This window comes from Streptosporangium sp. NPDC051022 (assembly GCF_040683035.1).
In the GTDB taxonomy this organism is placed as follows: Bacteria; Actinomycetota; Actinomycetes; order Streptosporangiales; family Streptosporangiaceae; genus Streptosporangium.
In genome coordinates this window covers 57,269-113,473 of record NZ_JBFBCF010000007.1, presented here as the reverse complement: position 1 = coordinate 113,473, position 56,205 = coordinate 57,269, and the positions used below count along the sequence as shown (strand labels likewise).

The 56,205-nt window shown below is 70.0% G+C and carries 51 protein-coding genes (1 of these 51 running past the window's edge); 24 read left to right on the top strand and 27 right to left on the bottom strand.

Translation table 11 applies throughout. The annotated features are described in order from the left end of the window. Positions 1–109 precede the first annotated feature (109 nt). The gene (gene leuA, locus AB0N02_RS15065) at positions 110–1,822 is read left to right on the top strand and encodes a 2-isopropylmalate synthase (protein ID WP_363946087.1); all 1,713 of its coding nucleotides are present in this window, start codon (positions 110–112) and stop codon (positions 1,820–1,822) included. Between the two features lie 302 nt (positions 1,823–2,124). On the opposite strand, the gene AB0N02_RS15060 is transcribed toward leuA, so the two are convergent. Continuing rightward, entirely contained in the window at positions 2,125–2,703 is a 579-nt protein-coding gene (locus AB0N02_RS15060; RefSeq protein ID WP_363946085.1) for a PadR family transcriptional regulator, read from the bottom strand. Between the two features lie 97 nt (positions 2,704–2,800). Here AB0N02_RS15060 and AB0N02_RS15055 point away from each other — a divergent pair, with 97 nt between their 5' ends. The 3 genes from AB0N02_RS15055 (at position 2,801) to AB0N02_RS15045 (ending at position 6,219) form a co-directional block, all read left to right on the top strand. Further along, positions 2,801–3,379, top strand: coding sequence for a hypothetical protein (locus AB0N02_RS15055; protein WP_363946083.1), 579 nt, complete (start codon positions 2,801–2,803; stop codon positions 3,377–3,379). A 91-nt stretch (positions 3,380–3,470) separates the two neighbouring features. Next, a complete protein-coding gene (locus AB0N02_RS15050; RefSeq protein WP_363946081.1) occupies positions 3,471–4,805 on the top strand; it encodes a carotenoid oxygenase family protein in 1,335 nt (444 codons plus the stop codon). A 460-nt stretch (positions 4,806–5,265) separates the two neighbouring features. Beyond that, positions 5,266–6,219 carry a nitroreductase/quinone reductase family protein gene (locus AB0N02_RS15045; protein ID WP_363946079.1) on the top strand — a complete coding sequence of 318 codons (954 nt, stop codon included), beginning with the start codon at positions 5,266–5,268 and terminating at the stop codon, positions 6,217–6,219. A 222-nt stretch (positions 6,220–6,441) separates the two neighbouring features. Here AB0N02_RS15045 and AB0N02_RS15040 read toward each other — a convergent pair whose 3' ends face one another. After that, positions 6,442–9,594, bottom strand: a complete 3,153-nt coding sequence (locus AB0N02_RS15040; protein ID WP_363946077.1) for an amidohydrolase family protein — start codon at positions 9,592–9,594, stop codon at positions 6,442–6,444. 368 nt (positions 9,595–9,962) lie between these two features. Here AB0N02_RS15040 and AB0N02_RS15035 point away from each other — a divergent pair, with 368 nt between their 5' ends. After that, positions 9,963–10,580: a type IV toxin-antitoxin system AbiEi family antitoxin domain-containing protein gene (locus AB0N02_RS15035; protein ID WP_363946075.1), complete on the top strand. Its 618-nt coding sequence runs from the start codon at positions 9,963–9,965 to the stop codon at positions 10,578–10,580. Continuing rightward, positions 10,577–11,494: a nucleotidyl transferase AbiEii/AbiGii toxin family protein gene (locus tag AB0N02_RS15030; protein ID WP_363946073.1), complete on the top strand. Its 918-nt coding sequence runs from the start codon at positions 10,577–10,579 to the stop codon at positions 11,492–11,494. The genes AB0N02_RS15035 and AB0N02_RS15030 overlap by 4 nt, the downstream gene beginning before the upstream one ends. On the opposite strand, the gene AB0N02_RS15025 is transcribed toward AB0N02_RS15030, so the two are convergent. The 3 genes from AB0N02_RS15025 to AB0N02_RS15015 are packed head-to-tail and all read right to left on the bottom strand — an operon-like array spanning position 11,491 to position 12,752. Continuing rightward, positions 11,491–11,703 (bottom strand): DUF397 domain-containing protein, encoded by a 213-nt coding sequence (locus AB0N02_RS15025; RefSeq protein WP_363946071.1) that lies wholly within the window; start codon positions 11,701–11,703, stop codon positions 11,491–11,493. The two genes, AB0N02_RS15030 and AB0N02_RS15025, sit on opposite strands and share 4 nt — an antisense overlap. A gap of 18 nt (positions 11,704–11,721) precedes the next feature. Further along, a complete protein-coding gene (locus AB0N02_RS15020; protein WP_363946069.1) occupies positions 11,722–11,937 on the bottom strand; it encodes a DUF397 domain-containing protein in 216 nt (71 codons plus the stop codon). Then, entirely contained in the window at positions 11,925–12,752 is an 828-nt protein-coding gene (locus AB0N02_RS15015; protein ID WP_363946068.1) for a helix-turn-helix transcriptional regulator, read from the bottom strand. Before AB0N02_RS15015 ends, AB0N02_RS15020 begins: the two co-directional genes overlap by 13 nt. 152 nt (positions 12,753–12,904) lie before the next feature. On the opposite strand from AB0N02_RS15015, the gene AB0N02_RS15010 reads away from it, so the two are divergent. The 3 genes from AB0N02_RS15010 to AB0N02_RS15000 all read left to right on the top strand — a co-directional run bounded on the left by AB0N02_RS15010 (position 12,905) and on the right by AB0N02_RS15000 (position 15,474). Beyond that, entirely contained in the window at positions 12,905–13,354 is a 450-nt protein-coding gene (locus AB0N02_RS15010) for an ATP-binding protein (RefSeq protein ID WP_363946066.1), read from the top strand. Between the two features lie 339 nt (positions 13,355–13,693). Next, entirely contained in the window at positions 13,694–14,611 is a 918-nt protein-coding gene (locus AB0N02_RS15005; protein WP_363946064.1) for an alpha/beta hydrolase, read from the top strand. 23 nt (positions 14,612–14,634) lie between these two features. Beyond that, positions 14,635–15,474, top strand: coding sequence for an alpha/beta hydrolase (locus AB0N02_RS15000; RefSeq protein ID WP_363946062.1), 840 nt, complete (start codon positions 14,635–14,637; stop codon positions 15,472–15,474). Positions 15,475–15,788: 314 nt separating this feature from the next. Here AB0N02_RS15000 and AB0N02_RS14995 read toward each other — a convergent pair whose 3' ends face one another. Beyond that, positions 15,789–17,096, bottom strand: coding sequence for a helix-turn-helix domain-containing protein (locus AB0N02_RS14995; protein WP_363946061.1), 1,308 nt, complete (start codon positions 17,094–17,096; stop codon positions 15,789–15,791). A gap of 101 nt (positions 17,097–17,197) precedes the next feature. Between AB0N02_RS14995 and AB0N02_RS14990 the strand changes: the two genes are divergently transcribed. Then, the gene (locus AB0N02_RS14990) at positions 17,198–19,891 is read left to right on the top strand and encodes an AAA family ATPase (RefSeq protein WP_363946060.1); all 2,694 of its coding nucleotides are present in this window, start codon (positions 17,198–17,200) and stop codon (positions 19,889–19,891) included. 382 nt (positions 19,892–20,273) lie between these two features. Next, positions 20,274–20,600 (top strand): hypothetical protein, encoded by a 327-nt coding sequence (locus AB0N02_RS14985; protein ID WP_363946058.1) that lies wholly within the window; start codon positions 20,274–20,276, stop codon positions 20,598–20,600. Positions 20,601–21,036: 436 nt separating this feature from the next. Here the strand turns inward: AB0N02_RS14985 and AB0N02_RS14980 are convergent, their stop codons facing one another. After that, positions 21,037–21,924, bottom strand: a complete 888-nt coding sequence (locus tag AB0N02_RS14980) for a glycoside hydrolase family 19 protein (RefSeq protein WP_363946056.1) — start codon at positions 21,922–21,924, stop codon at positions 21,037–21,039. A 457-nt stretch (positions 21,925–22,381) separates the two neighbouring features. Here AB0N02_RS14980 and AB0N02_RS14975 point away from each other — a divergent pair, with 457 nt between their 5' ends. After that, complete coding sequence (locus AB0N02_RS14975; RefSeq protein WP_363946055.1) at positions 22,382–23,158, top strand: DUF2267 domain-containing protein; 777 nt, start codon at positions 22,382–22,384, stop codon at positions 23,156–23,158. A 111-nt stretch (positions 23,159–23,269) separates the two neighbouring features. Here AB0N02_RS14975 and AB0N02_RS14970 read toward each other — a convergent pair whose 3' ends face one another. Further along, positions 23,270–23,968 (bottom strand): TetR/AcrR family transcriptional regulator, encoded by a 699-nt coding sequence (locus AB0N02_RS14970; RefSeq protein ID WP_363946054.1) that lies wholly within the window; start codon positions 23,966–23,968, stop codon positions 23,270–23,272. Positions 23,969–24,084: 116 nt separating this feature from the next. Here AB0N02_RS14970 and AB0N02_RS14965 point away from each other — a divergent pair, with 116 nt between their 5' ends. The 4 genes from AB0N02_RS14965 (at position 24,085) to AB0N02_RS14950 (ending at position 27,157) form a co-directional block, all read left to right on the top strand. Continuing rightward, complete coding sequence (locus AB0N02_RS14965) at positions 24,085–24,429, top strand: YrdB family protein (protein ID WP_363946052.1); 345 nt, start codon at positions 24,085–24,087, stop codon at positions 24,427–24,429. Between the two features lie 33 nt (positions 24,430–24,462). Continuing rightward, positions 24,463–25,407 carry an NAD-dependent epimerase/dehydratase family protein gene (locus tag AB0N02_RS14960; protein WP_363946051.1) on the top strand — a complete coding sequence of 315 codons (945 nt, stop codon included), beginning with the start codon at positions 24,463–24,465 and terminating at the stop codon, positions 25,405–25,407. Between the two features lie 52 nt (positions 25,408–25,459). After that, entirely contained in the window at positions 25,460–26,350 is an 891-nt protein-coding gene (locus AB0N02_RS14955) for a Gfo/Idh/MocA family oxidoreductase (RefSeq protein ID WP_363946050.1), read from the top strand. Positions 26,351–26,539: 189 nt separating this feature from the next. Then, positions 26,540–27,157 carry a hypothetical protein gene (locus AB0N02_RS14950; RefSeq protein WP_363946049.1) on the top strand — a complete coding sequence of 206 codons (618 nt, stop codon included), beginning with the start codon at positions 26,540–26,542 and terminating at the stop codon, positions 27,155–27,157. Positions 27,158–27,274: 117 nt separating this feature from the next. On the opposite strand, the gene AB0N02_RS14945 is transcribed toward AB0N02_RS14950, so the two are convergent. The 3 genes from AB0N02_RS14945 to AB0N02_RS14935 all read right to left on the bottom strand — a co-directional run bounded on the left by AB0N02_RS14945 (position 27,275) and on the right by AB0N02_RS14935 (position 31,011). After that, on the bottom strand, positions 27,275–28,285 hold the full coding sequence (locus AB0N02_RS14945; protein WP_363946048.1) for an acetamidase/formamidase family protein: 1,011 nt from the start codon (positions 28,283–28,285) through the stop codon (positions 27,275–27,277). Positions 28,286–28,443: 158 nt separating this feature from the next. Further along, complete coding sequence (locus tag AB0N02_RS14940; RefSeq protein WP_363946047.1) at positions 28,444–29,841, bottom strand: APC family permease; 1,398 nt, start codon at positions 29,839–29,841, stop codon at positions 28,444–28,446. An 81-nt stretch (positions 29,842–29,922) separates the two neighbouring features. Next, positions 29,923–31,011, bottom strand: coding sequence for a substrate-binding domain-containing protein (locus tag AB0N02_RS14935; RefSeq protein ID WP_363946046.1), 1,089 nt, complete (start codon positions 31,009–31,011; stop codon positions 29,923–29,925). Between the two features lie 74 nt (positions 31,012–31,085). Between AB0N02_RS14935 and AB0N02_RS14930 the strand changes: the two genes are divergently transcribed. Next, positions 31,086–31,586 carry a MarR family transcriptional regulator gene (locus AB0N02_RS14930; RefSeq protein ID WP_363946045.1) on the top strand — a complete coding sequence of 167 codons (501 nt, stop codon included), beginning with the start codon at positions 31,086–31,088 and terminating at the stop codon, positions 31,584–31,586. A gap of 93 nt (positions 31,587–31,679) precedes the next feature. Here AB0N02_RS14930 and AB0N02_RS14925 read toward each other — a convergent pair whose 3' ends face one another. Continuing rightward, a complete protein-coding gene (locus tag AB0N02_RS14925; RefSeq protein ID WP_363946044.1) occupies positions 31,680–33,020 on the bottom strand; it encodes a Glu/Leu/Phe/Val dehydrogenase in 1,341 nt (446 codons plus the stop codon). A 255-nt stretch (positions 33,021–33,275) separates the two neighbouring features. On the opposite strand from AB0N02_RS14925, the gene AB0N02_RS14920 reads away from it, so the two are divergent. Then, entirely contained in the window at positions 33,276–34,880 is a 1,605-nt protein-coding gene (locus tag AB0N02_RS14920) for an alkaline phosphatase D family protein (protein ID WP_363946043.1), read from the top strand. 86 nt (positions 34,881–34,966) lie between these two features. Here AB0N02_RS14920 and rocD read toward each other — a convergent pair whose 3' ends face one another. The 5 genes from rocD to AB0N02_RS14895 all read right to left on the bottom strand — a co-directional run bounded on the left by rocD (position 34,967) and on the right by AB0N02_RS14895 (position 40,089). Further along, positions 34,967–36,178: an ornithine--oxo-acid transaminase gene (rocD, locus tag AB0N02_RS14915; protein ID WP_363946042.1), complete on the bottom strand. Its 1,212-nt coding sequence runs from the start codon at positions 36,176–36,178 to the stop codon at positions 34,967–34,969. A gap of 42 nt (positions 36,179–36,220) precedes the next feature. After that, positions 36,221–37,015 carry a dimethylargininase gene (gene ddaH, locus AB0N02_RS14910; protein ID WP_363946041.1) on the bottom strand — a complete coding sequence of 265 codons (795 nt, stop codon included), beginning with the start codon at positions 37,013–37,015 and terminating at the stop codon, positions 36,221–36,223. Positions 37,016–37,122: 107 nt separating this feature from the next. Further along, positions 37,123–37,596 (bottom strand): Lrp/AsnC family transcriptional regulator, encoded by a 474-nt coding sequence (locus AB0N02_RS14905; RefSeq protein ID WP_363946377.1) that lies wholly within the window; start codon positions 37,594–37,596, stop codon positions 37,123–37,125. A gap of 211 nt (positions 37,597–37,807) precedes the next feature. Continuing rightward, positions 37,808–38,515: a DUF5941 domain-containing protein gene (locus tag AB0N02_RS14900; RefSeq protein WP_363946040.1), complete on the bottom strand. Its 708-nt coding sequence runs from the start codon at positions 38,513–38,515 to the stop codon at positions 37,808–37,810. Beyond that, on the bottom strand, positions 38,512–40,089 hold the full coding sequence (locus AB0N02_RS14895) for a CDP-alcohol phosphatidyltransferase family protein (RefSeq protein ID WP_363946038.1): 1,578 nt from the start codon (positions 40,087–40,089) through the stop codon (positions 38,512–38,514). The genes AB0N02_RS14900 and AB0N02_RS14895 overlap by 4 nt, the downstream gene beginning before the upstream one ends. A 161-nt stretch (positions 40,090–40,250) precedes the next feature. On the opposite strand from AB0N02_RS14895, the gene recO reads away from it, so the two are divergent. Together recO and AB0N02_RS14885 are read left to right on the top strand one after the other, a co-directional pair. Continuing rightward, positions 40,251–41,003 carry a DNA repair protein RecO gene (gene recO, locus AB0N02_RS14890; protein ID WP_363946036.1) on the top strand — a complete coding sequence of 251 codons (753 nt, stop codon included), beginning with the start codon at positions 40,251–40,253 and terminating at the stop codon, positions 41,001–41,003. Continuing rightward, positions 41,000–41,791, top strand: coding sequence for an isoprenyl transferase (locus tag AB0N02_RS14885; RefSeq protein ID WP_363946034.1), 792 nt, complete (start codon positions 41,000–41,002; stop codon positions 41,789–41,791). The genes recO and AB0N02_RS14885 overlap by 4 nt, the downstream gene beginning before the upstream one ends. A gap of 111 nt (positions 41,792–41,902) precedes the next feature. Here AB0N02_RS14885 and AB0N02_RS14880 read toward each other — a convergent pair whose 3' ends face one another. From AB0N02_RS14880 to AB0N02_RS14850, 7 genes are all read right to left on the bottom strand, one after another. Continuing rightward, positions 41,903–42,397: a carbonic anhydrase gene (locus AB0N02_RS14880; protein ID WP_363946032.1), complete on the bottom strand. Its 495-nt coding sequence runs from the start codon at positions 42,395–42,397 to the stop codon at positions 41,903–41,905. Between the two features lie 86 nt (positions 42,398–42,483). Further along, positions 42,484–43,032 (bottom strand): CGNR zinc finger domain-containing protein, encoded by a 549-nt coding sequence (locus AB0N02_RS14875; protein WP_363946030.1) that lies wholly within the window; start codon positions 43,030–43,032, stop codon positions 42,484–42,486. Positions 43,033–43,211: 179 nt separating this feature from the next. Further along, on the bottom strand, positions 43,212–43,625 hold the full coding sequence (locus AB0N02_RS14870; RefSeq protein ID WP_363946028.1) for a transcriptional repressor: 414 nt from the start codon (positions 43,623–43,625) through the stop codon (positions 43,212–43,214). Then, a complete protein-coding gene (locus AB0N02_RS14865; protein ID WP_363946375.1) occupies positions 43,622–44,455 on the bottom strand; it encodes a metal ABC transporter permease in 834 nt (277 codons plus the stop codon). Before AB0N02_RS14865 ends, AB0N02_RS14870 begins: the two co-directional genes overlap by 4 nt. Continuing rightward, positions 44,452–45,204, bottom strand: a complete 753-nt coding sequence (locus AB0N02_RS14860; RefSeq protein ID WP_363946027.1) for a metal ABC transporter ATP-binding protein — start codon at positions 45,202–45,204, stop codon at positions 44,452–44,454. Before AB0N02_RS14860 ends, AB0N02_RS14865 begins: the two co-directional genes overlap by 4 nt. 65 nt (positions 45,205–45,269) lie before the next feature. Then, positions 45,270–46,193, bottom strand: a complete 924-nt coding sequence (locus AB0N02_RS14855; RefSeq protein ID WP_363946026.1) for a metal ABC transporter substrate-binding protein — start codon at positions 46,191–46,193, stop codon at positions 45,270–45,272. A gap of 73 nt (positions 46,194–46,266) precedes the next feature. Further along, positions 46,267–46,677: a DUF6703 family protein gene (locus tag AB0N02_RS14850; RefSeq protein WP_363946024.1), complete on the bottom strand. Its 411-nt coding sequence runs from the start codon at positions 46,675–46,677 to the stop codon at positions 46,267–46,269. A 135-nt stretch (positions 46,678–46,812) separates the two neighbouring features. On the opposite strand from AB0N02_RS14850, the gene AB0N02_RS14845 reads away from it, so the two are divergent. Continuing rightward, positions 46,813–47,091, top strand: a complete 279-nt coding sequence (locus AB0N02_RS14845) for an antibiotic biosynthesis monooxygenase family protein (protein WP_363946023.1) — start codon at positions 46,813–46,815, stop codon at positions 47,089–47,091. A 120-nt stretch (positions 47,092–47,211) separates the two neighbouring features. Next, positions 47,212–48,597: a glycine--tRNA ligase gene (locus tag AB0N02_RS14840; protein ID WP_363946021.1), complete on the top strand. Its 1,386-nt coding sequence runs from the start codon at positions 47,212–47,214 to the stop codon at positions 48,595–48,597. 76 nt (positions 48,598–48,673) lie between these two features. Here AB0N02_RS14840 and AB0N02_RS14835 read toward each other — a convergent pair whose 3' ends face one another. Next, a complete protein-coding gene (locus AB0N02_RS14835; RefSeq protein WP_363946019.1) occupies positions 48,674–49,264 on the bottom strand; it encodes a hypothetical protein in 591 nt (196 codons plus the stop codon). A 546-nt stretch (positions 49,265–49,810) separates the two neighbouring features. Between AB0N02_RS14835 and ppdK the strand changes: the two genes are divergently transcribed. Continuing rightward, positions 49,811–52,453: a pyruvate, phosphate dikinase gene (gene ppdK, locus AB0N02_RS14830; RefSeq protein ID WP_363946017.1), complete on the top strand. Its 2,643-nt coding sequence runs from the start codon at positions 49,811–49,813 to the stop codon at positions 52,451–52,453. Positions 52,454–52,609: 156 nt separating this feature from the next. Then, on the top strand, positions 52,610–53,842 hold the full coding sequence (locus tag AB0N02_RS14825) for a deoxyguanosinetriphosphate triphosphohydrolase (RefSeq protein ID WP_363946016.1): 1,233 nt from the start codon (positions 52,610–52,612) through the stop codon (positions 53,840–53,842). Positions 53,843–54,011: 169 nt separating this feature from the next. Here the strand turns inward: AB0N02_RS14825 and AB0N02_RS14820 are convergent, their stop codons facing one another. Both AB0N02_RS14820 and AB0N02_RS14815 read right to left on the bottom strand, forming a co-directional pair. Next, entirely contained in the window at positions 54,012–55,511 is a 1,500-nt protein-coding gene (locus AB0N02_RS14820) for an amino acid permease (protein ID WP_363946014.1), read from the bottom strand. A 37-nt stretch (positions 55,512–55,548) separates the two neighbouring features. Beyond that, positions 55,549–56,205, bottom strand: partial view of a glutaminase gene (locus AB0N02_RS14815; RefSeq protein ID WP_363946012.1) — the 3' portion only. It continues 264 nt past the right edge of the window; only the last 657 of its 921 coding nucleotides appear in the window; its start codon lies off the right edge, out of view — the gene reads right to left on this strand; its stop codon occupies positions 55,549–55,551.

The window sequence follows — 56,205 nt, the reverse complement described above, 5'->3', positions numbered from 1 at the left end:
GTGCTGCTTCTTAGCTGCCGCGACGAGGGCCTGTAAGAGGTCGGCCCCCTCGTCGCGGAGCTAGCCATGCGTGTCGGCCGCGATTGTTTTCCCGATCGAGGAGCCTTTCATGTATCCGCAGCAGCAGCCCAGCCCCATGCCCTTCAAGCGCTACGAATCCTTCGCCCCGGTGCGTCTGGACGATCGCACCTGGCCCGGCCAGGTCATCGACCGGGCTCCCCGGTGGTGCGCGGTCGACCTGCGCGACGGCAACCAGGCGCTGATCGACCCGATGGACTCCCACCGCAAGCTCAAGATGTTCGAGCTGCTGGTGCGGTTGGGCTACAAGGAGATCGAGGTAGGGTTCCCGGCCGCGTCGCAGACCGACTTCGACTTCGTCCGGCAGATCATCGAGGAGGACCGGATCCCCGATGACGTGGTGATCCAGGTCCTGACCCAGGCCAGGGCCGAGCTGATCGAGCGGACCTTCGAGTCGCTGCGCGGCGCCAAGCAGGCCATCGTCCACCTGTACAACTCCACCTCGACGCTGCAGCGCCGGGTCGTCTTCGGCCAGGACCGGGAGGGCATCACCGCGATCGCGGTCGAGGGCGCCAAACTGTGCAAGAAGCTGGCCGCCGAGATGGAGGGCACGGAGATCTACTTCCAGTACTCCCCGGAGTCCTTCACCGGGACCGAGCTGGAGTACGCCGTGGAGGTCTGCGACGCCGTCAACGACGTCTGGCAGCCGACCCCCGACCGCAAGGTCATCGTCAACCTGCCCGCCACGGTCGAGATGGCCACGCCCAACGTCTACGCCGACCAGATCGAGTGGATGCACCGCAACCTGGCCTACCGCGACTCGATCATCCTGTCCCTGCACCCGCACAACGACCGGGGCACCGCCGTGGCCGCCGCTGAACTGGGCTACATGGCCGGGGCCGACCGCATCGAGGGCTGCCTGTTCGGCAACGGGGAGCGCACCGGCAACGTGTGCCTGGTCACGCTGGGCATGAACCTGTTCTCCCAGGGCATCGACCCGGAGGTCGACTTCTCCGACATCGACGAGATCCGCCGGGTCACCGAGTACTGCAACCAGCTGCCCGTCCACCCGCGTCACCCCTGGGGCGGCGAGCTGGTCTACACGGCCTTCTCCGGCTCCCACCAGGACGCCATCAAGAAGGGCCTGGAGCACCTGGAGCGCGACGCGACCGCCGCGGGCGTCCCGGTGGACGACTTCACCTGGGCGGTGCCGTACCTCCCGATCGACCCCAAGGACATCGGCCGCACCTACGAGGCGGTCATCCGGGTCAACAGCCAGTCGGGCAAGGGCGGGGTCGCCTACATCATGAAGGCCGACCACCACCTGGACCTGCCGCGCCGCCTGCAGATCGAGTTCTCCCGCGTCGTCCAGGCCCGCACCGACGAGCTCGGCGGCGAGGTGAGCCCGGGTCAGATGTGGGAGGTCTTCACCGACGAGTACCTCCCGAACCCGGCGAGCCCGTGGGGGCGCCTGGGCCTGCTGGCCCACCGCACCGTCTCCCGGGGGGACGACAAGGACGCCATCGGCGCCGACCTGCGCGTCGACGGTGAGATCCGCGAGATCGAGGGTGTCGGCAACGGCCCCATCTCCGCCTTCTGCGACGCCCTGGCCGGGATCGGCGTCCAGGTCCGCGTCCTGGACTACGCCGAGCACGCGATGAGCGCGGGCACCGACGCCAAGGCCGCCTCCTACATCGAGTGCGAGGTGGCGGGACAGTCGCTGTGGGGCGTCGGCATCGACGCCAACACCACGACCGCCTCCCTGAAGGCCATCATCTCCGCCGTCAACCGCGCCACCCGCTAGGTACGGCTCCGCCGTCCCCGCCACCCGCGGGGGCGGTCAGGCGCGGCCCGGTACGACCTGCCGGCAGCGCGCCCGACGACCCGCCCACAAGACGGACATGTCCCGCACCCGACCGCGCCCGTCGCGAAACCACGCGAGGCGCGGTCGAGTCATGTCCGGAGCCGGTCCGTTCCCCCGAAGGACCCTTCGAAGGGCGACGGAGAAATCTTGAAGGGCGACGGGGAAAACGGCTGGGCGCGGGACCCGCACCGCCCGGGACGGCGTGAGCGGGGCGGCGCGGACACGGGGGTGCCCACCGGGGGCTACGTCTCCCGCGTACACGCGGGTGTGCTCCCCGGCGGCTGTGTCCCCGGCGTGGATCCGGCGTGCTCCACGATCTCGGTTTCGGCCCAGCGTGCCCACTCGCTCAGCAGGGCGCTGCCCCGCAGCCCCCACTCCAGGGCGATCATGCCGTACACCGACAGGGCGTCCTTTCCCTGCCCCACGACCTCCTTCAGCCTGCTCAGCTGTTCTTGCTCCCGCTCCGCGTTCTCCGCCAGTCCCCGCATGTAGGCGCGTGCCTGTTCGGGGCTGAGCTGGTTGAGGAAGAAGACGCGCAGGAGCATCTCGCTGCGCCTGGGGTGGGAGGGGGAGGGCTCCGTCAGCCAGCGGCGGAGTTCGGTGAGCCCGGCCTCGGTGATGGCGTACTCCTTGCGGCCGCGCGGCCCTTCGGCGGTCACCTCGATGAGCCCCGCGTCGGCCAGGCGGCCCAGTTCCGCGTAGAGCTGGCTCTGCGTGGCGGTCCACACGTTGGCCAGTGAGACATCGAAGGTCTTCAGAAGGTCGTAGCCGCTCGCCGGTCCGTCGCTGAGCAGCCCCAGCATCGCGTGTTTGAGGCTCATGCAGCACATCCTATATTCCTCTGTTGACATGTCTAGCTAGGAGGGTCTACCTTCGACATGTCTACACAGGAACGTCAAGCGCTGAAGAGGGCCAGTCATGATCCGCAGTCTCCTCGGGTTCCTCCCCTGGATCGTCTACGCCGTCATCGCCACCGGTGACAACTGGCGCTACGGCGCGCTCGCCGGACTGGTGATAGCGCTCGGTGTGGTCGCCGTCGACCGTCGCACGGGCAAGGAATGGGACCAGATGGTGATCGAGTCCAGCGCGGTGGTGTTCTTCGCCGTGATCGCCGTGATCTCCTTCGTGGACCCCGACTCCCCGCTCACGCCGTACGGCCCGGCCCTCGTCAACGCCTGGCTGGCGGTCACCGCCTGGGGATCGCTGGCCATCCGCAAGCCCTTCACCCTCGGCATCGCCCGGAGCATGGCGCCGGAGACGGTCTGGCGGACCCCGCAGTTCTACCGGGTCAACGCCATCATCACCTCGGTGTGGGGCGCCGCCTTCACGATCGCCGCCGTCTCGCTGGCCCTGCTGCTGTACGTCGCCCCGCACGCCACCGCCGCCGTCATCACGATCAAGATCGTCACCTTCGTGCTGCCCGCGATCTTCACCGCCCGCTACCCCAAGATCGCCGCCGCCCGCTTCCGGGCACAGGTCGCCGCCGAGGACGCCTGACCGCCCGTGACACCGCCCGGCCGTCGGCCGGGCGATCTCCTCTCGTCTTCCGCCGAATCCCGCAGGATTCACCGACCCATTGGAGCACCCAGTGACCACCGCCCCGGAAACCTCCGAGCCCTCCGCGGTCCCGGCCTACCTCGCCGGCGACCTCGCCCCCGTCCCCGACGAGATCGGCGCGGTCGACCTGCCGGTCACCGGAACCCTGCCGCCCGAGCTGACCGGGCGCTACTTCCGCAACGGCCCCAACCCGCTGCCCGGCCAGGACCCCGGCCACTGGTTCGCCGGGCCCGGGATGATCCACGGCCTGCGCCTGCGCGACGGCCGCGCCGAGTGGTACCGCAACCGCTGGGTGCGCACCCGCTCCTTCACCGAGGGCGCCCGCCTCGTCAACGACGGGGGTGAGCTCGACCGGACCGCCGTCAGCGCCAACACCTCGATCATCCGGCACGCCGACCGGATCCTCGCGCTCGTCGAGAGCGGTTTCCCCTACGAGATGACACCCGAGCTGGACACGGTCGGGCCGTGCGACTTCGGCGGCCGGCTGACCACCGCGATGACCGCGCACCCCAAGCGGGACCCGGCCACCGGCGAACTGCACTTCTTCGGCTACGGCTTCTTCGCCCCCTACCTGACCTACCACCGCCTGTCCGCGGCCGGAGAGCTGGTGGAGAGCCGGGTCGTGGACGTCCCCGGGCCGACGATGATCCACGACTTCGCGATCACCGAGAACCACGTCGTCTGGCTCGACCTGCCGGCCGTCTTCGACATGAACATGGTCGGCAGCGGCTTGCCGTTCCGCTGGGACGACGCCTACGGCGCCAGGCTCGGCGTGATGGACCGCGCGGGGCGGACGACCTGGTTCGACGTCGACCCGTGCTACGTCTTCCACGTCGGCAACGCCTGCGAGGACGCCTCGGGGCGCGTGGTGCTCGACGCGGTCCGCTACTCCCGGGAGTCCTTCACCGCCATCTGGGGCTCCATCAGCGGTAGCGCCAACCCCGCAGCCGAGACCGGGGGAGCGGTGCTGCACCGCTGGGTGCTCGACCCGGCGACCGGCACGGTCACGGAGGAGCAGCGCGACGACCGCGCGGTCGAGTTCCCCACGTTCAACGACGACCTGCTGGGCCGGGCCGGCCGCCTGCTGTACACCGTCTCCAAAGACGCGATCGTGAAGTACGACACCGAGACCGGCACCGGACAGGTCAAGGACGTCGGCGGACGGCCCGGCGAGGCGATCTTCGTGCCCGCGGCCGGTTCCGGGGCCGAGGACGACGGCTGGCTGCTGTCGATCGTCACCGACCACTCGGGCGACGGCTCCCAGCTGCTCGTCCTGGACGCCGCCACCCTGGACTTCACCGCCTCGGTCCGGCTTCCCCGCCGCGTCCCGGCCGGTTTCCACGGCACCTGGCTGCCCGACCTCTGAGCCGGGAACCACTCCTCGTCGCCGGTGTGATCGCTTCTCGGCGGTGAGGCGCGAAACGAACGACGTCCACGTCGCCCACGGGCTCCGCTGAACCCGACGGGGCCGACGGGGCCTACGGGGGCCGGGGGGAGCGGGACGAGGAGCCCGCTCCCCCCGTCGGACGTCCGGCCGGGGGCGCCCGCGTCGCACGCGGGCGCCCCCGGGCATTCGCTCTAAGGTGATGTGGCTCGATCAGCGGGGATGGTGTTAGGCTCCGGCTGAGCCCCGTATGGGCCTACGCATGGAGGTAGCGGCTACTCAGCCATTACAGAGGTCGGCACGTTCCGTCTCTCGCAGCCCGTCGATCCCTGTCCTGGGATTGCTGCGCCCATCTTCACTGCGTAAGCATGCGGGGTGTTTCTGTGTCGACTTCCGGTGGCGTGGCCCTTCTCCGTGAGCAATCGACACGGAAAGGCAGTACATGAGCGAAGAACAGGCCGAGGCCTGGGAAGCATCGGCCAACACCTGGGTGGGCCTCGACGTCAACGAGTTCCAGCGGCAGGTCATCGCCGAGTTTCGTGCGAACAGCGGGAAGATGAGCGGCATGTTCGAGGGCTGGGCACTGGCCGTGCTGACGACCGTCGGAGCCAAGAGCGGCCTGCGCCGGGAGAGCATCCTGGGGTACCTCGAATTCGCCGGAAAAGGGATCGTCGTCGCCTCCTCGAACGGCTCCGACAAGCATCCCGCGTGGTATCACAACATCCGCAAGAACCCGATCGTGACGGTCGAGACGGGTACCGACACCTATCAGGCGATCGCCGCCATCCCGCAGGCCCAGGAGCGTGACAAGCTCTTCGACCGCGTGATCGCCGAGGCGCCGGGGTACGCCGACCACCAGGCCAAGACGACCCGGGAGATCCCGGTCGTGGTACTGCATCGGATCGGCCCCAAGCCCGGCGAGGAGCGGGTCAGGGGCCTGGGCGACTGGATCGTCGAGGTGCACGACTGGTTGCGCAAGGAGCTCGAAACGCTCCGTACCCAGGTGGATCAGGTGGCCGAGGGCGGCGCAGACACGATCGAGCGGACTCGGCCGGACCTCGCCCAGCAGATGCGCGCCCACTGCCTCAACTTCTGCGGGGCGCTGAAGAGGCATCACGGCGGCGAAGACATGGCCGTGTTCCCGATGCTGGCCGAGCAGTTCCCCGCACTCGCTCCGGCGCTGGCGCAGCTCGGCGAGGAGCACAAGGTGGTGGCGCGGCTGCAGGAGGACATCCAGCGGCTCGTCGACGGCTTCGTACCCGGTGAGACCGACCCCGTGCGGTTGCGCGCCGACCTGGAGCGGCTGGCGAACCAGCTGGAGTCCCACTTCGGATACGAGGAGGAGACGATCGTGACGGCGCTCAACGCCACGGCCCTGGCTCCCGACCTCGGCTGATCGTCCACCGGCACCCCCGGGCCGATCCCTTCCTCGGCCCGGGGGTGCCCACTGCGCGCCGGGCACCGGGTAGCCGGGCACCGGGTACCGGCATGCCGCGGCCCGGAAATCCCGGTTCCGTCCTCCCCCGATGACAGGCGTTGAGTTGTCCTCGAGCGGGGGTCGCCCAACCGTGGGGAGGGGGCGAAACCCGAAAATCCAGATCTCAGCCAGGAACGGGTCCTAGTGGTCGTGGCCGCAGGAGAGGCGGGCCTTCTCCAGTTCGTCGGGGTGGTTCCACCAGAAGTCCGCGGTGTTCGGGTGGACGGGGACCCGGGCCCTGACCCTGCTCCTGAGGCCGTCCCTGACCGCCGGGGCGGTGGACGCGGGCTGGTCGGTGGTCGTGGAGGACGGGTACGGCGCGAGCAACCGCTCGACCGTGTGGTGTCTCCCGCCGACGACGACGGCGGTGACGTTCGCGGCGTCCTCGATCCGGGACAGCGGGTCGCCGTCGACGATGGCCAGATCGGCGTACATGCCCTTGCCGATCCTGCCCAGCGGCAGGCCGAGGTAGGCCCCCGGCGTGCTGGTCGCGGTGGTCAGCGTCTCCAGCGGGGTCAGGCCGTACCTGACCATGGCCCGCAGGTTCATGTGCAGGCTGACCGCGAGGTGGTCGATCGGCGCGTCGGTGCCGGCGGTGACGACGCCCCCGCCGCGGATCATCGCCGTGAGCTGCGCGACCTGGCCGGCCAGGTTCGCCCGGGCCGCCGTCTGGTCGGTGGCCCGCGCGGCCTCGACGGACGCCTTCAGCTTCGCCATCCGCCAGTTCGGGTAGAGCCGGCGGACCCGCTCGTCGGTGACCAGCGAGGTGTCCTCCCGGTAGAGGGTGACGGAGCCGAACAGGGTGGGGGTCCGGGCCATCTTCGAGGCGTTGAACATGGAGATGACGTCCGAGTAGGCGGAGCCGACATTGGTGACGGTACGGGAGTAGCCGAACCTGTTGGTCGCGCCGACGTGCTCGGTGCCGTCCCCGCCCATCGCGATCGCCGGATAGTGGTAGTGGGACGTCACCGGTTTGCCGTTGCGGTGGGCCCAGGCGATGACCTCCCGGTGCCAGACGACGGGCAGCCGCACGTAGCACTTCAGCAGGTCGTAGTCGAGACGGGCGGCCCGTTCGAGTTCGAGCCGCAGCTGCAGGGGGGAGAACGTCGGGCGCATGAAGTTGTAGTAGATGCGCGGCCCGTCGACGGCCTCACCGGTGCCCAGGTAACGCGGCGCGAGCCGGGCACCCGACTGGACCGACTCCCGCTCCTCGACCATGTGGTACGCCGGGGAGCCGGGGGAGCGGGTCGTCGTGACACCGAGCGCGAGCCACAGCGGCCCCTGCCGGGACCCGTAGGCGTAGCCCTGCATCTCGCGGTGGTGGTGGATGTCGATCAGGCCCGGCATGACGAACCTGTCCCGGGCGTCGACGACGGTACCGGGCCGCCCGTCCCGGTGCGGCTCGATCGCGGTGATGCGCTGGCCGCGCACGATGATGTCGACGTCGCGGGCCACGGTCGCGGAGACGCCGTCCCACATGCGGCCGGCGTGGACGACGATCTGGTCGGCGCCGGGGTCGTTGCGCCAGGACAGCCGGACCGGGACGGTCCGGACGGACCCGCCGTCGACGCGGACGGTCTTCAGCCGCCCGCCGTTGAGGTAGAGCAGGGTGGCGGAGTCGCCGGCCCAGACCGGGGCGTCGGACAGCTCCCGGGTGACCTGGCGGGCGGGGCCCGTGGGCCGTCCGGTCCCGTCGACCGGCAGGACCCACACGAGCGACTCCATGGCGAAGGCGAGCATGCTGCCGTCCGGCGACCACACGGGACCGTCGTCGCCGCGGGTCTGCAGGGACCGGTGCGGAGCCGGGTCGACGTAGGTGCCGGCGCCCGTCGCCCGGTCGACGAGGAGGATCTTGGACAGGCCCTCGCGGTAACGCCGCGAGTACGGCACGATCGCCGCCAGCGCGATCGTCCTGCCGTCCGGTGACCAGGTCGGCCTGCCCGGTTCGAAGGTCGCGTCGAAGACCTTCTGGACCTCTCCGGTGGCGACGTCCGCGACCCACAGCGCGCCGTCCTGGTCCAGGTAGGCGATCTCCTTGCCGTCCGGTGACCACCGGACCGACAGAGCGGCGGAGTCCGACAGATGGGTCAGCTGCCGATCGGTGCCGGTGGCGAGGTCGCGGACCCAGACGTTGAGGGTGCCGGTGCGGTCGGTGACGAACGCCAGCCGCCGCCCGTCCGGGGAGAAGTCGGGGTCGGCCTTCCACCACCGGTCGCGGAACAGCGGGACCGGTTCGTGCCCGATGCGCATCAGGTAGATGTCGTTGAGGGCGCGGAAGGCGACGGTGGAGCCGTCCGGGGAGACGACCGGGCTTCCGATGCCGTTGACCGGGAACGAACCGGGCGCGTCGAACACGCGGACGCTCTTGGTGTACTTCGGGGTCCTCGTGGTGAGCGCGGCGGTGAAGCCGACCGTTCCGGAGGAGGTGGAGCCGAGGCGGCGGGTCCGGACGGTGCCCGCGGAGGTGTAGAAGTAACGCCCGTCCGGGGTGAAGGCGGCCCTGAAGGGGAAGACCTCCTCGCCGGTGACGAGCGTTCCGGAGGTGCAGGCCAGCTCGTTGGCGCCGTCGTGGAAGAGGTGGTAGGCGATGTCGGCCCCGTTCGGCGTCCAGGACGGCTGGTGGATGACCTGACCGGCGGGAACGGTGACCACGGTGCTGCGGGCGCCCGTGGTCACGTCCACGACGTCCACCCTGGTGTCGGCGACGACGAACGCGATCTTCCTCCCGTCGGGGGACCAGGCCGGTTCGTACTCCTCGGCGGAGGTGTCGGTCAGCGCGCGCGTCGCGCCGGTGGCGACGTCGAGCAGGTGGACGCCGTAGCTTCCACCGGCGTCCGACGAGTAGGCGATGGTGCGCCCGTCCGGGCTGTAGCGGGGCTCGCGGTGGTCGAACGGCCCCGTGGTCAGCTGCTTGATCGCCGACCCGTCGGGGCGGATCGTCCACAGGTTGAAGCAACCGTCACGGTAGGACTGGAACACGATGGTGGACCCGTCCGGGGACCAGTCGGGCTGGGCGATGTCGTACAGGTCGCCGGTGAGCCGGCGGGCGGTGCCGCCGGAGGAGGAACAGACCCACAGGACACCGAGCATGTCGAGCGCGAGTGTGCGGCCGTCGGGGGAGACCGCGACGGCGAAGTCGGTCCCGGAGGTGACGGAGGTGGTGTCGTCGTCGGTTCCGTCGGCTTGGGCCCGCGTGGCGGTGGCGGGGACGAGTGCGGCGGCGAGAGCCGCTCCGGCACCGGCCAGGACCGTTCGACGAGAGGGGAGGGGGATATCGGGGGAGGTGGAGCTCATCGCGACTTTTCTCCTACGTTGCACGTTTCGAGCGGAACGCAATGACCTCTTGAATCATGACCTCGAAACCGGCGTACCGCAGGGCCGATCGGCACTCCGTGCGGTGAGCGGCCACCGATCGCCGCCCAGCGCCGGAAGGAGCGTGTCGAACGGCGGCACCCGGCTGTCCGGCCTCTGAGCCGGGAGTCGTTCGGTCGCCGCCGGTGTGACCGTCTCTCCGATGGAAGACCTGCCAGGCCTTCACCATCATGATCACAGGTCGGAGAAAAGATCGACTCCCGAATAACTACGGCTAACTTTTAGTTTCGTGTCGTCGTATTGCATGGAACTAAAAGTAGGTTGTAGCTATGCGTTGCGAGGATGGATGTATGCCGACCGATCGGGATCAATGGCCCCGAAGCGTACGCCGTGACAGGCTCTGGGAGCTCGCCGCAGCTCAGAGGGGATATTTCACCGCCGCGCAGGCTGTCCAGGTGGGATACTCCCACCAGGCCCAGCGCTTCCACGCCCAGCGAGGAAACTGGAGGCGCGTCGATCGAGGGCTCTACCGGCTGCGCGAGTTCTCCGTGCTGCCGGGCGAAGAGCATGACTCTCACGTCCGCTGGTGGCTCTGGAGCAAGGGACAGGCGGTGGTTTCGCACGTCAGCGCGCTGGCCGTACACGATCTCGGCGTCGCGAACCCGGCGGAGATCCACCTGACGGTCGCCCCCGGGTTCCGGCGGCGAGACGAGAGGGTCGTACTGCACCGTGCCGAGCTTCGGCCAGAGGAGGTTGAGGGTCGTGAGGGCTTCAGAGTCACCACACCTCTTCGGGCGATCGTCGAATCCGCTGCCGACGCGGTGGACCAAGACATGATCGACTCCGCTGTCGCCGAACTACTGGATCGTGGAGAGGCCACTCGCGGCCAGCTCGCCCAAGCCGCTCAACGCCTGGGGAGTCGTGCGGAGCTGAGTGTCGAGCGCGCACTGAGAGCGAAGGGGACATGACCCGGTACGGCAGTGCCGTCTCCATGCGTCAAGCTCTTGAGGCCAGGCTCAGGGATCAGGCCGACACGAGTGGTACCGACCTCGGCAGGCTCCGTCGCAGGGTTCTCTTCGAGCGAGTGATGGCTCGCCTGTCCGCGCTCCGGCCCGGACGCTGGGTTCTCAAAGGGGGCGCGGCGATGGAGTTTCGGTTGCTGGACCGTGCCAGGAGCACCAAGGATCTCGACCTGGCGATCCGATCGGGTGATCTTGACGGTGATACTTTGCGCGAGGAACTGATCGAGACGCTCGGTCCGGATCTCGACGGGGACAACTTCGTCTTCCGGGTCGCCCCGCCTTCCGGACTGCAGTCGGACGGTGCGGGGCGTCCGGCTTACCGGTTCGGCGTCGAGGCGCGGCTCGCGGGTAAGCAGTTCGCCGCCTTCCGGCTGGATGCCGTACTGCGTCCCGAGGAAATCGCCGAAACCCACCAGATCAGGTTGCCCGGAGCGCTTTCCTTCGCTGAAGTGCCCGTTCGTAGTGTCGAGGCGGTGCATCCGCGTCAGCACTTCGCGGAGAAGCTGCACGCGCTGACCAAGAGCTACGGGGACCGGCCGAACACGCGGGTGAAGGATCTCGTCGATCTGGTCCTGCTGATCGAGGCCGGACTGGTTCCCGGTGGAGAACTCGTCGAAGTCTGCCGGCATGTTTTCACGGTGAGAGACGAACACGATCTCCCCGGAGAGATCGTCGCTCCGCCGCCGCGCTGGGAGGAGGAATATCCCGTTCTGGCGCGGGGGCTGACCGCTGCTCCGGCTGATTTGGCGGTTGCCCTCACGATCGTGCGCGATTTCTGGAGGCGATCTGTCGCGGCCTACGAGGAGGGGTCTGCTGGAGGGGCGGAGAGCCCTCCTCGTGGCAGCGGACACGTTGCCTAGTCGAAGTCGCCGTTCTTGATGCCGTCGACGAAGGTGTGCCATTTGGCGGGGGTGAGGATCAGTGCGGGGGCGGTGGGGTTCTTGCTGTCCCGGACGCCTCGGCGTCCGCCGGGCAGTCTGGCGACCTCAACGCAGTTTCCGCCGTCGGGGCCCGACAGGGTGGATTTACGCCATACGGCTGTGTCGAGTTCTGTGAACGACTCGTCCATCCGGGGTCCTTTCCCTGGTCAGCCGTCGAATTCGCCGTTCTTCACGCCCGTGACGAAGGTGTTCCAGGCGGTGGAAGTGAAGATCAGTGCCGGTCCGGAGATGTTCTTGCTGTCGCGGACGCCTCGGTTACCGCTGGACAGCATGGCGACTTCGACGCAGTCGCCGCCGTCGCTTCCGGACAGGGTGGACTTGCGCCACGTGGCCGTGTCGATTTCTCGCATCAGCTCATCCATTTCTGTGCCGCTTCCTTGATCAGCTCTAGTGATTCGCGCTGTGATGCCGCCTCGGCGCGGATTCCCTCGTATCTGAACGTGAGAGCGCTGACGTCTTCCGGGCGCTCCGTCACCCTCCCCAGAAGTCCGGCGGATTCGACGTATGCCGTGTCGGCCATCCCTTGAGTCTGCGCTATGACGAACCCTCCGAGAAGACCCGGCGTGGAACGTGCGCTGAAAGGGAGGACCTGAATGGTGATCCGGGGTGCTTGGGCAAGCTCGATGAGATGCTCAAGCTGCGCCGACATGACGGCGGGGCTTTCGATGGGGCGGTGCAGGATTCCCTCGTCGAGAACCGCCCAGAACATGGGAGGGGTGACGCGTGTGAGAAGGTTCTGCCGCTCCATGCGAGCGGTCACCTGCTTCTCCACTTCCTCGGGTCCTGCTCCGGGTTCGCCGCTGAGAATGGCCCTGGCGTAGTCCTCGGTCTGGAAGAGGCCGGGAACCATCAGCGGTTGCCAAATACGTAGAGCGTCCGCCGTGGCCTCGACGTCGAGCCACGGTCTGAACCACATGGGCGCCGCCGAGTGGCTGACCATCGGCCACAGTCGCAGCAGTGCCCCGTCCGCCTCCAGTGCCTCGTCGCAGAACCTGGCGAACTCCTCCGTCGGCGCCCGCTGCGCCGTCTCGATGGTGCTGATCGTCCCCACGGAGTAGGGGATGTGCTTGGCCAGCTGGAGCTGGGACCAGCCTCGGGCCTTGCGGAGTCGTCGCAGCTCGAAGCCGAAGAGGGCGGTCGGGGAGTCGGACGGGTAGAGCTCACTTTCCTTTGGCATCGGGACCTCCGGGGGAGCCTTTCATAAGCCTTTCAGAAGGGTTTCCCTGAAACGCTTAATGACTGCACGAAGTCAATTGACTACTTAAGGTAGCCGAAGCTTGGCATGGTGGGGAGGGCCGGTCAAGGTCGAGTTTTCGGGTGGGTGAAGCCGTGAAGTCAGTGGGTGTGGAGCCGAGGGTGCTCGGGGAGGTCGGTCTGGCCGGGGTCCGCGAGTCCGTTTCGCGGGCGCGGGCCGAGGTGCGTGGCTGGCTCGGGGAGGCCCATCCCGCGATCGACGACGTCGTGCTGGCCGTCTCGGAACTGGTGACGAACGCGATCGTGCACTCCGACGTGAAGCCGGGTGACTCCATCCGTCTCACCGTCACGGAGGGAGAGGAGTTCGTCGGAGTCGAGGTGGCGGATCCGGGGTCGGTGTTCTCCGGGCCCCATGTCCGCAAGGAGGAGAACGCCGAGGACGGTCGCGGCCTGCTGATCGTCCGGGAGATCTCACTGGCGTGGGGGGTCCGCGAGCGGTGTTGCGGGCCGGGCCGTACGGTCTGGTGCGCCATCGCGATCCCCCCGCCTCCCGCAGACCCGTCCGTTCCCGGGCCGCTCGAATAGGGGACGGACGTGGCCCCGGAGACCACGTGCCGGTGGTCCCGGGGCCGGGCGGCTCCGTCCTCTCTTTGGAGGGGGGAGGGGCGGAGCCGCCGTCACCCGTCCGGCCGGGCACTTCCCCGTGGCCCGGCCGGATCGGTCCCCCGGCTAGGCATGTCTTCCGCCGGGGGCCGACCTCCGCCGGACGCCTTCTGTCCGGTCAGTCCCATGCACGGCCCGTTTCCTTCATGTTTCGGCGGCATTTTTAGTTCTGCCCATGGTTCTGCCTCGCGTGTCGCGTGGATGATTGCTTCGATGGCTGTGCCGGGCACAGCAGCCCGCCGCAGCCCCCCAGGAGCGAGCATGTCCAAGCCTGTTCTGGAACCCGCCGCCCAGGCCTTCGCCGAGGCCACCGCCGCGCCGCCGTATCTGTTCCAGCTTCCCGTCGAGGACGGACGCAAAGCCGTGGACGAGGCGCAGTCGCCGGAGATCGAGGTGCCCGGCACCACCCGCGAGAGAGTGGAGAACCTGACCGTCTTCCGCCCGGCCGACGCCGTCGGGCCGCTGCCGGTCATCGTCTACATCCACGGCGCCGGCTGGGTGTTCGGCAACGATCACACCCACGGGCGGCTGGCCCGTGAGCTGGCCAAGGGGGTGGGCGCGGCGGTGGTGTTCGTCAACTACGACCGCTCGCCGGAGGCCCGTTACCCGGCCGCGATCGAGCAGAACCTCGCGGCCGCCCGCTGGGTGGTGGAGCATGGCGCGGCCTTCGAGCTGGACGCGAGCAGGATGGCGGTGGCCGGGGACTCGGTCGGCGGCAACATGAGCGCCGCGCTGACCCTGCAGGTCAAGGGCGAGATCCCGCTGGCCGCGCAGGTGTTGTTCTACCCGGTGACCGACGCGAGCTTCGACACCGGTTCCTACCACGAGTTCGCCGAGGGTTACTTCCTGCGCCGCGACGGCATGCAGTGGTTCTGGGACCAGTACACCACCGGCGAGGCCGCACGGAACGAGATCACCGCCTCGCCGCTGCGCGCGAGCCTGGACGAGCTCGCGGGCCTGCCCCCGGCGCTGGTCATCACCGCCGAGGCCGACGTCCTGCGCGACGAGGGCGAGGCGTACGCGGCCCGGCTGCGGGAGGCCGGGGTACCTGTCGTGGCCGTGCGCTACCAGGGGATCATCCACGACTTCGTCATGCTCAACGCGCTGCGCGGCACCCACGCCGCCGAGGCCGCCATCAACCAGGCCATCGCGTTCCTGTCCGCCCACCTGTCCCGCTGACCCGGCCAAAGAGGGAGTCCCCCATGTCCATCGAGCACGACATCACGCTGATCGAGCAGGCCAACGCCACCGGCAAGACCCCGGTCGTCTTCGTGCACGGCCTGTGGCTGCTGCCCTCCAGCTGGGACAGCTGGGCGCAGGTGTTCGCGGAGGCCGGGTTCGCCCCGGTCCAGCCGGGCTGGCCCGACGACCCCGACACGGTCGCCGAGGCCAAGGCCCACCCGGAGGTGTTCGCGCACAAGACCGTGGGCCAGGTCGCCGACCACTTCGCCGACCTGATCGGCAAGCTGGAGCGCAAGCCGGTGATCGTCGGTCACTCCTTCGGCGGGCTGCTCACCCAGATCCTGGCCGGGCGCGGGCTGGCCTGCGCTTCGGTGGCGATCGATCCGGCACCGTTCCAGGGGGTGTTGCCGCTGCCGTTCTCCTCGCTGCGCGCCGCCGCGCCGGTGCTCACCAACCCGGCCAACATCCACCGGGCCGTCCCGCTCACCTACGAGCAGTTCCGCTACGCCTTCGCCAACGCCGTCAGCGAGGAGGAGGCGCACGAGCTGTATGAGAAGTTCTCGGTGCCGGCTCCGGGGGCGCCGCTGTTCCAGGCGGCGGTGGCCAACTTCAACCCGTGGAGCGAGACCAAGGTCGACAGCACCGCCGAGAACCGCGGCCCGTTGTTGATCATCTCCGGGGAGAAGGACCACACCGTGCCGTGGGCGATCGCCAACGCCTCCTACAAGAAGCAGGCGCACAACGAGCACCACGTCACCGAGATCATCGAGATGCCGGGGCGCGGACACTCGCTGACCATCGACAACGGCTGGCGTGAGGTGTGCGGCACCGCCCTGACCTTCGTCCAGCGGTTCGTCTGACGGCCCGGGCCCACCCCTGGAAGGGCCCTTTCCGCGATCCGCGGACTCCTGACCGCGTCCTCGGCCGCTGTCCTGCTCACTCTCGGCCCCGGCCGGCGCCGCCACATCGGCCCCGGCCGGCGGCGCCAAGCCGGCCGTCGTGCCGGTGCACGGCTTTGCCCGATGTCCGCCTCGGCGATCGTCGTGGCGCTCAACGCCCGGACACCGCGCCGCGTCAGAGGAGCGCCTGGCGGCCGAGCAGTCGTGCGGCGCCACGGTCGAGGTCCTCAAGATCCTCCAGCGGCGCCGCCTGTTCCCCTTCCAGCAGGCGTTTCTCACTGTTGAACGCCCTCCAGCAGCCAGGCCTCCATCCGGCGACGTGCCACGCGCTGCTCCTCGATCGGCTCCTGCTCCGACAACCGCGCCCGCGCGTACAGCCGGACCAGGTCGTGGAAGCGGTAGCGGCCGACGTACGGCGACTGCAGCAAGCCCAGCTCGACCAGCTCCTCCAGTGCGTCCTCGGCCTCGAACAGGTCCAGCTCCGCCACGACGGCGGTCAGCGGCACCCCGAAGTCCGGGGCGGCCGCCAACGCCAGGCGGCGGAAGGTACGCTGCGCGCGGAGCGACAACTGGCGGTAGGACAGCGAGAAGGTGGCGGCCACGGCCTGGTCACCGGCCGACAACGCCTCCAGCCGCCGTTCCTCGTCCTGCAACCGCCCGGCCAACTGCCCCGGGCTCCAGCCGGGGCGGCTCTGCAGCCGGTTGCCCGCGATCCGCACCGCCAGCGGCAGGTGCCCGCACAGGCGCGCCACCTCGGCCAGGCCGTTCCGGTCGGCCTGTGCCCGCCCGCCGCCGACGATCGCCTCCAGCAGCCCGGTCGCCTCCGCCCCGGACAGCTGGGCGAGCGGAATCTGCCGTACCCCCTCCAGCCCGGCCAGCGAACGGCGGCTGGTGATCAGAGTCATCCCCGGACCGCCGGACGGCAGCAAAGGCCGCACCTGCGCCTCGTGCGCCGCGTTGTCCAGCACGATCAGACAGCGCCGCTCGCGCAGCAGCGCCCGGTACTGCCCCGCCCGCTCCTGCTCGTCGGCGGGGATTCGCCGCTCCGGCACCCCCAGCGCCTTCAGCAGCCGGGCCAGCGCGCTCGACGGGTCCAGCGGCACCGGATCCATGCCGCGCAGATCCACATGGAAACGCCCCTCGGGGAAGCCGGCCGCCAGCCGTTCCGCCGCGTGCACGGCCAGCGCCGTCTTGCCCATACCGCCCGCACCGGAGATCGTCGCCACCACCGCGGTCCCGGCGCTTCGCGCTGAGGCGGCGAGCCGGGCCAGCAGGTCGAGCTCGGCGGTGCGGCCGGCGAAGTCGCCGACGCCGCGCGGCGGCTCGCACAGGCCACGGGCCGGAGCGGGGGATCGGGGGCGTCCCGCTCTGGCCGCTTCGGCCAGCTCGGCGGCCTCCTCCAGGGTCAGGCGGAGGGCGTCGGCCAAGGCCTGCACGGTCCGGCGTTGCGGGCCGAGGCTGGTGCCGCGCTCCATGTCGCCGATCGCGCGGACGCTCACACCGGAGGTGTGCGACAGCTCCTCGATCGTCAGTTTCACACGGTGCCGAAAGCTCCGCAGCAGCACACCAAAGGTCTCCCTCACGCTGGAAAGCTAGGGCGAAGCGGGCATCGGGCGGCATCCGAAGGTTGACGTAGATCTGCGACAATTCACCAGAAATCAGCGCACGAACGGGGAGCCCGCCGATGATCGCCCTGTTCGGGCGCGAGCACGAGACCGCCCACCTCAACGGGCTCATCGACGCCATCGGGGAGCGGGGCGGGACGCTGCTCGTGCGGGGCGCGGCGGGCATCGGCAAGTCCGCGCTGCTGGCGGTGGCGGCCGAGCACGCCAGGACCACCGGCGTGGCGGTGTTGCGCGCGGCCGGTGTGCAGAGCGAGACGCACCTGCCCTTCGCCGCGCTGCACCAGCTGGTCCAGCCGCTGCTCGGCGCCGTCGACGACCTGCCGCCGCTGCAGCGGGCCGCGCTGCGGGGCGCGTTCGGGCTGGATGAGGCGGCCGGTCCCGAGCCGTTCGTCATCGCGCTGGCCGTCCTCAACCTGCTGGGCGAGGCGGCGGCCCACCGCCCCCTGCTGGCCGTGGTGGATGACGCCCAGTGGCTGGACCGGCCCTCCGCGGAGGTCCTGGCCTTCGTCGCCCGACGACTGCACTCCGAGCCGATCGTGTTGTTCATGGCGGTCCGGGACGGTTATCCCACGATCTTCGACGACAGCGGCCTGCCCGGGCTCACCCTCGCAGTGCTGGCCTCCACCGCGGCACAGGCGCTCCTGGAGGCCCGGGCTCCCGGACTCGGCCTCGGCATGCGCTGGCGGGTGCTGGCCGAGGCGGTGGGCAACCCGCTGGCTCTGGTGGAGCTGCCGCAGGCCGCGGCCCTCACGCCACACCCCGGATTCCTTCCGCTCACGGCGCGCCTGGAGCGGGCTTTCGCCGCCCGGCTGGCCGAGATCCCGGAGCAGACACGCACGTTGCTGCTGGCCGCGGCGGCCAACGACGGCCCCGATCTGGCCGAGGCGCTGGCCGCGGCCGGCATCGTGACCGGCGCCGCGCTGGACCCGGCGGACCTGGCGCCCGCCGCGGAGGCCGGGCTGGTCGAGCCCCATGTGCAGGCTGTGCGTTTTCGCCACCCGCTGGTTCGCTCCGCCATCTACCAGAAGGCAGGGCCGGCCGGCCGCCAGGCGATCCACGCCGCCCTCGCCCGGGTCTTCGCCCATGATGAGGATCGCCGCGCCTGGCACCGCGCCGCCGCCCTGGGACGTCAGGACGAGTCCGTCGCCGCCGATCTGGAACAGGCCGCCGTCCGCGCACGCCGCCGCGGCGCCCTGTCGGTGGCGGTCACCGCGCTGCGCCGCGCGGCCGAGGTGAGCGAACAGCCCGCCGTCCGCGCCGAGCGCCTGCTGCGGGCCGCCGAGCTCGCCTTCGAACTCGGGCACGGCGGCCAGGTCGGCGAGCTGCTGACTCTCATCGAGTCGCCACTACTCGGCGAGCCTCAGCAAGCGCGGCTCGCCTGGCTGAACGAGGTGCTGGAAGAAGGGCGTAACGAGGGACCGGACCGGGTGCGACGGCTGATCGCGACCGCTGAGGCCTGCCGTACCGTCGGTGACCGCGCGCTGGCCCTCAACGTGGTCCGGGCCGCCGCCGTCCGCTGTTGGTGGAGCGACCCCGGCTGGGAACTGCGGCAACGCGTCGTGGCCGCAGGCCGGGGCCTGGCCGGTGGTGACGACGATCCGGAAATGATCATGATCGCGGCCACCGCCGTGCCGATCGAGTACGGCCCGGCCATCCTGGACCGGCTGGTCAAGCTCCGCGAACAGCCTGTTGACGGTACCGGGGCCCGGATGCTGGGCGTGGCCGCGACCACGGTGGGCGCCTTCGACCTGGGCAGCGGCTTCCTGAACGCGGCGATCGCCCGGCTCCGCGCCGAGGGCAGGCTGGGCCTGCTGGCCCAGGCCCTGTCCTCCGGAGTGTGGTGCCAGATTTTCTGCGGAGACTGGGCGGGCGCGTCGATGCAGGCCGAGGAGGCCGAACGGCTGGCCCGCGAGACCCACCAGCCGCGCTGGCAGTCGTCCGCCCTGGCCGGGCTGGCGCTGCTGGCCGGGCTGCGCGGGCAGCCCGCCCGGGGCGCTGCCCTGGCCGCCGAGGGCGAGCGGGTCCTGGGAGGCCTGGCCATCAGCGCGAACGTGGCGCTCCTGCAACACGCCAAGGGTGTGCTCGCGCTGAGCTCCGGCCAGCACGAGGAGGCCTTCGGCTACCTGTGGCGGATCTTCGACCGCGGCGACCCCGCCCACCACCCGATCTGGCGCCAATGGGTGCTCAGCGAACTGGCCGAGTCCGCCGTCACCGACGCACAACGCCAGGCAGTGCGTCATGTGCTGACCGAGCTGCGAGCGGTCGCCGCCCGGACCCGCTCACCCCTGCTTCAGGTGGGCATCCGGCACGCGCACGCGCTGCTCACCGACGACGAAGCCGGTTATCACGACGCGCTGGAGGCCGACCTGGCCCCCTGGCCGATGGCGCGGGGCCGCGCGCTGCTGGCCCACGGGGCCTGGTTGCGCCGCCGGCGCCGCATCCTGGAGGCCAGGGTGTCGTTGCGCACAGCCCGCGACACCTTCGACGCGCTCGGTTTCACGGCCTGGGGGGAGCGGGCCAGACAGGAGCTGCGAGCGGCGGGCGAGGCCGGAGGCGAGCGGTCGGCCTCCTCCATCGAGGCGTTCACCCCGCAGGAACTGCACATCGCCCGCTTGGCCGCGGAGGGACTGTCCAACCGCGAGATCGCCCAGCAGCTGTATCTGTCGCACCGGACGGTGAGCACCCACCTGTACCGTGCCTTCCGCAAGCTTGGAATCACTTCTCGCGGTCAACTACGCGATCACCTCCGGTGAGTCCGTGTGGCGGCGAATGATCACGCTCGCGGATCCGAGACATCGATCCGCCTCGCGCGGGTGGGGCGGAATGCCGCGGCCGGGTGTTACGGCCGGGTGAGGAAGCGTCGCGGCTCCGGAAGGTCTGCGAGGCCGGGCGCCCCGCCGCTTTGTCGCGGCGGTGGTGAACTCCCGCCCGGGCATCGTCACGGCCGCGCCGAGGAGACGCGACATTCGGGTATTGCATAGGAAAGTTTCCTATATAAGACTCCCTCTTAGATGCCCCTGCCTGCTGTTGTTCGTCCCGCTATCGGTGGCGGACCGTTGAGGTCGAATGGTCCTGCGGGAGTTGCCGGCTCTTCCGGAAACGGAAGGCAGAACCCGTTCCCCTTTGGAGACAGTCATGTCCCGACGTGTTCTCACGTTGTTCTCCGGCGCGGTCCTGGCCGTGACCGCGGTGCTCACCGCGGCCTCTCCCGCCCAGGCTCAGATCATCGAGGCCGGCGAGAGCCCGATCAGCACCGGCGAGTACTGCGCGGCCAAGGTCGATTCCGCCTCGGGCGTCGGCCTCTTCGAGCGCGGCTCCCTCAGGTGCTACGACTGGAACCTCACGTTCAAGGGCACCGGAGACCCCTACGAGGCCTGCCGGTTCAGGCGTCCGGACCGGGTGGTCGTGGGCGTCAAGGAGGGGTTGCCGTCCCACTACCTCATCTGCCTGCTCCAGGTCTGAGCGCGACGCGATCGTCGCGGGGGGCCTCCCGGTCCGGCACTCGGTTTGCCGGGCGGCCCCGCCGAGGGATCGGGAAAGCCGTGAAACCGTACCGCGGTCGGCGGATCGGTGTGCGGACGGCGGCGGTCCTCGACGGGAAAAACACGCGGGCGGTGATCGCGGCGGAGTGAAAAAAGAAAAGGAAATGGAAAAACAATGCCTCCCCGAAAAAGGGGAGGGGCGCCGTGGGGAGGCGTGGAGAAGCCGTGGGGCGGTGTGGGGAAACGGTGGGATGACGCGGGAAAAGTGAAACCGGGAGACGGGGAAAAGATGGAGGAAAAGGGGCGGCCGGTGGGCCGCCCCTTTCCGTCACGTCGTGACGTCGCCGGTTTTCACGGTGTCGTGGCGTCGCCGGGCGGGGGCACGGGTCGCCGTGTGGCCGGCGACCCGGCTCCGGTCAGCAGCTCAGGTTGTCGCCGGGGTCGACCCCGAGGATCCGGGCGAACCTCTGGTAGGCGTCGATGCGGCTCTGCACCTGCCGGGGGTTGCCGCCGTTGCACTCCAGTGCGCCGTTGATGCTGCGGATCGTCTCGCCGAAGCCGTGGCCGTCGACCATCGCGGTGTGCGGGGTCATCGTGCCGGGGCCGTTCTGGGTCATCCAGTACCAGATGCCGGTCATCCAGGCCACGGAGGCCTCGGTCTGCACCAGGTTGGGGTTGTTGAGCAGGTCGATGCCCAGGGCGTCGCCCGCCGCCTTGTAGTTGTAGTTCCAGCTCAGCTGGATCGGGCCACGGCCGTAGTAGGACGAGATGCCCGCCGGGCAGCCGAACGGCTGGTCGCGGTCACAGTAGTGGGGGTAGTTCGCGGTGTTCACCTCCACGATGTAGAACAGGCCGCCGGTCTCGTGGTTGATGTTGGCGAGGAAGGCCGCCGCCTCCTGCTTCTTGACGGTGTCACTGCCGGTGCCCGCGAAGGCGGGGTAGGCGCTCAGCGCCGTGACCAGGCCGTTGTAGGTGTAGAAGGGGTTCCGCTTCGGGAACATCTCGTTGAACTGCGCCTCGGTGACGACGAAGTTGCCCTCGCTCGCCTCGCAGGCTCCCTGGTCCGTCCAGATGCCGGAGGGGCCGTCGGGGACGTTGTTCCGCGTCCACCACTTCGCCCGCCAGTTGTGCCCGTTGTAGGAGGCGACCAGGCCACCGGCGTACGCCTTGGCCGCGCTCCACTCGCTCGCGCAGATCGGAGCGGCGGCGGAGGACGCGGAGGCGGGGGACGCCAGGGGGACGGTGGCCAGCACACCCGCGACCGCCATCGCGGAAAGGGAGGCCATGAGGCGGTTTCTCAACATTCTTCACTTCCTTGTGCGACGGAAAACGAACATGAAAACTGCAGAGACCGCCCCCGGGGCGGACGGTTACACCGCGAGCGGAACTCCAACGGAGATCGCTGTCGCGGGATTGACGACAATCAACCGGAATTCGATTTGTGGCGTCAATAGGTAAGGCGCAAAGTTCCGCATAGTGCGCACGGGCCGCCCTCGGCGGGGGAGCGGGGAACGTTCGCGCGCCGACGGTCCGGTGGCCGGGGGAGACGGCCGGAGCGGTCGTCCGCCCTCCGGGCCGTCCGCCGTTCGCCGTCCGGCCTCCTCCGGCCGCCCGCTCTACTCTGTGCTGTTTTGTTCTGCTTTGTGCCGCTCTACGCCGAGTTGACCGGGGCCATTGGTGGCCGATTCGGGAATCGGGGTAGCTGACCAGAAGGAGACCGGAGCGCATGCGTTGCCCTACGAGCCGGGTGAGGAGCGAGCCGTGGAATACGAGGAGTTCATTGACACTCTGAAGCAGTACGCCGATCTCGGCACCGAGGAGGCGGAGCGCGCGGCGCGCGCGACGCTCGAGACGCTGGGGGAGCGGCTTTCCACGAGCGAGGGCAGAGGCGTCCTCCAGCGGCTGCCCGCACGCGCGAAACCCTGGATCCAGCCGGAGCGGGACCCGGAGCCCTTCGACGTGGACGAGTTCCTGCGCCGGGTGGCCGAGCGCGAGGAGGTGGACGTCGAGGTGGCCGCGCGGCACGCCCGGGAGGTCTTCTGGGTGCTCGGGGAGGTGGTGGAACCCGAGGCGGTCGCCGACATGGCGGCCTGCCTGCCCGAGGACTTCGACTCCCTGATCGTGGAGGCCCAGCGGCGCGGCATCCAGCTCATGCCGGCGGAGGAGTTCCTCGCCCGGGTCGCCAACCGGGCGGGGCTGGACGCGGCGGGCGCCCACCGCGCCACGGAGGCGGTGCTGGAGACGCTCGCCGAACGCGTCGCCGGAGGGCAGGCCGAGAACCTGATCCGGGAGCTGGCGGTCCCGCTCCACGAGCCGCTGAAGCGAGGGACGGTCGAGGGGATCCGGAGTGCCGCGCGGACGTCGCTGGACGACTTCCTGGGACGCGTGGCCGAGCGGCAGGGCGTGAGCCGGGAGGAGGGGCGAAGGCACGCCCAGGCCGTCTTCACCACGCTGCGCGAGGCGATCACGGAGAAGGGGTTCCTCGACGTCATGCTCGGACTTCCCGAGGAGTACCGGGCGCTACTGACCGCCCCCTGACTCCCCTGCCCCCCGCGGACCTGGCGGACCTCGCGCCCCGGCTCAGCCGCTCCGGATCCGATCGCGCCGGAAACGCGCCGGCGCGCAGCGACGCGACCCGCGCGCCCGATGTCAGGCGGGCAGTCCGAGGAGGCGGCCCTGGCAGCGCATGGAGTGGTCGAAGGCCGTCGTGGGGTCGAGGAGCACGTTGTTGAACTGGCCGAACAGTTCGAAGCTGACCCAGCCGAACAGCCCGGTCCACGCGATCAGGGCGCGGGTGATCACGTCGTCGGAGACGTCGGGGATGACCTCGCGCACCCGGGCCGCGTCGTCGCTGAAGGAGGGCGGCGGGGGCGGGCAGACGTCCGGGGGGTTCAGGGCTCCCGCGCGGTGGGCGTCGGAGATGATCCGCCCGTAGACGGCGGTGTCGCGCACCGCGGCGGCGACGGTGTCCATCGGCGCCTGGTAACCGGGCACCGGCGAGCCGTACAGCAGGGCGTACTCGTGCGGATGGGCCAGCGCCCAGTCCCGTACGGCATGGCACACCGCCAGCCACCGGCCGGTGTGGTCCTCCCGGGGACAGGCCGCGTCCGCGTTCTCCACGGCCTCGCCGACGGCGTTGTAGCCGTCGATGATCAGGGCCGTGAGCAGGTCGTCCCGGGAGGGGAAGTAGCGGTAGATCGCCGAGGAGACCATGCCCATCTCGCGGGCGACGGCGCGCAGGGACAGGCCCGCGGCTCCCTCGGTGGCGAGCTGGTTGCGGGCGATGTCGGTTATCTCGCGGGTCAGCTCGGCGCGAACCCGTTCCCGTGCTGTGCGGCTTGAGCTCATGTCCACGACCTTATCAGAGCACTGAGAATAAAAAAGAGCAGTGCTCTTGACGGTCGGCGTTCCCTTGAGAGAGCATTGCTCTCAGAACGGAACGGCAATCCCAAAGGAGTCCCCCGATGCTGTCCCTGGCCAAGAACGCCAACCTCCTCGTCATGTTCCTGCTGGAGCTCGGCGTTCTCGGCGCGACCGGCTACTGGGGGTTCACCGCCGGGCAGGGCCGGCCGGTGAAGCTGCTCCTCGGGCTCGGCGCGCCCGCCCTGTTCATCGTGGTCTGGGCGCTCTTCGGGGCGGCGAACGGCGCCACGATCCCGCTCACCGGGCTCGCCAGGGTCGCCCTGGAGGTCCTGTGGTTCGGCGGCGGCGCCGCGGCACTGGTCATGGCGGGCCGCCCGACCTCGGGCATCGTCTTCGCCGCCGTATACGTCGTCAACGCCGCGCTGCGGCTGCTGTGGAACCAGTGAGATCTCGTGAAACCGACGAAGGGAAAGACGGTCATGGGTAAGCACGTCATCGCGGGGGCCGGCCAGGTCGGCTCCCGGGTCGCCCGGCTGCTGGCGGAGCAGGGGCACGAGGTCGTCCTCCTCAGCCGGTCGGGATCGGGCCCCGACGCCCCGGGAATCCGCAGGGTCGTCGCGGACGTGGCCGACCAGGCGCGGCTCACCGAGCTGACCAGGGGGGCCGACGCCCTCTACAACTGCGTCAACCCGCCCTACCCCCGCTGGGCGCAGGACTGGCCGCCGATGGCGCGGTCGCTGCTGGCCGCCGCCGAGACCACCGGCGCGGGATACGTCATCCTCGGAAACCTCTACGTCTACGCCGCCCCCGACCGCCCGATGCGGGAGGACGACCCGCTCACGCCGCCCAGCGCCAAGGGGGCGATCCGGGTCCGCATGTGGCGGGAGGCGCTCGCCGCGCACGACGCGGGCCGGGTCCGGGTGACCGAGGTGCGCGGATCCGACTACTTCGGCCCCGGCTGCCTGGACCAGTCGCACCTGGGGGAGAGGCTCGTCCCCCCGCTGCTCGCCGGCAGGACGGTGCGCTACATCGGGGACCCCACGCTGCCGCACAGCTGGACCTACGTGCCGGACGTGGCCAGGGCCCTGGTGACGGCCGCCACCGACGACCGGTCCTGGGGGCGCGCCTGGCACGTCCCGACGACCGAGCCGGTGACGGTCCGCGAGATCGCCGACCGGCTGTGCTCACTGGCCGGTGTCCCGAACCCGGGCGTCAAGGCCATGCCCCACTGGCTGATCCGTGCGGCGGGCGTCTTCTCCCCGATGCTCGGTGAGCTGGAGGAACTGCGCTACCAGTTCGTCCGGCCCTTCCTGCTGGACTCCACCGACTTCCAGAAGGTCTTCGGCGTGACGCCGACCCCGCTGGAGGACGCGCTGACCGAGACGATCGCCTGGTGGCGCGGCCGCCTGGCCGCCGCGGCGTGAGCCGTACGGCACCGCCCGTCCGGCCGTACGGGGGCGGCCCTACGCTCGGGGCATGAAAATCGCCGTGATCGGCCTGGGGGACATCGCACGGAAGGCGTACCTGCCCGTGCTCGCCGCGACCCCGGGCCTCGACCTCCACCTGTGCACCCGCGACCGCGCCACCCTCGACCTCCTCGGTGACACCTACCGGATCGGGCGCCGGTTCACCCTGGTGGACGAGGTGATCGCCGCGGGGGTGGAGGCGGCCTTCGTGCACGTGGCCACCGACGCCCACGCGCGGGTCGCCGGGGCGCTGCTCCGGGCGGGTGTCCACGTCTATCTCGACAAGCCGATCGCCTACACGCTGGCCGAGTCGCGGGAACTGGCGCGGACGGCCCGCGAGCGGGACCTGTCGCTGCTCGTCGGCTTCAACCGGCGCAGGGCGCCGTCCTACGCCGCCCTGCTCGACCTGCCCCGCCACCTGGTCGTGATGGAGAAGAACCGGGAGAACCTCCCCGGGGACCCGCGTACCGTGATCTTCGACGACTTCGTCCACGTCGTGGACACCCTCAGGTTCCTGGTGCCGGGGCGGGTCGAGCACACCGGTGTCCGGACCAGGGTCAGGGACGGGCTGCTGGAGCACGTGACGCTGGAGCTGTCGGGGGACGGCTTCACCGCCCTCGGCATCATGAACAGGGTGAGCGGCGCGGCGGAGGAGACCGTGGAGGTCATGGGCGGGGGAGTCAAGCGGCGGGTGGTCAACCTCGCCGACGTGGTCGACTACTCCGGCGCGGAGACGCTGACCCGCCGGGGCGACTGGACCCCGGTCTCCCGCCAGCGCGGCATCGAGCGGATCTGCGCGGAGTTCCTGGAGGCGGTCCGCTCCGGCACCAGGATCGACGCCGACGATGCCCTGGTGACCCATGCCCTCTGCGAGGACATCGTCGCCGCGTGCGTGCGATGAGGGCCCCATCGCGATATATGCCATGACATGGGCTGAGAGGCGTGTCGGTTACGGTCTCACGGCCGGGGATGCGAGACGATGCCAACGGCGGCGAGAGGCCGTCTCACATGGCCCGTGACGGTGGCCCGGTGTCCGAACCCCTCGACGGAGGCGGGCTGTGACGTCACGGATCTCCAATGAGGGGGAGAAGTGGCTGAGCGCAGTGCTCGATCCGGTGCGGCCCTGGCCGCGGGGCTCCTGGCGGTGACGCTGCTCGGCGCCTGCGGCAACGAGACGCCCGCGGCGCTGACACCGTCGGCGGGCAATGCCCCGGCGGCCGTCGCCCCGGCGGCGACCGCTCCCGCGGCCGAGGTCCCGCAGGCGACCGCCAGTCCCGGCGAGACCCCGGCGCCCTGTCCGACCGAGGGTAACGCCAAGCGGTTCGCGAAGACCCGGTTCGCGTTGCACGCCGGGCTCGCGCTGGGCGCCTTCCACCGCTACATCTACAAGCCGCTGCGGGCGGGCGGGTTCAAGGAGGGGGCCGAAAAGCGCAAGCGCACCTTCGCGAAGGCCGCGGTGGCGGGGCTGTTCGCCGTGCACGAGCTGAGGAGGGCCAAGAGCTTCGCGATGGGCAACCCGACGCTGTGCCGCGGGGTCGAGACGGTGAGCAACAGCTTCTCCGAGCTCGTCGACAAGCTGAAGGGCGGCACCGCGACCGAGCAGGACCTCGACGCCAGCCGGAACTCCTTCGGCAACCTCCAGAAGGATGCCACGAGCAACGGCGCCCCGATCCAGGAGCGCAACGTCACCGTCCCGGGCGCGGGCTGAGCCCGTCCCGCCGCCCGCCGGACGCCCGGCGGCCCTCCCCCGGAACGGGAAAGTCCCGCGCCGCGTACCCCGGCGGTACGCGACGCGGGACGCCTTCCTCGCGCAGGCCCCCGCCGGTCAGCGCTGTGCGAGGTACTGCCGGCCCAGTGCGCGCAGGCGCTCGTGGGCCGACTCGTAGACGCCGGTCCCGCCCAGGTAGGACTTGGGAAGCTTGGCGACCATGGTGTAGTTGCTGTCGCAGACGTTGCCGACCGGCGCCTCGCCGATCTGGCTGACCAGCTGGTAGGCGTCCAGGGTCTCCAGACCGGTGATCTCCGAGGTCCAGGTGATCAGGTCGTGCTGGCTGATCCGGTAGGCGTCCTCGAGCGGGCGGGCCGAGCCGGTCGACATCAGGCTGGCGTCGTCCTCCAGGCGCGGCCACGGGGTGGTGACGCCCTTGATCAGCTCGACCGCGACCACCGTGTTCATCGCCGACTCGATGGCCGTGCCGCACACTTCGCCGTGTCCCTGGCGCGCGTGCCCGTCACCGACCGCGAACAGCCCGCCCTCGACGTTGACCCCGAGGTAGACGGTCACTCCGGCGCGCAGCTCCGGGGTGTCCATGTTGCCGCCGTGGGCGTCCGGGGTGATCGTCATCCGGGCCTCGGAGGCGCCGGGGGCGACGCCGACCGTGCCGTGCATCGGGTCCAGCGGGAGCTCGACCGTGAAGTCGCTGTTACGGGCGTGGTAGCGGGCCACGCCCGCCGCCACGTCGATGTCGTAACGCCAGACGACCTCGTCGAGCGGCGGGGTGAGCATGGCGGTGGTGTGCGTGCCGGTCAGCGCCCCGAAGTGCGGGAACGTGGCCGACATCGCCCAGTCCCTGGCGGGCTCGATGGAGACGAAGTGCAGCGCCAGCGTGTCGCCCGGCTCGGCCCCCTCGACGTGGAAGGGACCGGTCACGGGGTTCAGGTAGGGGAAGTCGCAGACCTGTGAGGGCAGGTCGTCGACCGTGCGGACCCGGCCGCCGAAGCAGTCCTCGGTGTACATCTCCACGATCGTGCCGGGCTTGATCGCGGCGACGGCGGGCCTGCCGCCGAAGGTGTAGCTGAGTTCCTCGGGGGAAGGCCTGTAGGAGAAGACGTTCACCGCACACCCGTCCCGCTGAGGTTCGTTACCGAGTTGAGGAGGGTCGAGGTGAATCCCTCTTCCACCTCAAGGAAGATTTCGAACATGTGTTCTGTCCTTGTGTCATCGAATGGGTGTCGCGGGGGGTGTGCGGCGCGTCTTTCGTGGGGCGGTCGCTGCTACTTGAGGGGAACGTCGGTGTTCTCGCCCAGGGCGGCGAGCAGCGGGCGACGGCCGTAGGCGAAGAAGGTGGCCAGCACCAGCAGGCCGATGGCGAGCCAGATGATGCCCACGATCTGGGCGGCGATCTGGGCGTTGATCACCACGTACACCAGGATGCCGAAGCCGATCAGCGGCGCGATCAGGTGCCGCCACCAGTCGCGGCTGCCACTGCGGAAGATGTAGTGGACGACGACCGACAGGTGCAGCGCCAGGAAGGCGGTCATGGCGCCGAAGTTGACCAGGCTGCTGATCAGGGCGATGCCGTCCTCGCGGTTGGCCAGGAAGACCCCGACGGCCAGGGAGATCAGGGCCACGAGGATGGTGGCGTTGACCGGCACCTTGTGCTTCGGGTGGATCTTGGCGAGGAAGGCGGGCAGCTGGCGGTCACGGGCCATGGCGTACAGCAGACGCGAGGTGGCGGCCTGGGCGACCAGGGAGTTGGCGAAGCCCCAGGCGATGGCCGTGGAGATGGCGGTCAGGACGCTGAGCCAGTGGCCACCGGCGAACTCGGCCATGTCGTAGAACGCGGTGCCCGCGGGGTCGCCGGCGCTGATCAGCTGGCTGCGGTTGGGGGTGAGCAGCGCGCCGATCCAGGTCTGCACGATGAACAGCGCACCGGCCAGGCCCAGCGCCGCGATCATCGACCGGCCGATCTTGCGGCTGTCGACCTTGCTCTCCTCGGCCAGCATGGAGATGCCGTCGAAGCCGAGGAAGGACAGCACCGCGACGGAGACCGCGCCGAAGGCCAGCGGCCAGGAGAAGGTGTCGGGGTTGAACAGCGGGGTCAGCGCGCCCGCCTGAGCCTTGCCCTGGGCCAGCGCGATCAGGCCGATGACGATGAAGATCGCCAGCACGATCAGCTCACCGATGAGCATGATCCGGGTGACGCGGGCGGTCATCTGGATGCCCGTGTAGTTGACGGTCGTGTTGAGGACCACGAACACGATCAGCCATCCCCAGATCGGGATGGCGGGGATGAACGAGGCCATCGCCGCGCTCGCGATGAGGTAGAGCAACGCGGGTACCAACACGTAGTCGAGGAGCATCGCCCAGCCGGCCAGGAAGCCGACCGGTCCGACGATGCCGCGGCCCGCATAAGTGTAGACCGAACCGGCCATCGGGAAGGCCTTGGCCATTTGCGCATAGGACAACGCGGTGAAGGCCATTGCGACCATACCGATGATGTAGGCGAGCGCAACCATGCCACCGGACGCCTGGAAGACGCCACCGAAGATACCGAACGGCGCGATCGGGACCATGAAGATCAGGCCGTAGATGAGCAGGTCGTTGAAGCTCAGGGTCCTTCGGAGCTCTTGCTGATACCCGAACTTTTCCAGGGAGGGGTCAGTAGTCATGGAACGACTCCTAGAAGAGTGCTGTGCAGGCGTCACTGTAGGGGGAATCCTTGAAAAGGAAAAGTTTTCAGATGAAAATTGTTAACGGACGATGTCGAAGTCGAGTCCGTCGGCGCGCCCGATATGGGCCTGTCTACGTACTCCACGGTCCTGGAGCGTAAGCCATCCGCGTGCGGTGACGATCGAGGTCCCCTCCGCTATCGCGTCGAGGGCGGGGACGTAGAGTGTTCCCGCCCGTCTGGCGAGTGCGGCGAGCATCAATATCGCCTCGTAGCATCCTTGGCCGTGTCCGTTGAGAAGTGGAGCGTTCACGCCGAAGCGGCGCACATAGCGTTCTCCGAGGCTCAGACTGTCGTCTGTGACGAGACTGGAGAAGTAACCCATCGCGCCGTAGAGCTCGCCGGTGTCGTCGCCGCCGATACCGAGCAGGCCGTGCTCCTCCAGTGCTCCGCACAGCCGGGGATAGCCCAGTCCGGCCTCGCCGAAGGCCCGGTTGAAGGCGACGAGGTCGCTGCCGATCAGGCTGAGCAGTACGGCGTCCGGCCTGCTGACGACCATCTTCTCCAGGACGGAGGTCAGATCGTGCTTGCCGTAGGGGACGTACCGCTCACCGACCACGGTCGCGCCCCGGGCGGCCAGGTGACGCCGGGCCGCCCCGTGCACCAGACGGGGCCAGATGTAGTCGTTGCCCAGCAGGAACCATCTTCGCGCGCGGCGCTGGTCGATCAGCCAGTCAAGCCCCGGTCTGAGCTGGTGCTCGGGGGTCTCGCCGAGGAAATAGACGCCCGGGGAATGGCCGCCGCCCTCGTACGGCGGTGCGTAGACGAAAGGCACGCGCCCGGCCAACGTCCGCACCACCGCGATCCTGACATCGCTGCCGCAGGTTCCCACCACCGCGTCGATCACCTTGTTACGCGCCAGTTCCCCGACCTCCGCCGCCACCTGTTCCGCGGGGCGTCCGCCGTCGACCAGGACAAGCTCGATGGGCCTGCCTAGCATGCCGCCCGCGAGGTTCACCTCGTCGGCGGCCAGGACAGCGCAGTTGATGGCGCACGGCCCGACGAGCCCGAGGACCCCGGAGACGGGGACGACGAGTCCGACGCGCAGCGCGACACCCTGGAGCAACTGCGCTTCCAGGGGCTCGATGACCGATGTGATGGCTTGTGCCACATTGCAGAGTATCCTCCTAAAAGGACGGGTGTGGCAGATCCGTTACGTAGCCGGAACATGGACGGGGGCTTCGCATGGCGACGAATGGGCTGGGTTCTTCGCTCGCCTACCTGCTCAGCCGCGCTGAGCGCAGTGTCAACCGGGGGCTCGCCGCCGCGCTCACCGCGGAGGACGTCACCGTCGAGCAGTGGCGTATTCTGCGCGCGCTCGCCGACGGCTGCGGGCACTCGATGGGAGACCTCGCCGAAGCCGTCCTGATGCCGCACCCGACGCTCACCAAGGCGATCGACCGGCTCATCGACCGCGCCCTGGTCTATCGGGGGCACGACCCCGCCGACCGCCGCAGGGTCGCCGTCTTCCTCGCCGACCGGGGAGCCGAGCTGCTCGACCGGGTCGAGGGCTCGGTGGCCGGGCACCACCGGACGATCGAGGCCGCCTACGGCACGGAGCGCACGGAGCAGCTCATGGAGGACCTGGAGCGCCTGGTCAGGGCCCTGGACACGTCGCCGTCCGGCAGGACCGCCGACAGGGGCGCCGAGCGTGACACGGGTCGCGCCACCGCGCTCCGTTCCTGACGCCCCCGCGTCCCCGCACCTCTTTCCACCGTCCGTTCCGCGTTCGCGTACGCCGCTGCGGTGAGGGGGCGCCTCGGCGCCCCCCGGGACGTCTCAGAGACGCAGCTCCCTGGCCCGGTGGGCCTCGGCGACCCGGCCGACGCCGACGGCGTGGGCGGCCCGGCGCAGTGTGATCCCGCGTTCGGCCGACATCGCCGCGACCGTGTCGAAGCACTCCTCGACGAGGTCGCGCACCCTCGTGCCCGCCTCACCCGCGCTCCACGGGCGGGAGCGGGAGGCGTGCGCGCCGCCCGGGGAGGTGACGAGCGCCTCGCCCGCGCCCGTCAGGATGTCCGGGACCACCGGGATCCCGGCGGCGGCCAGGATCCGGTCCGCGGCGGGTGTGGTGCAGCCGTCCACCGCCTCGACGATCAGGCGCGCTCCGATCCGGGGGGCGTTGTCCGCCGTGATCGCACCCGCCCCGCCCGCCGGGACGAGCAGGTCCACCTCCAGCTCCACAAGCTCCTCGTGGGACAGGGCGTCGGCGTGGCGGTAGCCGTACACGCCCTCGCTCTCCCGCGCCCACGCCCGCAGGTCCGCGACGTCCAGGCCGGAGCGGCCGGTGACCGCGCCCGTGGCGTCGGAGACCGCGACCACGCGGCAGCCCTGGTCGGCCAGGTGCCGCGCGACCAGGGAGCCGACCTCGCCGAAGCCGTGGACCGCGACGGTGCGCTCCCGCGAGGAGCCCGGCAGCGTCCGCAGCGCCCTGAGCGCGGCGGCGCACACGCCGAGGGCGGTGGCCGAGGCGCGGTCGGGGGAGTCGTGGGACGTCAGGTCGCCGCCGGTCGCCGTGCCGGTCGCTGTGCCGGTCACCGTGCTGGTCGCTGCGCCGGTCACTGTGCCGGTCACGGGGTAGCCGGCCTGCGCCGAGTAGCTGTCCATGATCCAGGCCGTGGTCCGTTCGTCGGTGCCCGCGTCGGGAGCGGGAATGTCCCGGTCCGGGCCGATGATCGGCATGATCTCGTTGACGTAGCGGCGGGTCACCCGTTCGAGCTCCCGGGCGTTCAGCGAGGCGGGATCCACCTGGACGCCTCCCTTGGCGCCGCCGTACGGGACGCCGGCCAGCGCGCACTTCCAGGTGGTCCACATGGCCAGCGCGGTGATCTCGTGGACGTCGGTCGAGGAGGCGAAGCGTATGCCGCCCCTGGCCGGGCCGAGAGTGGTGTTGTGCTGGACGCGGAAGCCCTGCACGACGTGCATTCGGCCGTCCCGGAGGCGGACCGGCACCGAGACGGTGAGCGAGCGCCGGGGGGTGGCGAGCATGGCGCGCAGGCCGTCGTCCAGGCCGAGTGTCTCGGCCGCCTCGTTCAGCTGGAGCAGCGCGGTGTCGAGGGCCAGGCGGCCCGGATCGGTGAGGATGGTTGCCGGCGTCGTCGGCGGCACCGTGACGGTCATGAGGGAGGACCTCCATGCGGTGGGCGGAGCGCCGTTGCTCCACCCGTGGCGGTTTGTCATGATCAGACTAGTTATGGGCTTTTTGCCATGCCAAGTGGAATCCATTGCGGTCTGCTGGCCGTTTTTTGTGCGTTTCCCCAGTTTGGCGTGATCCATTGTTAGCCATCTGGACGGCCGGGAACTGGGGAAGGAACACACCGACATGGCGGGCTTCCGGCCGGACGTCCGCCGTTCTGTAGTGGCTTAGGGGAGAACGTGCCGGAACTTGTGGTTGGGCCGCTGCTGCGCTACGTGGACGAGACGAGCGCCTCGATCTGGGTGGAGACCAGCGAGCCGTGCGAGGTGATCGTCGAGGTCGGCGGGACGCGGTCGCGGGCGCTGACGTTCTCCGTGCACGGTCACCATTACGCGATCGTGGACGTCGACGGTGGCGGGGCGTACGAGGTCCGCCTCGACGGCCGGGCCGTCTGGCCGCTGCCGGACGCACCGCCCAGCCGCATTCGGCTCCTGGGGTCCGGCGGGCCGAGGAAGGTGATGTTCGGCTCCTGCCGGACCAGCGTGCCGCACGACGTCCCGCACACCGTCTCCCACGGGGTCGACGTCCTGCGTGCCTACGGCTGCGGCCTGATGGAGCGGCCGGAGCGGGAGTGGCCCGACATGCTCCTGCTGCTCGGCGACCAGGTCTACGCCGACGAGCCGTCGGCCCAGATGCTGGAGTTCATCGCCGGGCGCAGGGACACCGAGCCGAAGACCGAGATCGCCGACTTCGAGGAGTACGCCGAGCTGTACCGGGTCGCCTGGACCGATCCGGAGATCCGCTGGCTGCTGTCGACGGTGCCCACTTCGATGATCTTCGACGACCACGACCTGCGGGACGACTTCAACACCTCCGCCTCCTGGCGCGAGAAGATGGCCGCGGTCCCGTGGTGGTCGCGCCGGGTGGTCTCCGGGCTCGGCGCCTACTGGATCTACCAGCACCTGGGCAACATGTCGCCCGCGGAACGTGCCCGCGACGAGCTGCTCGGCAAGCTGTGCGCGGCGGAGGGCGACGGGGCCGAGATCCTCGACGCGTTCGCCGGGCACGCCTACGACGTCCCCGTGGACAGCCGGTGGAGCTACTGCCGGGACTTCGGCGGCACCCGCCTGATCATGCTCGACTCACGCTGCGCCAGGCAGCTCACCCCCGGCGACCGGCGCATGATCGACCCGGTGGAGTGGGAGTGGCTCGTCGAGCAGCTCGAAAGGGACGGCGCGGAACGCTTCGTGATCGGCACCTCGGTGCCGTTCCTGCTGCCGGCGGGCATCCACCACATCCAGAACTGGAACGAGGCCCTGGCCCAGGGGGCCTGGGGCGCGAGGGTCGCCCGCTGGTCCGAGGCGCTGCGCCAGGCCGTGGACCTGGAGCACTGGGCCGCCTTCCGCCGTTCCTTCGAGGACCTGTCCAGGCTGCTGGCGAAGGTGGGCAAGCCCGTGCTCGTGCTCTCCGGCGACGTGCACTTCTCCTACGTGGCCAAGGCCGAGGGGCTGCCGATCCACCAGCTCGTCTGCTCGCCGATCCGCAACCCGCTGAGCCGTACGCTCCGGCTGGCCAACATCGTCGCGCAGTTCGGCCTCGCCACCCTGATCGGCGGCTGGCTGTCGCGCCTGGCCCGCATTCCCAGGCCGCCGTTCGCGTGGCGCATCGCGAACGGTCCGTGGTTCTCCAACGCGGTGGCCACCCTGTCGCTGGACACCACCCCGCCGTCCGTCCGCTGGGACACCGCCACCGTCGGCGCCGCGATCTCGGAGGTCGCCACGGTCGAGCTCACGCCCGATCCGGCCGCCCCGCGGCGCCCGGGGCGCACCGGCGCCGCGCGGTGACGGTGGCCGCCGCGCGGTGGTGACGATGATCGTGCGCGGCCCCGGTACGGCTCAGGCCCGGGCCGCGGGCCGTACCGGGGCGGCGCTCAGCCCGCGTACTCCCTGAGGGCGTCGGCCAGCTGGTCGACGGCCCACAGGAGATCCTCCTCGGAGACGACGATGGGCGGGGCCAGGCGGATGGTCGAGCCGTGGGTGTCCTTGGCCAGGACGCCCCTGCGCATCAGCGCCTTGGAGATCTCCCGCCCGGTGGCGAGGGAGGGGTCGATGTCGACGCCCGCCCACAGGCCGCGGCCGCGCACGGTGACCACGCCCTGGCCGATCAGGCCGCGCAGCCTCTCGTGCAGGATCGCGCCGAGTTCCCTGGCCCGAGCCTGGTACTCGCCGGTGTTGAGGATCTCGATGACCGCGTTGGCGACCGCGCAGGCGAGCGGGTTGCCGCCGAAGGTCGAGCCGTGCTGGCCCGGCTTGATGACACCGAGCACGTCCTCGTTCGCGGTGACGGCCGAGACGGGCACGACGCCGCCGCCCAGGGCCTTGCCCAGCACGTAGACGTCGGGCACGACGCTCTCGTGGTCGCAGGCGAAGGTGTCGCCGGTGCGGCCGAGGCCCGACTGGATCTCGTCGGCGATCATCAGGATGTTCTCCGCGGTGCACAGCTCGCGGACCTGCCGGAGGTAACCGTCCGGCGGGACCAGCACGCCCGCCTCACCCTGGATGGGCTCCAGCAGCACCGCGACCGTGTTGGCGTCGACGGCCTCGCGGATCGCCTCGATGGAGCCGTACTTCACGATCTTGAAGCCGGGGGTGTAGGGGCCGAAGCCGTCGTGGGCGTCGGGGTCGGTGGAGAAGCTGATGATCGTGGTGGTGCGGCCGTGGAAGTTGTCCTCCATCACGATGATGTTGGCCTGCTCGGAGGCGACGCCCTTGACCTCGTAGCCCCACTTGCGAGCCACCTTGATCGCGGTCTCCACGGCCTCGGCGCCGGTGTTCATCGGCAGGACCATGTCCTTGCCGGTGAGGTCGCCCAGACCGGCGGCGAAGGTGGCGAACTGGTCGTGGAAGAAGGCGCGGCTGGTCAGGGTGAGCTTCGTCAGCTGTTCCTGCGCCGCTCCGATGATCTTCGGGTTCCCGTGGCCGAAGTTCAGCGAGGAGTAGCCGGACAGGCAGTCCAGGAAGCGCCTGCCCTCCACGTCGGTCACCCAGGCGCCCTGCGCCTCGTGGATCACGATGGGAAGGGGGTGGTAGTTGTGAGCGCTCCGACGCTCGCTGAGCTCGATGAACTCTTCTGTGCTCGTCATCAGATTTTGCCGTTCCTTGGTTCTTGACCGTTCTGCCTGCGTCTATCCCCGAATCTCCAGCGTGCAGCATTTGGGTCCGCCGCCCGCCTTGCGTAGTTCGGACAGCTCGACGGGGACGACCTCGAAGCCGCGGCGCTTGAGTTCCAGCTGGAGGCCGGTCGCCTCGGCGTTGATCACCACGTGGCTGCCGTCGCTGACCGCGTTGAGTCCCAGCACGGTCGCGTCATCCTCGTCCGCGATGACGGCGTCGGGGAACAGGTTCCTGAGCACCTCCTGGCTCCCCAGCGAGAAGGCCCCTGGGAAGTATGCCACGTTATGTCCGTTTAGTGGGAACAGAGCGGTGTCAAGGTGGTAGAACCGGGGGTCGACCAGCCGCAGCGAGATCACCGGGCGGCCGAGGAACTCCTGGGCCTCCCCGTGCGCGCCGACCTCGGTGCGGAAACCCGTCCCGGCCAGCACCAGATGGTCGAGCGTGAGGAAGTCGCCCTCGCCCTCGTTGGTGAACTCCGGCTCGCGCGTCCGGTCGTAGCCATTGGCGGTGAACCACTCCAGGTACGCGGGTCCCTCGGCGGCGCGCTCCGGGTGCGTGAAACGCGCGCCGTACACCCGGCCGCCGACGACCAGGGCCCCGTTGGCGGCGAAGACCATGTCCGGCAGGCCCTCGACCGGATCGATCAGGCTGACCCGGTGCCCGAGCGCCTCGTAGGTGCTCCTGAGCCCCTCCCACTGACGGATCGCCACCTCGCGGTCGGCGCCCGCCTCGGGATCCATCCACGGGTTGATCGCGTACTCGACGGCGAAGTGGTCGGGCCGGCACATGAGGTAATGCCTCGTCATGAAAAACCCCATAAGGACGTCGCGGTGAGGATTGCACCAGCCTAGAAATGGGGGTCACGCGGGCCAAGGGCCTGATCTTGCGCGTTGCCGCAGGTCCCTTGCGTGCTTCAGGCGACGAACGGCGATTCGTTGCGCGAGGTGATCAGCGGGGTCTCGATCAGCCGGGAGAGCACGATGGAGCTCTTGGTCCGCACCACGAACGACTCCGAGGCGATGCGCTCGATCACCTGCTCCACGTGGCGCACGTCGGTGGCCCTGATGTGCAGCAGCGCGTCGGCCTCGCCGGTGATGGTGCACGCCGAGACCACCTCGGGGTGGCGGGAGACGGCGACCCCGATCTCCGACGGAGAGGTCTTGCCCGCGCAGAACAGCTCCACATATGCCTCGGTGGTCCAGCCGAGCGCCGCGGGCTCGACCCGGGCGGTGAATCCGGTGATCGCCCCTGTCTCGCGCAACCGGTCGACCCGCCGTTTCACGGCCGATGCCGACAGGCCGACCCGCTGCCCGATCTCCGCGTAGGTGGCCCGGGCGTCCTCGACGAGCGCCCCGATGATGTCACGATCCAACCGGTCCAGTTCCACGTTGTTTTCTAGCACAGCGAAAGGGCCGCGACGGACTGTCGCGGCCCTCTCACCCGGCCGGGCAGGGCGGCCGGTCACGGACGTTCACCCAGGTGGTCCACCCCCGGGCGCTCACGGTGCCCCCGGGACCGTTCCCGGCGTTCCCCGGACGTTCCACGGGCGTTTCCCGAAGATCCTCCCCGGGCTCCCGGGGGTCTCGGACCTCCGGATCTCAGGCGGGCTCGGCCTCGCCCGTCGCCTGCTCCGCAGCCTCCTCGGGGGAGGCCTCCAGGTCGTCACCCGCCTGGGCGAGCGCGGACGCCTTGTCCAGGCGGACCCAGCTCGTCACGCTCTCGACGGCGAACATCACGCCGAGGTACAGCGTGAGCCCGGCCAGCACCCAGGTCACCGCGCCGAACGCGGCGCCCGCGCCGATGAGCAGCAGCCGTAGCTCCCAGCCCAGGCCCGCCTTGAACACCCAGTCGGGCGGCCAGATGCTCTGCCGGGTCCGGTACACCGTGTCGTAGGTGTGGTAACCGATCACGTAGAGCAGCACGAACAGCAGCCACTTGGGAGCCTCGGCGGCCAGGCCGATGAGGATGATCGTGAGGAACTCGGTCCCCCGGATCAGCGGCGGCACCAGCCAGTCGAGCTTGCCCAGGTGGTCGCGGGACGCGGTCGGCAGCACCAGGACCACCATGACCAGCGCCGGGGCGAGCAGGATCGGGCCGTTGTCCAGCAGCCCCGCCGCGGCCATCGCGACGATCGCGACCAGCGCGACCAGCGCGGCGGGCACCGGGGGCAGCCCCGGGCCGACCTTGCCGCGGAGCGCGGTGACCAGCGGGCCGTCGTCGCGGTAGGCGAGCAGCCGGGCGGTCTGCACGCGCAGCCGTTCGAGGTAGGGGTCCGGAGCGGGGGTGGTCTGCGGCTGGGTGATCATGCGAGCGACCTCATCAGACGTCCGGTGAGCGAGTAGGTTGCGCCGACGCCACCCCAGACGATCAGGGTGAGGAAGGTGATCCTGGCGTCGAAGAGGGCGCTGACCACGGCGATGGCGGCGAAGCGCTCGCCGATCGGGAACACGACCATCTTGCGGGCCCAGTACACGGCCTTGTACTTGCCGGCCTTGGTCCACATCTTCAGCAGGCCGCGGATGCCGCCGCTCCGGGCCATCTTGCGCTGCTCCAGCGCCGAGCGGAGGTCGGTGTCGGGGCTGATCGACAGCGCCATCGAGGGCAGCGGCGACGGGGGCTTGCGCCGGTTGGCCGCGCCGAAGGAGAAGTCCAGCAGGTGCCTGATGGACTGTATGCCGAGCGCGATCAGCGCCAGCGTCCACACGTCGCCCACGCCGGAGACGGCCGCGCCGACCGCCAGGCCGGCGAAGACCACATATTCCTTGAAGCGGTCGAAGGTGGCGTCCAGCCAGGCCCCGAGCACGCCGAACTTGCGGGCGTACCGCGCGACCTGGCCGTCCACGCAGTCGAACACGAACGCGAAGTAGATCAGGATGCCGCCCGCGACCATCCCCGCCCGCGCGCCGGTGGCGAAGCAGGCCGCGGACGCCACGCCCAGCGCGATCGAGATCAGCGTGACCTGGTTCGGCGTGAGCCCGCGCCGGGCCGCCCAGCGGGCGATGAAGCGCGAGTAGGTGCTGACGAAGAAGGTGGTGAAGAAGCCGTCGGCGCCCTTCACCGCGTTGTTCAGCCGGGCCCTGTCCTCGTTGAACCCCGACATCTCGGCCAGCGCCTGGGCGGCCTCCTCGGGGGTGGTGAGCCGGCGGAAGAACAGGTCGCGCCTGCCCCGGATGCCGACCGAGACGCCTCGCCGTACCAGGCCCAGGACCAGCAGCTGAACCAGGTCGTCCTCGGGGCCGAACAGGTGGGCCATGTCGGCGAGCTCGCGGGCCGCCTCCGCCAGCGTCGGCGCGTGCTTGTGGTGCAGGTGCAGCGGGCCGAGCAGGACGGAGTTGGGCCGGGTGACCGCGTGGAAGGCCGAGCCGACCGAGATGACCCGCGACTTGCTCGCGCGCACCCTGACCGGCAGCCCCTCCAGGGTCCGGTCGCCGATCTCCGGCAGAGCCTCGTCGATCGGGACGTCGGGGACGATGGTGTCGCCGTTCTCGTCCTCCTCGCGGGGCTCCTTGGTGATCAGCGCGAGCGCTCCGCGCTTCGACTTGGTGATCTGGTAGATCAGCTCGTCGTGGATCAGCGAGTTGGCCGGGAGGATGAGCAGGTTCTCCGTGGCCTGCTCGGCCGCGTCCGCCACGGCGCGCAGGTCGCCGGCCAGGTCGTAGGTCTCGACGAGCCTGCCGGGAAAGCCCCGGTAGGCCGCGGCGTCGCCCGAGCGGGCGATCGTCACCGGAGCGGAGTCGAGGGAGGCGATCTGGCCGTGCAGCTTGCCGATCACCGTGGGGCAGCCGGGCAGCGCGGGCAGAGTCAGCGCGGCGGGCGGCGTCGACTGTCCGGGAGCGGCATCGGGGCCGGGTGATGAACCCAGCAGGACCACGCGGGGCATGGCACCCTTTCGTACAGGGGTGGGGTGAAACATGGCGCGGGGAGGTCGCCAGGGGGCAAAGTTTAGTGAGTTTTAGGTGAACAACATGCACCCGTGATCCTTCCGTGCCCGTTGATCGTGATTGAACCGTGCCAGACGGGGCACCCCACTACACTGATCCGGTGAATCTGTACCGTGACGAGGGCATCGTGCTGCGCACCCACAAGCTGGGTGAGGCCGACCGCATCGTCACCGTGCTGACCAGGCGCACCGGCAAGGTCCGGGGCGTCGCCAAGGGAGTCAGGCGGACCAAGTCGCGCTTCGGCGCCCGCCTTGAGCCGTTCACCCACGTGGACGTCCAGCTCCACACGGGCCGCACGCTCGATGTGATCGCCCAGGTCGAGACCATCCACCCGTACGGCGAGGCCCTCGTGGCCGACTACCCCCGCTACACCGCGGGGGTCGCGATGCTGGAGACCGCCGACCGGCTGATCATGGCGGAGAAGGAACCGGCCCTGCGCCAGTTCCTGCTGCTGGTCGGGGGGCTGCGCACGCTCGGCTCCGGGGAGCACGAGGCCAGGCTGGTGCTCGACGCCTATTTCCTGCGCTCGCTGGCCGTCGCGGGCTACGCCCCCGCACTGGAGGCGTGCGCCCGGTGCAGGGCCACCTCGGTGCGCGCCTTCGCCATCGTGGCGGGTGGCGCGGTCTGCGGGGCCTGCCGTCCTCCCGGCGCCGCCGTGCCCGCGGGGGAGACCCTCGCGCTGATGGCGGCCCTGCTCAAGGGCGACTGGCCGGCCGCGGATTCCTCCGAGAGCAGGCACCGCAACGAATGCAGCGGCCTGGTCGCCGCCTATCTCCAATGGCACCTCGAACACGGCATACGCTCTCTCCGGCATGTGGAAAGGGAGCATGCGGAAAGGGAACTCGCCACGTGAACGTCCGTCCTCCGACACCTCACCCGTCCGGCGCCACGCCGCCGCCCATCCCGCGCGACCTCGTGCCCCGGCACGTGGCGATCGTGATGGACGGCAACGGCAGGTGGGCCAAGCAGCGCGGCCTGCCGCGCACCGAGGGACACAAGGCGGGTGAGTCGTCGCTGTTCGACGTGATCGAGGGCGCGATCGAGCTGGGCGTCCCCTACCTGTCGGCCTACGCCTTCTCCACGGAGAACTGGAAGCGCTCGCCCGACGAGATACGTTTCCTCATGGGCTTCAACCGCGACGTCATCCGCCGCCGCAGGGACGAGCTCAACGCGATGGGGGTGCGGGTCCGCTGGGCCGGCCGTCCCGGACGGCTCTGGAAGAGCGTCATCCAGGAGCTGCAGGACGCCGAGCGGATGACCGAGGGCAACTCCAAGCTGACCCTGCAGTTCTGCGTCAACTACGGCGGCCGCGCCGAGATCGTGGACGCGGCGCTCCGCCTGGCGGAGGACATCGCCGCCGGCCGCGTCAAGCCGGGCAAGGTGAAGGAGGAGACCTTCGCCAGATATCTCGACGAGCCGCAGATCCCCGACGTCGACCTGTTCGTGCGCTCCTCGGGCGAGCAGCGCACCTCCAACTTCCTGATCTGGCAGATGGCCTACGCCGAGATGGTCTTCCTCAACCGGCTGTGGCCCGACTTCGACCGCCGGGACCTGTGGGAGGCCTGCGAGCTGTACGCCAAGCGCGACAGGCGGTACGGCGGCGCCGTGCCGAACGTGGTGGGGGAGACGCCGCGCCCCTGACTGCCCCTGACGGTCACTGGCGATCACTGGCGATCACTGACGGCCCCTGACGGCGGGGCGCGTCCCGGCCCGCTCCCTCCGGGAGGAGCGGGCCGTCGCGGCGAGGTCCGCTCAGGCCTTGACCTCACGCAGGCGGCCGGTCTCGACCTCGTAGACGAAGCCGCGCACCGAGTCGGTGTGCGGGATGAAGGGGTCGTTCTTGATCCGGTTGATGGACTGCAGGACGTCCTCCTCCAGGTCGGGGAAGGCCTCGGCCGCCCAGTCGGGCTTGGTCCCGACCTCCGCCTGGATCCGCCTCTTGAAGTCGTCGTCGGTGAAGGTGAGCATGCCGCAGTCGGTGTGGTGGATGAGGATGATCTCCCTGGTGCCGAGCAGCCGCTGGCTGATGGCCAGGCTGCGGCGCTCGTCGGCGGTCACCACACCGCCCGCGTTGCGGATGACGTGCGCGTCGCCCTCGGTGAGCCCCAGCAGGCCGTAGGGGTTCAGCCGCGCGTCCATGCAGGCCAGCACGGCGACGCCACGCGCGGGGGGCAGCGGCAGGTCGCCCTTGTCGAAGGTGGCGGCGTAACGCTCGGCGTTGGCGATGAGCTCGTCGGTGACACTCATGGGCCCTCCCGGGGGTGTTGGATCGATGCATAGGCCAACTTACCCCTAATACCTACTCAGTCAATAGGTAATTACGGAGAGTGGTGTCAGGCGCGGCGGCGGGCCCGGTAGGCGGCGACGTGCATCCGGTTGCCGCAGGTGCGGCTGTCGCAGTAGACCCGGGAGCGGTTGCGCGACTCGTCGACGAAGACGTTGTCGCAGTCGGGGGCCGAGCACGTGCGCAGGCGCTCCCACTCGCCCTCGACGAGCAGGTGGGCCAGTGCGACCCCGAGGTCGGCCGACAGGTGCTCGCCGATCGAGGCGCCCGGCGCGAAGTAGTGGACGTGCAGGGCGTGGCCGTCGTGCTCGGTCAGCCGCGGGGTGATGCGGGTCCCGCTGAGCAGCGTGTTCAGCCGGATGACCGCCGTCGCCTGGTCGGGGGCGGTGAAGACCTTGTGGAAGGCGTCGCGTACGGCGCGAACCCGGCTCAGGTCGTCGGCGTCGAGCTCGCCGACCCCGCTCAACTGGCAGCGTTCCACGAATTCGGTGAGCTGCCGCAGGTCGGTCAGCCTGTCGGTGCCTCCCGTCGCGGGGGAGGTGTTGACCAGATCGACCACGGTTGCGAGTGAGTGCACCATGTCATGTCCGAATGGCATGTTGACTCCTGTTGAAGGCGGGTGGGCGGAGATGGTTTTGCCGTGGAGGGCGCGTAGCTTGCTCGCCGTCACCGAAGATTATCTCTCCGTCGCGCCCCCGAGGGGCCTTTCACGGTCACGGTGCCGCTCCCGGTCCGCGCGGCGGCGGACTTCGCGCCCGTGGGCCCGGCTGCGCGCGCTCAGCCCCGGGCCGCGGTCTCCTGCCCCTGGGGCTTGGCGGAGGTCGAGCAGGACGAACAGGTGCCGAAGACCTCGACGGTGTGGGTGACCTCGGTGAAACCGTGCTCCGAGCCGACCGCCTCGGCCCAGCGCTCGACCGCGGGCCCGGCCACCTCGACGGTCCGGCCGCACTTGCGGCAGACCAGGTGATGGTGGTGGTCCCCGCTGGCGCACGCGCGGTAGACCGACTCTCCGTCGTCGGTCCTGAGCATGTCCACGTGCCCGCTGTCGGCCAGGGCCTGCAGCGCCCGGTAGACGGTCGTGAGTCCGATCTTGGCGCCTTCCGCGCGCATCTCGGCGTAGACGTCCTGCGCGCTGCGGAAGCCCTCGCTGTGGCGAAGGACGTCATGGACGGCATCGCGTCTGTTGCTCATGGGCTGGACTCCTGTGGTCGGCTTCGGCGTACGAATCTACCGAGCCCGAGGGCCAGGACGAACCCTCCGAGCGCTACGATCACAATGATGGCGCCAGGAGGCACCTCGACATAGAACGACGAGGTCAGTCCTCCGACTGTGGAGATCATGCCGAAGAGCATGGAAAGCAGCATCGTGCTGCGGAAACCCCGCGTGAGCTGCTGGCTGGTGGCGACCGGGACCACCATGAGCGCGCTGACCAGGAGCAGGCCGACCACGCGCATGGCGATGACCACGGTCAGGGCCGCGGTGATCGCGATCAGCAGGCTCAGGAAGCGCACCGGCAGGCCGCCGGCCTTGGCGACCTCCTCGTCCTGGCAGAGCACGTAGAGCTCGCGTCCGAAAAGGACGACGACGCCCAGAACCGCCGCGGCGAGCAGGACGATGACCCATACGTCCTGTGTGCTGACGCTGCTGATCGAGCCGAACAGATAGGACATCAACGTCGAGTTGCTGCCGCCGGGGGCCAGCGAGATGAGCAGCACGCCTCCGGCGATGCCGCCGTAGAACAGCAGGGCCAGCGCCACGTCGCCGCCGGTCCGGCCGCGCTCGCGGACCAGTTCGATGGCCACCGCCCCGAGTACCGAGACCGCGACCGCGGTCAGCACCGGGGCGGTGCCCGTCAGGAAGCCCAGCGCCACGCCGGTCAGCGCGACGTGCCCGATGCCGTCGCCCAGCAGGGACAGGCGGCGCTGCACCATGAACGTGCCGATGGCGGGGGCGGCCAGGCCGACCAGCAGGGCGGCGATCAGCGCCCGCTGCATGAAGTCGAACTGCAGGAGGTCGATCACGATGTGGGCCTCCACTCGAGCGAGCTCAGGGGTTTCTCCTCGGCGTGCGGGTGCACGTGGTCGTGGCCGGGCAGCGCGTGCGCGCCGACCGCGTGGGGCGGCGTGCCGTCGTGGCACACGAACCCCTCCCTGAGCACCACCGCGCGGGTGATCAGCGGCTCCAGCGGGCCGAGCTCGTGGGCGACCAGCAGTACCGTCTTGCCCTGGGCGACGAGGACGGTCAGGGTGTCGGCGAGCAGTTGCTGGCTCTCGGCGTCCACGCCCGCGGTCGGCTCGTCCATGACGAAGGTGTCCGGTTCGCCGGCGAGGGCGCGGGCGATCAGCACCCGCTGCTGCTGGCCGCCGGACAGGGCCTGGACCGGGTCGCCCGCCCGGTGCGCCATGCCGACGGCCGCCAGGGCCCTGGAGGTCGCCTCGCGGTCGGCCGCGGTGGTCGGGCGCAGCCGCCGCTGCCTGGAGATCCTGCCGGAGGCGACGACCTCGCGGATGGTGGTCGGCACACCGCCGCCGACCGAGAGCCGCTGGGGCACGTAACCGATCCGCCACCACTCCTTGAACCGCGCGGGCGGCGTGCCGTACAGCAGGGTCCTGCCACCGGACAGGGGCGTCAGGCCGAGCAGGGCGCGGACGAGGGTGGACTTGCCCGACCCGTTCGCGCCGAGCACGGCGACCACCTCACCGGGCTCGATGGTCAGGTCGATGCCGCGAAGCACCGGGCGGCGATCCAGGCTGACCTGGCCGTCGCTCATGGCGAAAACCGCTTGGTTCGATGTCACATGTTGCCTTTACGAGCAGCTGTTGCCTTCACGTGCCTTCACGAGCAGCTGAGAGCCGCCTGAAGCGCCGTGAGGTTCTGGCGCATGGCGGACAGGTAGTCACCGTTCGCCGGCCGGCTTTCGATCGGGTCCAGGATCGCGGTTCTGGCGCCGATCTCCGTGGAGAGAACCTCGGCGACCTTCGGGCTGACGAGGGCCTCGGTGAAAATCGTAGTCACTTTCTCCTGCTTGGCCACTTTCGCCACTTCGGCGAGACGGGCCGGAGAGGGTTCCGCATCCGGGTCGAGACCGCTGATCCCGATCTGGCGGAGCTTGTAGCGGTCGGCGAGGTATCCGAACGCGGTGTGGCTGGTGACGATCGCGTTCGAGGCGCATCCGCCCAGGCCCCGCGTGAACTCGCCGTCCAGGGCGGTGAGATCGGCCACGGTCCTGGCCGCGCGCTCCTTGTACGCCTGCGCGTGGGCGGGGTCGGCCGCGGCGAGTCTGTCGCCGAGCGCGGTCGCGATCGCCGCCATGCGGGAGGGGTCGAGCCAGACGTGCGGGTCGTAGGGAACGTTCCGGCCCTCCCTGCCCTCGGTGTTCGCCTCCTCGGAGACCGAGGGAAGGGTCTTGACCGCTGTCGCGGCGTCGAAGCTCCGGTCGGCGGCGTGCTGCTCGACCGCGTCGTCCACGGCGGGCTGCACGCCCTTGATGTAGACGACCAGCCCGGTTTTCTCGAGGCCGGCGACCTGAACGGGGGTCAGTTCCAGGTCGTGGGGTTCGACGCCCGGCTTGGTCAGGCCGGTGACGGCGGCGTCGGGCCCGCCGACCCGCTCGGCCAGCCACTGCAGCGGGTACATGGCGGCGGTTACGCCGGTCCTGCCTTCCCCGGAGCCGCTCACGGTGGCCGAGTCGGCCGGGCCGGGACCGCAGGCGGTGGTGACGGTGGCGGTCGTGAGCGCGAGCAGCCCTGCTGTGCACATGCGGATACGTCGGGAAAAGCCGGACATCATGTCCACAGTATGCGGGCAAATGAAAACGATTGTCAAAATCGAATCAGAACGCTCCGAAGCGGTCGGCGGCGAGCAGGAGCAGGAAGGTGAGCAGGGCGACCCGCAGCACGCGGCCCCTGATCCCGAGCGACGGCCAGGACATATAGGCCAGCCAGCCGACGAAACCGATCACCGGAAGCACGGCGAGACCGCCCCAGAAGGATGACACGGCGAACCCGGCCAGCAGGAGCGCCACGAGGACGGCTGGGACGACCCAGCGGGGGAGCTGGAACAGGAAGACGAGCGGGGCCGCGCTGCGTTGCTCGACCCGGCGGCGCAGGCCGTCCGCGCCCGGCGTGAAGAACTGCTCACCCGGCGGGAGCGGGCGTCCGGCCCGGCCGGGGCTCTGCCGGCCCTGCCGCGGGCGGGGCCTGGCCATCGGATGCGCGGGACGTTCTGGGCGTTTTTCGGCCACGGCCAGAGCCTAACGCCGAGGGCCCCCGCGCGACACGCCCCCGCGCCCGGACGCCTTCCTCTCGTGGCCGGGCGGGGGGCACGGAGAGGGAGAGGGAGGCGCGGAGAGGGGGAGGGGCTCTGGCATGCTGGGCGGATGCTCGCTCTCATCCGCTACTCGGTACCGCCGGACCGCACCGAGGAGTTCCGCAGACAGGCCCGTGACATCGTCGAAACCCTGGCCGGGCAGCCGGGGTACGTGCGCGGCCGCGTGGTCCGCTCGGTCGACGAGCCGGACCTGTGGGCGCTGGTCAGCGAGTGGGAGGGCGCCGGGTTCTACCGGCGGGCGCTGGGGGCGGCGCGGATGGTGATGTATCCGCTGATGACCCTGATGGTCAACGAGCCCAGCGCGTTCGAGGACACGGACATTTCCTGACCGGCTCCCCCGGACGGGCGGGGCGCGACGGTCCATGCGCATGTCCCGCTCGTGTGGCTCCCCTAAGCTGGGATCCAATCAATTCCTCGCCGACCTCCAGCCGGATGGAGATTTTCCCTTATGGCACGCCGTACGGACATCATGGACACCATCGTCAGCCTCGCCAAGCGACGTGGGCTCGTCTACCCCTCCAGCGAGATCTACGGAGGCCTGCGGGCCTCCTGGGACTACGGTCCACTGGGAGTGGAGCTCAAGAACAACGTCAAGCGGCAGTGGTGGAAGACCATGGTGCAGGGCCGTGACGACGTCGTCGGTCTCGACTCCTGTGTGATCCTGGCCCGTGAGGTGTGGCAGGCCAGCGGCCACGTGGAAACCTTCACCGACCCGCTGACCGAATGCCAGTCCTGCCACAAGCGCTACCGTGCCGACCACCTCGAGGAGGCCTACGCCGAGAAACACGGCAAGGCCCCCGAGCACGGCCTGGCGGACATCACCTGCCCCAACTGCGGCAACAAGGGGGCGTTCACCGCGCCCAAGCAGTTCAGCGGCCTGCTGAAGACCTACCTCGGCGCGGTCGAGGACGAGTCGGGCCTGGCCTACCTGCGCCCCGAGACCGCCCAGGGCATCTTCATCAACTACCTCAACGTGCAGCAGTCGGCACGCAGGAAGATCCCGTTCGGCATCGGCCAGATCGGCAAGTCGTTCCGCAACGAGATCACCCCGGGCAACTTCATCTTCCGCACCCGCGAGTTCGAGCAGATGGAGATGGAGTTCTTCGTCAAGCCGGGCAGCGACGAGGAGTGGCACCAGTACTGGATCGACGAGCGCTTCCGGTGGTACATCGACCTGGGCATCAACCCGGAGAACCTGCGACTGTACGAGCACCCCAAGGAGAAGCTGTCGCACTACTCCAAGCGGACCGTCGACATCGAGTACCGCTTCAACTTCACCGGAGGCGAGTGGGGCGAGCTTGAGGGCGTCGCCAACCGCACCGACTTCGACCTGACCGCGCACGGCAAGGCCTCGGGCACCGACCTCAGCTTCTTCGAGCAGGAGACCGGTGAGCGCTACGTCCCGTACGTGATCGAGCCCGCGGCCGGTGTCGACCGCGCCACGCTCACCTTCCTCATCGACGCCTACACCGAGGACGAGGCGCCCAACGCCAAGGGCGTCATGGAGAAGCGCACGGTCATGCGGCTCGACCACCGCCTCGCGCCGGTCAAGGTCGCGGTGCTCCCGCTGTCGCGCAACGCCGACCTGTCGCCGAAGGCCAAGGACCTGGCCGCCGCGCTCCGCCGCCGCTGGAACGTCGAGTTCGACGACGCGGGCGCGATCGGCCGCCGTTACCGCCGTCAGGACGAGATCGGCACGCCGTTCTGCATCACCGTCGACTTCGACACCCTCGAGGACCACGCGGTGACCGTCCGCGAGCGCGACTCGATGACCCAGGAGCGCGTCGCCCTCGACAAGGTCGAGGCCTACCTCCGCCAGCACCTCAACGACTGACACCGCCGGTGACGGCCGCCGCCGACGGTGACGTCGGCGGCGGCACCGGCGCTCGCACCGCCGCGCCGGAGGCGGCTCACGCCCCGAGGACGGGAGCCCCCTCCGTCTGCGCCGGGACGGCCGGTTGGGTCTGTGGGGGCTCGACCGGCCGGAAGAGGAATCCGATCTCCTTGTGGACCGCGACGCAGACCACGAGGCGGTCTTCGGGCCACTCGGCCCGCAGGGGCGCGAACGCCAGCGAGGTCAGCTGCTCGGCGATGGGGCTGTGCTCGAAGATCGGGGCCAGCCGTCCCCGGCAGCCCTCCACGGCCATGGCCCGCACCCTCTCCCTGCCCGGCCATTCCCGCCCGGGCAGCAGGAACCTGGTCAGCACCTCGCCGTCGTGCGCGTCGGTGCAGCTCGCCAGCGGCAGGACGCCGCTGTCCTTCTCGAAGACGGTGTTGTCGAACACCTCGTTCACGCACGTGCCCGGCCGGATGTCGTCGATGTAGGCGACCGCCCCCGGATCCGCCGACTCCCCGGTCGTCGGCGCCGGATCGCTGGAGAGGGCCGACGCCCGTGCGCCCTGCGCCTCCTGCCCCGCCCCGGGCGTCACGCGCAGGACGAGGAGGGCCGCGCCCGTGACCGCGCCGATCAGGACGAGGACCCCCGTCAGGGCCGCCGCCACGACCAGCCCTGTACGGCGCGGGCGCGGACGGCGCCGCCCCTGCGGAAACGCCCCCGGACGGGCTCCCGGCGGAAAGGCCCCCTGTGACGGGCCCCATGTGTGCCCGGGTCCCGCCCACCCGGTCCGTGACCGCTCCTCCCGATGGTCGGGCCGTGCCCAGGGGCGCTGGTTCCCCTCTTCCATATTCATCACATACGTGACAATCCCATGCGATCCCTCGGTGATCCAGGAGATCGCGAGGGTTCTCCGGGCCGATCCACGCGTCCGCGGGTGCCCTGTGTACCCCATACCGCATCGGTTGAACCTCAAGTGAACGCGTTTGAATACTGAGACAATTGGTTTATACCAATTGGTTTATACCAATTTTTGGGGTCGGCCATATCGCCACGGTTTTGCTGTGGATTTAAATTGGATTAGACCGCCATGTACCCTCTGACCTGGGTAAACGTGGCTTCGTCGGGTGGGTGGCGTTTCGTCTTCTTCTTCATAGGTAGAGTCCCAGCAAGGCGGAACCACACGTCATTTGAAGTCGCAGAAGGAGCAACCGTGCCCAAGTACGTTTACGACTTCACCGAGGGCAACAAAGATCTCAAGGATCTGCTCGGCGGTAAGGGGGCCAACCTGGCGGAGATGACCAATCTCGGGTTGCCGGTGCCTCCCGGCTTCACCATCACCACTGACGCGTGCCGCCGCTTCCTGGAGGACGGCAGGCTCCCGGACGGGCTGGAGGAGGAGATCGCCGCCCACCTGGCCGCGCTGGAGGGCCAGATGGGCCGTCGTCTGGGCCAGGCCGACGACCCGCTGCTGGTCAGCGTGCGCTCGGGCGCCAAGTTCTCCATGCCCGGCATGATGGAGACCGTCCTGAACATCGGTCTCAACGACGAGTCGGTGCACGGCCTGGTCAAGCAGGCGGGTGGCAACGAGCGCTTCGCCTGGGACTCCTACCGCCGTCTCATCCAGATGTTCGGCAAGACCGTCCAGGGCATCGACGGCGAGCTGTTCGACGAGGCCCTGGAGGAGCTCAAGAACGGCCGCGACGACCTGAAGCTCGAGGCGGCCGACTTCCAGCGCCTGGTGGAGACCTACAAGGGCATCGTCCGCGAGCAGACCGGGCAGGACTTCCCCGCCGACCCCCACCAGCAGATGCGCATGGCCGTCATGGCGGTCTTCGAGTCGTGGAACGCGCCCCGCGCCACCCTCTACCGCCGCCAGGAGCGCATCCCCGCCGACCTCGGCACCGCCGTCAACGTCTGCTCGATGGTCTTCGGCAACTGCGGCATGGACTCGGGCACCGGTGTCGCCTTCACCCGTGACCCCGGCAGCGGCCACCAGGGCGTCTACGGCGACTACCTGCAGAACGCCCAGGGCGAGGACGTGGTCGCCGGCATTCGCAACACCATGCCGCTGCAGGAGCTGGAGCGCATCGACAAGCCCGTCTACGACGAGCTCATGAAGATCATGGAGACGCTGGAGAACCACTACCGCGACCTGTGCGACATCGAGTTCACGGTCGAGCGCGGCAAGCTGTGGATGCTCCAGACCCGGGTGGGCAAGCGGACGGCGGGCGCCGCGTTCCGCATCGCCGTACAGCTGGTCGACCAGGGCCTGATCGACCTCGACGAGGCCGTGACCCGGGTGAACGGGGCCCAGCTGGCCCAGCTCATGTTCCCGCGCTTCGCCGGTGACGCCGAGAGCGCCAGGATCACCAAGGGCATGAACGCCTCACCGGGCGCGGCCGTCGGCAAGGCCGTCTTCTCCTCGGAGCGGGCCGTCGAGCTGGCCGCCCAGGGCGAGGCCGTCATCCTCGTCCGCCGCGAGACCAACCCCGACGACCTGGCCGGCATGATCGCCGCCCGGGGCGTGCTGACGAGCCGGGGCGGCAAGACCTCCCACGCCGCCGTCGTCGCCCGGGGCATGGGCAAGACCTGTGTGTGCGGCGCCGAGGAGCTGGAGGTCTCGACCAAGGAGCGCAGGTTCACCGCGCCCGGCGGGATCGTGGTCTCCGAGGGGGACGTCATCTCCATCGACGGCTCCAGCGGTGCCGTCTACCTCGGTGAGGTGCCCGTCGTGCCCTCCCCGGTCGTGGAGTACTTCGAGGGCGCCACCGACCAGGACGACGAGCTCGTCAGGGCCGTGGACCGCATCATGACCCACGCCGACGCCTCCCGGCGGCTGCGGGTGCGGGCCAACGCCGACAACGCCGAGGACGCCGCCCGTGCCCGCCGCTTCGGGGCCGAGGGCATCGGCCTGTGCCGTACCGAGCACATGTTCCTCGGCGACCGCAGGCAGCTGGTCGAGGACCTGGTCCTGGCCACCTCCGACGCCGAGCGCGAGCAGGCGCTGGCCGCCCTCGAACCGCTGCAGAAGGCGGACTTCACCGAGATCTTCCAGGCGATGGCGGGCCTGCCCGTCACGATCCGGCTGATCGACCCGCCGTTGCACGAGTTCCTGCCCGACTACACCGAGCTGTCGGTGAAGGTCGCCCTGGCCGGGGACGACGCCGACGACAAGGACCTCAGGGTACTGGCCGCCGTCAAGCGCCTGCACGAGCAGAACCCCATGCTGGGCCTGCGCGGCGTACGGCTCGGCCTGGTCATCCCCGGTCTGTTCGCCATGCAGGTCAGGGCGATCGCCGAGGCGGCCAAGGCCGTCGAGGGCGCCCGCGCCGAGATCATGATTCCGCTCGTCGGCGCGGTCCAGGAGCTGGAGCACGTCAGGGACGAGGCCCGGCGGATCCTCGCCGAGGCCGGCGTCGAGGCGCTGGTCGGCACGATGATCGAGGTACCGCGCGCGGCGCTGACCGCCGGGCAGATCGCCGAGGCCGCCGAGTTCTTCTCCTTCGGCACCAACGACCTGACCCAGATGACCTGGGGGTTCTCGCGCGACGACGTCGAGGCCTCGTTCTTCTCCAAGTATCTGGAGCTGGGCGTCTTCGGCGTCTCCCCGTTCGAGTCCCTGGACCGCGACGGCGTCGGCAGGCTCGTGCGGATCGCGGCGGAGGAGGGCCGCAGGACCCGTCCCGACCTGAAGCTCGGCATCTGCGGTGAGCACGGAGGCGACCCGGACTCGGTCCACTTCTGCCACCGGGCCGGTCTGGACTACGTGTCCTGCTCGCCGTTCCGCATCCCCGTCGCCCGCCTGGAGGCGGGACGCGCCGCCCTGGTCAGTGAGGGTTCCGACACCCGCTGACCGGCTCGTGCGCCCCGGCCCGCCTGTCCCCGGGCCGGGGCGCACACCACCCGGCTCGCGCTTGCGGGGCGCATGTGCCTGCCTTCCAGGAGTCATCAGCTGTTTCCACGCTGTTCTGCATGGGAGGCCCCTTTCCTGGATAAAATCACTGCACTTATGCAGGGTTACGACGAGCACGACCAGGCCAGATGGGTGCCGGAACCCCCCGGCAACCCTGAGCGAAGCCCGTTCGAACGCGATCGGGCCCGCGTGCTGCACAGCGCGGGGCTGCGCAGGCTCGCGGCCAAGACCCAGGTGGTCGGTCCCGCCGAGACGCTCGGCAGCGGCCAGCACATCCCGCGCACCCGGCTGACCCACTCCCTGGAGTGCGCGCAGATCGGCCGGGAGATGGGCCAGTCGCTCCGCAGGGATCCCGACCTGGTCGAGACCGCCTGCCTGGCCCACGATCTCGGGCATCCGCCGTTCGGGCACAACGGGGAGACCGCGCTCAACGAGCTGGCCGCGGGGTGCGGCGGGTTCGAGGGGAACGCGCAGAGCCTGCGCCTGCTGACCCGCCTGGAGGCCAAGGTCCTCACCGAGGACGGCCGCAGCGCCGGTCTCAACCTCACCCGGGCCTCGCTGGACGCCGCGACCAAGTATCCCTGGACCCGCGAGACGAGCCCCAAGTACTGCGCCTACGGCGACGACCTGGCCGTCTTCGAGTGGATCAGGCAGGGGGCGCCGGAGGGCCGGGTCAGCTTCGAGGCCCAGATCATGGACTGGGCCGACGACGTGGCCTACTCGGTGCACGACCTGGAGGACGCCCTGCACGCGGGCGCGGTCGTGCCGCAGGCGCTGCGCGACCCCGCCGAGCGCCACGACGTCTGCCTGACCACCCGCGCCTGGTACGCCCCGGACGCCGAGCTCGGCGAGCTGGAGGACATCTTCGGCCGCCTGGTCGCCCAGCCGCTCTGGCCCCGCCACTTCGACGGCTCCCTCACCGACCTCGCCGCGACCAAGGGGCTCACCAGCGCGCTGATCGGTCACCTCTGCCGGTCGGCGCAGGAGGCCACCCGCGAGGCCTACGGCCTGGACGTCGGCCGCTACGGAGCCGATCTGGTCGTCCCCCGGGAGACCCGGCTGGAGTGCGCCCTGCTGAAGGGGCTGACCGCCCACTACGTGATGACCCGTGACGAGCACAGCGCCAACCAGGCCAGGCAGCGCGAGCTCATCCGCGACCTCGCCCACCTGATCATGCTGGGCGCGCCCGGCACGCTGGAGCCCGCGCTGCGTCCCGCCTTCACCCGGGCCGAGAGCGACGCGGGGCGGCTGCGCGTGGTCGTCGACCAGATCGCCTCGCTGACCGACACCTCGGCCGTCACCTGGCACAGGCGGCTGTCGGGCGGCTGAGACCGGAGGCCGGTCCCGGGGCCCGCCGCGGGTCAGGGTCCTGCCCCCGTGCCCGGGGTGCCGGGGTCGGGCATCGGGTTTGGGTGCCGGGTTCAGGTGTCGGGTTCGGGTGGCCGTCCCGGCGGGCGGTGCCGGGTGCGGGCCGGGTGCGGGCTGGGTTCGGGCGGGGTCAGGTGTCGCGGGCGGAGACGCTGTCCGCGTACTCCTTCCAGGACGGCTTCTTGAACCGCTCGACGACCAGCGGCGCCCCGCTGAAGACGATCGCCCCGGCCGCGACGAGCGCGACGTACAGGGCCGGGCTGCCGATCGGCAGCTGCGCGGGCGGTACGAAGGACAGCACGAAGGCGAACGCGGCGGCCAGGAAACCGGTTCCGGCGACCCCCCACATGCCCGCCGTACCGCCCGGGATCTTGAAGGCCCTCGGCAGGTCCGGCCGGGTGTGGCGGAGCCGGATCGCGGAGGCGTAGATGATCATGTAGACGATGATGTAGAGGCTCACCGACAGGGCGGAGATGAGGAAGTACACCGTGCTGACGTCGCTCATGAACAGGTAGAGCGAGGCGATGACCGTGACGACCACGCCCTGGACCAGCAGGATGTTCATCTGCACCCCGCTCCTGTTGGTCCTCTGCATGAACGGCGGCAGCATTCCGTCGCGGGCGGTGGCGAGCAGGCCGCGGCTGGGACCGACGATCCAGGCCAGCACGCCGCCCAGCGCGCCGTAGCACACCAGGACGCTGATCAGCTGCACCGGCCACGAGGCGTGCAGCAGGGTGGCCGAGAGCCGGTGGAAGGCGTCGAATACGCCGCTCTCGATGTTGATCTCCTTGTAGGGCAGGATCCCCGCGACGGCGAGCGAGCCGAGGGTGAAGATGCCGAACGACAGCAGCGCCGCGATCATGATCACCAGTGGGTAGCCGGTCCTGGGGTTCCTCAACTCCATCGCGTGCACGGCCTGAGACTCCACACCGGCGAAGTTGAGCAGGATGCCCGCCAGGAAGGACAGGCCCGACAGCCCGGTGATGTAGGGGAACAGCCTGGGATGGGGGTGACCGCCCCGCTCCACCGCGACCGCCTGGCTGGTCGCCTCGCTCCAGCCGATCGGCCGCCCGGAGAGCAGCCAGGCCAGGAACCCGGCCAGCAGGATGATCCCGGGGATCGCGGTGCCGAGGAGGAAGCCGTACTTGGTGACCTTGGCCGCGAACCGGTTGCCGACCAGCGCGGCGAGGGTGCACAGCCAGAAGGCGATGACGATGAACAGGCCGACGTAGACGTGGTCGGTGGCCAGGTCCGGCCTGCCGATGGCGAACGCGGCGGCGGCGGAGGCGAAGCTGAGACCGGCTGGATACCAGACGATGTTCTGCACCCACGACAGGAACATCGTGACGAATCCGGTGGGCTTGGTGAAGGCCTCGGCGACCCAGACGTACAGACCGCCCGCCCGGTCGCCGAAGGCGCCGCCGAGCTCGGCGGCGACCAGCCCCACCGGGATGAGGAACAGGAAGGTGGAGAAGCCGATGTAGACGAACATCGTCAACTCCTCCTTGGCCATCAGCGACAGTCCGCGGAGGCTGGTGACGATGGAGGCGGCGGTCATCACCCCGAGTGTCGAGACCGTCAGGTAGTGCCCGGTCGCGCGCCGGGATCTGGCGTGTTTCGGATGGGTCACCGCGGGCTCCCGATCACCTGGACGAGGGTGGCGTCGCTCAGAACAGCGACAGGTCGGTCAGTTCGGCGAACGCCTCCAGGGCGACGGCGGCCGAGACCGAGTTGCCTTTGTCGTTCACCCCGGGGCCCCACGCCACGGCGGTGCACCGGCCGGGGACGACGGCCAGGATGCCGCCGCCGACGCCGCTCTTGCAGGGCAGCCCCACGCGGTAGGCGAACTCCCCGGCCTCGTTGTAGGTACCGCAGGTGAGCACGAGCGCGTTGAGGCCCCGGGAGTCCCGCTCCGAGATCAGGCGGGAACCGTCCGCCCGGACGCCGTGCCGGGCCTGGAACAGCGCCGCCAGTGCCAGCTCCTCACAGCTGATCATGATGGAGCACTGGCGGAAGTAGTGGTCGAGCGCCGCGTGGACCGGGTTGAGCATGTTGCCGAAGTCGGCCACCAGGTAGGCCAGTGCCCGATCCCGGTTGCCGGTGGTCTCCTCCGAGTGCGCGGTGACCGCGTCCACGTGCAGCTGCGGGTTGCCGGTCTCGGCGCGCAGCAGCCCGCGGACGGCCCCGTAGGCGTCGCCGGTGTCGCTGAGAAGCTGGTCGGTGACGACGATGGCGCCCGGGTTGACGAACGGGTTGCCCGGGACGCCCCTGGAGATCTGGAGCGGGATGAGCGAGTTGAACGGGTCTCCGGTCGGCTCGCGCCG

What these genes read in the sequence shown, in the direction of transcription:
- leuA (WP_363946087.1), top strand. Translation starts at nt 110, where the DNA reads ATGTATCCGCAGCAGCAGCCCAGCCCCATGCCCTTCAAGCGCTACGAA.
- AB0N02_RS15060 (WP_363946085.1), bottom strand. Translation starts at nt 2,703, where the DNA reads ATGAGCCTCAAACACGCGATGCTGGGGCTGCTCAGCGACGGACCGGCG.
- AB0N02_RS15055 (WP_363946083.1), top strand. Translation starts at nt 2,801, where the DNA reads ATGATCCGCAGTCTCCTCGGGTTCCTCCCCTGGATCGTCTACGCCGTC.
- AB0N02_RS15045 (WP_363946079.1), top strand. Translation starts at nt 5,266, where the DNA reads ATGAGCGAAGAACAGGCCGAGGCCTGGGAAGCATCGGCCAACACCTGG.
- AB0N02_RS15040 (WP_363946077.1), bottom strand. Translation starts at nt 9,594, where the DNA reads ATGAGCTCCACCTCCCCCGATATCCCCCTCCCCTCTCGTCGAACGGTC.
- AB0N02_RS15035 (WP_363946075.1), top strand. Translation starts at nt 9,963, where the DNA reads ATGCCGACCGATCGGGATCAATGGCCCCGAAGCGTACGCCGTGACAGG.
- AB0N02_RS15030 (WP_363946073.1), top strand. Translation starts at nt 10,577, where the DNA reads ATGACCCGGTACGGCAGTGCCGTCTCCATGCGTCAAGCTCTTGAGGCC.
- AB0N02_RS15025 (WP_363946071.1), bottom strand. Translation starts at nt 11,703, where the DNA reads ATGGACGAGTCGTTCACAGAACTCGACACAGCCGTATGGCGTAAATCC.
- AB0N02_RS15020 (WP_363946069.1), bottom strand. Translation starts at nt 11,937, where the DNA reads ATGGATGAGCTGATGCGAGAAATCGACACGGCCACGTGGCGCAAGTCC.
- AB0N02_RS15015 (WP_363946068.1), bottom strand. Translation starts at nt 12,752, where the DNA reads ATGCCAAAGGAAAGTGAGCTCTACCCGTCCGACTCCCCGACCGCCCTC.
- AB0N02_RS15005 (WP_363946064.1), top strand. Translation starts at nt 13,694, where the DNA reads ATGTCCAAGCCTGTTCTGGAACCCGCCGCCCAGGCCTTCGCCGAGGCC.
- AB0N02_RS15000 (WP_363946062.1), top strand. Translation starts at nt 14,635, where the DNA reads ATGTCCATCGAGCACGACATCACGCTGATCGAGCAGGCCAACGCCACC.
- AB0N02_RS14990 (WP_363946060.1), top strand. Translation starts at nt 17,198, where the DNA reads ATGATCGCCCTGTTCGGGCGCGAGCACGAGACCGCCCACCTCAACGGG.
- AB0N02_RS14985 (WP_363946058.1), top strand. Translation starts at nt 20,274, where the DNA reads ATGTCCCGACGTGTTCTCACGTTGTTCTCCGGCGCGGTCCTGGCCGTG.
- AB0N02_RS14980 (WP_363946056.1), bottom strand. Translation starts at nt 21,924, where the DNA reads ATGTTGAGAAACCGCCTCATGGCCTCCCTTTCCGCGATGGCGGTCGCG.
- AB0N02_RS14970 (WP_363946054.1), bottom strand. Translation starts at nt 23,968, where the DNA reads ATGAGCTCAAGCCGCACAGCACGGGAACGGGTTCGCGCCGAGCTGACC.
- AB0N02_RS14965 (WP_363946052.1), top strand. Translation starts at nt 24,085, where the DNA reads ATGCTGTCCCTGGCCAAGAACGCCAACCTCCTCGTCATGTTCCTGCTG.
- AB0N02_RS14960 (WP_363946051.1), top strand. Translation starts at nt 24,463, where the DNA reads ATGGGTAAGCACGTCATCGCGGGGGCCGGCCAGGTCGGCTCCCGGGTC.
- AB0N02_RS14955 (WP_363946050.1), top strand. Translation starts at nt 25,460, where the DNA reads ATGAAAATCGCCGTGATCGGCCTGGGGGACATCGCACGGAAGGCGTAC.
- AB0N02_RS14940 (WP_363946047.1), bottom strand. Translation starts at nt 29,841, where the DNA reads ATGACTACTGACCCCTCCCTGGAAAAGTTCGGGTATCAGCAAGAGCTC.
- AB0N02_RS14930 (WP_363946045.1), top strand. Translation starts at nt 31,086, where the DNA reads ATGGCGACGAATGGGCTGGGTTCTTCGCTCGCCTACCTGCTCAGCCGC.
- AB0N02_RS14925 (WP_363946044.1), bottom strand. Translation starts at nt 33,020, where the DNA reads ATGACCGTCACGGTGCCGCCGACGACGCCGGCAACCATCCTCACCGAT.
- rocD (WP_363946042.1), bottom strand. Translation starts at nt 36,178, where the DNA reads ATGACGAGCACAGAAGAGTTCATCGAGCTCAGCGAGCGTCGGAGCGCT.
- ddaH (WP_363946041.1), bottom strand. Translation starts at nt 37,015, where the DNA reads ATGACGAGGCATTACCTCATGTGCCGGCCCGACCACTTCGCCGTCGAG.
- AB0N02_RS14900 (WP_363946040.1), bottom strand. Translation starts at nt 38,515, where the DNA reads ATGATCACCCAGCCGCAGACCACCCCCGCTCCGGACCCCTACCTCGAA.
- AB0N02_RS14895 (WP_363946038.1), bottom strand. Translation starts at nt 40,089, where the DNA reads ATGCCCCGCGTGGTCCTGCTGGGTTCATCACCCGGCCCCGATGCCGCT.
- AB0N02_RS14880 (WP_363946032.1), bottom strand. Translation starts at nt 42,397, where the DNA reads ATGAGTGTCACCGACGAGCTCATCGCCAACGCCGAGCGTTACGCCGCC.
- AB0N02_RS14875 (WP_363946030.1), bottom strand. Translation starts at nt 43,032, where the DNA reads ATGCCATTCGGACATGACATGGTGCACTCACTCGCAACCGTGGTCGAT.
- AB0N02_RS14870 (WP_363946028.1), bottom strand. Translation starts at nt 43,625, where the DNA reads ATGAGCAACAGACGCGATGCCGTCCATGACGTCCTTCGCCACAGCGAG.
- AB0N02_RS14860 (WP_363946027.1), bottom strand. Translation starts at nt 45,204, where the DNA reads ATGAGCGACGGCCAGGTCAGCCTGGATCGCCGCCCGGTGCTTCGCGGC.
- AB0N02_RS14855 (WP_363946026.1), bottom strand. Translation starts at nt 46,193, where the DNA reads ATGTGCACAGCAGGGCTGCTCGCGCTCACGACCGCCACCGTCACCACC.
- AB0N02_RS14845 (WP_363946023.1), top strand. Translation starts at nt 46,813, where the DNA reads ATGCTCGCTCTCATCCGCTACTCGGTACCGCCGGACCGCACCGAGGAG.
- AB0N02_RS14840 (WP_363946021.1), top strand. Translation starts at nt 47,212, where the DNA reads ATGGCACGCCGTACGGACATCATGGACACCATCGTCAGCCTCGCCAAG.
- AB0N02_RS14825 (WP_363946016.1), top strand. Translation starts at nt 52,610, where the DNA reads ATGCAGGGTTACGACGAGCACGACCAGGCCAGATGGGTGCCGGAACCC.